51 protein-coding genes and 1 pseudogene (2 of these 52 running past the window's edge) are annotated in these 56,117 nt (G+C 68.4%); 24 read left to right on the top strand and 28 right to left on the bottom strand.

Annotated features, from left to right (window positions below):
- Together JGR68_RS09255 and JGR68_RS09250 are read right to left on the bottom strand one after the other, a co-directional pair.
- A protein-coding gene (locus JGR68_RS09255) for a GxxExxY protein (protein ID WP_199361732.1) crosses the window boundary here: on the bottom strand, positions 1–137 show its beginning. The gene continues 247 nt to the left of window position 1, outside the view; the window shows 137 of its 384 coding nt (coding positions 1–137); it begins with the start codon at positions 135–137; its stop codon lies beyond the left edge, outside the window.
- A gap of 97 nt (positions 138–234) precedes the next feature.
- On the bottom strand, positions 235–1,017 hold the full coding sequence (locus JGR68_RS09250) for an enoyl-CoA hydratase-related protein (RefSeq protein ID WP_199361733.1): 783 nt from the start codon (positions 1,015–1,017) through the stop codon (positions 235–237).
- An 89-nt stretch (positions 1,018–1,106) separates the two neighbouring features.
- Between JGR68_RS09250 and JGR68_RS09245 the strand changes: the two genes are divergently transcribed.
- The 3 genes from JGR68_RS09245 to JGR68_RS09235 are packed head-to-tail and all read left to right on the top strand — an operon-like array spanning position 1,107 to position 3,522.
- A complete protein-coding gene (locus tag JGR68_RS09245; RefSeq protein WP_199361734.1) occupies positions 1,107–1,409 on the top strand; it encodes a FeoA domain-containing protein in 303 nt (100 codons plus the stop codon).
- Positions 1,406–3,289, top strand: a complete 1,884-nt coding sequence (locus tag JGR68_RS09240) for a ferrous iron transporter B (protein WP_199361735.1) — start codon at positions 1,406–1,408, stop codon at positions 3,287–3,289. Before JGR68_RS09245 ends, JGR68_RS09240 begins: the two co-directional genes overlap by 4 nt.
- Positions 3,289–3,522, top strand: coding sequence for a DUF6587 family protein (locus JGR68_RS09235; RefSeq protein WP_199361736.1), 234 nt, complete (start codon positions 3,289–3,291; stop codon positions 3,520–3,522). Before JGR68_RS09240 ends, JGR68_RS09235 begins: the two co-directional genes overlap by 1 nt.
- 312 nt (positions 3,523–3,834) lie before the next feature.
- On the opposite strand, the gene JGR68_RS09230 is transcribed toward JGR68_RS09235, so the two are convergent.
- The 7 genes from JGR68_RS09230 to JGR68_RS09200 form a co-directional block, all read right to left on the bottom strand.
- The gene (locus JGR68_RS09230) at positions 3,835–4,209 is read right to left on the bottom strand and encodes a hypothetical protein (RefSeq protein ID WP_199361737.1); all 375 of its coding nucleotides are present in this window, start codon (positions 4,207–4,209) and stop codon (positions 3,835–3,837) included.
- Positions 4,206–4,757, bottom strand: coding sequence for a polymer-forming cytoskeletal protein (locus JGR68_RS09225; RefSeq protein ID WP_199361738.1), 552 nt, complete (start codon positions 4,755–4,757; stop codon positions 4,206–4,208). The genes JGR68_RS09230 and JGR68_RS09225 overlap by 4 nt, the downstream gene beginning before the upstream one ends.
- Before the next feature lie 284 nt (positions 4,758–5,041).
- A complete protein-coding gene (locus JGR68_RS09220) occupies positions 5,042–6,649 on the bottom strand; it encodes a carboxyl transferase domain-containing protein (protein WP_199361739.1) in 1,608 nt (535 codons plus the stop codon).
- 46 nt (positions 6,650–6,695) lie between these two features.
- On the bottom strand, positions 6,696–7,127 hold the full coding sequence (locus tag JGR68_RS09215; protein ID WP_199361740.1) for a hypothetical protein: 432 nt from the start codon (positions 7,125–7,127) through the stop codon (positions 6,696–6,698).
- 74 nt (positions 7,128–7,201) lie between these two features.
- The gene (locus JGR68_RS09210) at positions 7,202–7,594 is read right to left on the bottom strand and encodes a hypothetical protein (protein WP_199361741.1); all 393 of its coding nucleotides are present in this window, start codon (positions 7,592–7,594) and stop codon (positions 7,202–7,204) included.
- A gap of 117 nt (positions 7,595–7,711) precedes the next feature.
- The gene (locus JGR68_RS09205) at positions 7,712–8,050 is read right to left on the bottom strand and encodes a hypothetical protein (protein ID WP_199361742.1); all 339 of its coding nucleotides are present in this window, start codon (positions 8,048–8,050) and stop codon (positions 7,712–7,714) included.
- A 125-nt stretch (positions 8,051–8,175) separates the two neighbouring features.
- Complete coding sequence (locus JGR68_RS09200) at positions 8,176–9,351, bottom strand: acetyl-CoA C-acyltransferase (protein ID WP_199361743.1); 1,176 nt, start codon at positions 9,349–9,351, stop codon at positions 8,176–8,178.
- A gap of 168 nt (positions 9,352–9,519) precedes the next feature.
- On the opposite strand from JGR68_RS09200, the gene JGR68_RS09195 reads away from it, so the two are divergent.
- Complete coding sequence (locus JGR68_RS09195) at positions 9,520–12,354, top strand: autotransporter serine protease (RefSeq protein ID WP_234446479.1); 2,835 nt, start codon at positions 9,520–9,522, stop codon at positions 12,352–12,354.
- A gap of 126 nt (positions 12,355–12,480) precedes the next feature.
- On the opposite strand, the gene JGR68_RS09190 is transcribed toward JGR68_RS09195, so the two are convergent.
- From JGR68_RS09190 to JGR68_RS09180, 3 genes are all read right to left on the bottom strand, one after another.
- Entirely contained in the window at positions 12,481–13,653 is a 1,173-nt protein-coding gene (locus JGR68_RS09190; protein ID WP_199361744.1) for an isovaleryl-CoA dehydrogenase, read from the bottom strand.
- 121 nt (positions 13,654–13,774) lie between these two features.
- Positions 13,775–14,878 (bottom strand): Glu/Leu/Phe/Val dehydrogenase, encoded by a 1,104-nt coding sequence (locus JGR68_RS09185; RefSeq protein ID WP_199361745.1) that lies wholly within the window; start codon positions 14,876–14,878, stop codon positions 13,775–13,777.
- A gap of 195 nt (positions 14,879–15,073) precedes the next feature.
- On the bottom strand, positions 15,074–16,648 hold the full coding sequence (locus tag JGR68_RS09180) for a phospholipase D family protein (RefSeq protein ID WP_234446478.1): 1,575 nt from the start codon (positions 16,646–16,648) through the stop codon (positions 15,074–15,076).
- 148 nt (positions 16,649–16,796) lie between these two features.
- Between JGR68_RS09180 and JGR68_RS09175 the strand changes: the two genes are divergently transcribed.
- From JGR68_RS09175 to JGR68_RS09155, 5 genes are all read left to right on the top strand, one after another.
- Positions 16,797–18,890 carry a C1 family peptidase gene (locus JGR68_RS09175; protein ID WP_199361747.1) on the top strand — a complete coding sequence of 698 codons (2,094 nt, stop codon included), beginning with the start codon at positions 16,797–16,799 and terminating at the stop codon, positions 18,888–18,890.
- A 141-nt stretch (positions 18,891–19,031) separates the two neighbouring features.
- Positions 19,032–19,577, top strand: coding sequence for a biliverdin-producing heme oxygenase (locus JGR68_RS09170; protein ID WP_199361748.1), 546 nt, complete (start codon positions 19,032–19,034; stop codon positions 19,575–19,577).
- Positions 19,574–21,352 (top strand): GAF domain-containing protein, encoded by a 1,779-nt coding sequence (locus JGR68_RS09165; RefSeq protein WP_199361749.1) that lies wholly within the window; start codon positions 19,574–19,576, stop codon positions 21,350–21,352. Before JGR68_RS09170 ends, JGR68_RS09165 begins: the two co-directional genes overlap by 4 nt.
- Before the next feature lie 101 nt (positions 21,353–21,453).
- On the top strand, positions 21,454–25,050 hold the full coding sequence (locus JGR68_RS09160; RefSeq protein WP_199361750.1) for a methylmalonyl-CoA mutase family protein: 3,597 nt from the start codon (positions 21,454–21,456) through the stop codon (positions 25,048–25,050).
- A 215-nt stretch (positions 25,051–25,265) separates the two neighbouring features.
- Positions 25,266–26,813 (top strand): HNH endonuclease signature motif containing protein, encoded by a 1,548-nt coding sequence (locus JGR68_RS09155; protein WP_199361751.1) that lies wholly within the window; start codon positions 25,266–25,268, stop codon positions 26,811–26,813.
- Positions 26,814–26,928: 115 nt separating this feature from the next.
- Here JGR68_RS09155 and JGR68_RS09150 read toward each other — a convergent pair whose 3' ends face one another.
- Genes JGR68_RS09150 through dcm form a run of 6 tightly spaced genes read right to left on the bottom strand, consistent with a single transcriptional unit; the run spans position 26,929 to position 33,450 of the window.
- The gene (locus tag JGR68_RS09150) at positions 26,929–27,651 is read right to left on the bottom strand and encodes a DUF6339 family protein (RefSeq protein ID WP_199361752.1); all 723 of its coding nucleotides are present in this window, start codon (positions 27,649–27,651) and stop codon (positions 26,929–26,931) included.
- Entirely contained in the window at positions 27,648–28,478 is an 831-nt protein-coding gene (locus JGR68_RS09145) for a hypothetical protein (RefSeq protein WP_199361753.1), read from the bottom strand. Before JGR68_RS09145 ends, JGR68_RS09150 begins: the two co-directional genes overlap by 4 nt.
- Positions 28,468–30,369, bottom strand: coding sequence for a hypothetical protein (locus JGR68_RS09140; protein WP_199361754.1), 1,902 nt, complete (start codon positions 30,367–30,369; stop codon positions 28,468–28,470). The genes JGR68_RS09145 and JGR68_RS09140 overlap by 11 nt, the downstream gene beginning before the upstream one ends.
- Before the next feature lie 30 nt (positions 30,370–30,399).
- Entirely contained in the window at positions 30,400–31,782 is a 1,383-nt protein-coding gene (locus JGR68_RS09135) for a type II restriction endonuclease (protein WP_199361755.1), read from the bottom strand.
- On the bottom strand, positions 31,760–32,212 hold the full coding sequence (locus JGR68_RS09130; protein WP_234446477.1) for a very short patch repair endonuclease: 453 nt from the start codon (positions 32,210–32,212) through the stop codon (positions 31,760–31,762). Before JGR68_RS09130 ends, JGR68_RS09135 begins: the two co-directional genes overlap by 23 nt.
- 2 nt (positions 32,213–32,214) lie before the next feature.
- Positions 32,215–33,450, bottom strand: coding sequence for a DNA (cytosine-5-)-methyltransferase (gene dcm / locus JGR68_RS09125; protein WP_305067842.1), 1,236 nt, complete (start codon positions 33,448–33,450; stop codon positions 32,215–32,217).
- Between the two features lie 352 nt (positions 33,451–33,802).
- Here dcm and JGR68_RS09120 point away from each other — a divergent pair, with 352 nt between their 5' ends.
- Together JGR68_RS09120 and JGR68_RS09115 are read left to right on the top strand one after the other, a co-directional pair.
- On the top strand, positions 33,803–34,699 hold the full coding sequence (locus JGR68_RS09120; RefSeq protein ID WP_199361758.1) for a restriction endonuclease: 897 nt from the start codon (positions 33,803–33,805) through the stop codon (positions 34,697–34,699).
- A gap of 176 nt (positions 34,700–34,875) precedes the next feature.
- The gene (locus tag JGR68_RS09115; RefSeq protein WP_199361759.1) at positions 34,876–35,961 is read left to right on the top strand and encodes a hypothetical protein; all 1,086 of its coding nucleotides are present in this window, start codon (positions 34,876–34,878) and stop codon (positions 35,959–35,961) included.
- 75 nt (positions 35,962–36,036) lie between these two features.
- Here JGR68_RS09115 and JGR68_RS09110 read toward each other — a convergent pair whose 3' ends face one another.
- Entirely contained in the window at positions 36,037–36,822 is a 786-nt protein-coding gene (locus JGR68_RS09110) for an oxygenase MpaB family protein (protein ID WP_199361760.1), read from the bottom strand.
- 291 nt (positions 36,823–37,113) lie between these two features.
- Here JGR68_RS09110 and JGR68_RS09105 point away from each other — a divergent pair, with 291 nt between their 5' ends.
- Positions 37,114–37,482 (top strand): STAS/SEC14 domain-containing protein, encoded by a 369-nt coding sequence (locus JGR68_RS09105; RefSeq protein WP_199361761.1) that lies wholly within the window; start codon positions 37,114–37,116, stop codon positions 37,480–37,482.
- Between the two features lie 110 nt (positions 37,483–37,592).
- Positions 37,593–38,417 (top strand): alpha/beta hydrolase, encoded by an 825-nt coding sequence (locus tag JGR68_RS09100; RefSeq protein WP_199361762.1) that lies wholly within the window; start codon positions 37,593–37,595, stop codon positions 38,415–38,417.
- A 227-nt stretch (positions 38,418–38,644) separates the two neighbouring features.
- Here JGR68_RS09100 and JGR68_RS09095 read toward each other — a convergent pair whose 3' ends face one another.
- Entirely contained in the window at positions 38,645–39,019 is a 375-nt protein-coding gene (locus tag JGR68_RS09095; protein WP_199361763.1) for a hypothetical protein, read from the bottom strand.
- Between the two features lie 235 nt (positions 39,020–39,254).
- Here JGR68_RS09095 and JGR68_RS09090 point away from each other — a divergent pair, with 235 nt between their 5' ends.
- Genes JGR68_RS09090 through JGR68_RS09080 form a run of 3 tightly spaced genes read left to right on the top strand, consistent with a single transcriptional unit; the run spans position 39,255 to position 40,661 of the window.
- Complete coding sequence (locus tag JGR68_RS09090; RefSeq protein ID WP_234446476.1) at positions 39,255–40,040, top strand: alpha/beta hydrolase; 786 nt, start codon at positions 39,255–39,257, stop codon at positions 40,038–40,040.
- Positions 39,968–40,498, top strand: a complete 531-nt coding sequence (locus JGR68_RS09085; RefSeq protein WP_199361764.1) for a nucleotidyltransferase family protein — start codon at positions 39,968–39,970, stop codon at positions 40,496–40,498. The genes JGR68_RS09090 and JGR68_RS09085 overlap by 73 nt, the downstream gene beginning before the upstream one ends.
- Positions 40,467–40,661 carry a hypothetical protein gene (locus tag JGR68_RS09080; protein ID WP_199361765.1) on the top strand — a complete coding sequence of 65 codons (195 nt, stop codon included), beginning with the start codon at positions 40,467–40,469 and terminating at the stop codon, positions 40,659–40,661. The genes JGR68_RS09085 and JGR68_RS09080 overlap by 32 nt, the downstream gene beginning before the upstream one ends.
- A gap of 121 nt (positions 40,662–40,782) precedes the next feature.
- Here the strand turns inward: JGR68_RS09080 and JGR68_RS09075 are convergent, their stop codons facing one another.
- Positions 40,783–41,946 (bottom strand): beta-eliminating lyase-related protein, encoded by a 1,164-nt coding sequence (locus JGR68_RS09075; RefSeq protein WP_199361766.1) that lies wholly within the window; start codon positions 41,944–41,946, stop codon positions 40,783–40,785.
- Between the two features lie 183 nt (positions 41,947–42,129).
- Between JGR68_RS09075 and JGR68_RS09070 the strand changes: the two genes are divergently transcribed.
- Positions 42,130–44,517, top strand: a complete 2,388-nt coding sequence (locus JGR68_RS09070) for a M66 family metalloprotease (protein WP_199361767.1) — start codon at positions 42,130–42,132, stop codon at positions 44,515–44,517.
- Positions 44,514–44,816 (top strand): hypothetical protein, encoded by a 303-nt coding sequence (locus tag JGR68_RS09065; protein ID WP_199361768.1) that lies wholly within the window; start codon positions 44,514–44,516, stop codon positions 44,814–44,816. Before JGR68_RS09070 ends, JGR68_RS09065 begins: the two co-directional genes overlap by 4 nt.
- A gap of 180 nt (positions 44,817–44,996) precedes the next feature.
- Here JGR68_RS09065 and rlmF read toward each other — a convergent pair whose 3' ends face one another.
- From rlmF to JGR68_RS09050, 3 genes are all read right to left on the bottom strand, one after another.
- Positions 44,997–45,914, bottom strand: a complete 918-nt coding sequence (gene rlmF, locus JGR68_RS09060; protein ID WP_199361769.1) for a 23S rRNA (adenine(1618)-N(6))-methyltransferase RlmF — start codon at positions 45,912–45,914, stop codon at positions 44,997–44,999.
- A gap of 26 nt (positions 45,915–45,940) precedes the next feature.
- Positions 45,941–47,797, bottom strand: coding sequence for a glycerophosphodiester phosphodiesterase family protein (locus JGR68_RS09055; protein WP_199361770.1), 1,857 nt, complete (start codon positions 47,795–47,797; stop codon positions 45,941–45,943).
- A gap of 93 nt (positions 47,798–47,890) precedes the next feature.
- Positions 47,891–48,301, bottom strand: coding sequence for an RcnB family protein (locus JGR68_RS09050; protein ID WP_199361771.1), 411 nt, complete (start codon positions 48,299–48,301; stop codon positions 47,891–47,893).
- A gap of 240 nt (positions 48,302–48,541) precedes the next feature.
- On the opposite strand from JGR68_RS09050, the gene JGR68_RS09045 reads away from it, so the two are divergent.
- Positions 48,542–49,348 carry a MipA/OmpV family protein gene (locus JGR68_RS09045; RefSeq protein WP_199361772.1) on the top strand — a complete coding sequence of 269 codons (807 nt, stop codon included), beginning with the start codon at positions 48,542–48,544 and terminating at the stop codon, positions 49,346–49,348.
- Between the two features lie 91 nt (positions 49,349–49,439).
- On the opposite strand, the gene JGR68_RS09040 is transcribed toward JGR68_RS09045, so the two are convergent.
- A complete protein-coding gene (locus tag JGR68_RS09040) occupies positions 49,440–49,847 on the bottom strand; it encodes a hypothetical protein (protein WP_199361773.1) in 408 nt (135 codons plus the stop codon).
- A 228-nt stretch (positions 49,848–50,075) separates the two neighbouring features.
- Between JGR68_RS09040 and JGR68_RS09035 the strand changes: the two genes are divergently transcribed.
- Both JGR68_RS09035 and JGR68_RS09030 read left to right on the top strand, forming a co-directional pair.
- Positions 50,076–50,891: a hypothetical protein gene (locus JGR68_RS09035; RefSeq protein WP_199361774.1), complete on the top strand. Its 816-nt coding sequence runs from the start codon at positions 50,076–50,078 to the stop codon at positions 50,889–50,891.
- 21 nt (positions 50,892–50,912) lie between these two features.
- Positions 50,913–51,272 carry a hypothetical protein gene (locus JGR68_RS09030; protein WP_199361775.1) on the top strand — a complete coding sequence of 120 codons (360 nt, stop codon included), beginning with the start codon at positions 50,913–50,915 and terminating at the stop codon, positions 51,270–51,272.
- Between the two features lie 6 nt (positions 51,273–51,278).
- Here JGR68_RS09030 and JGR68_RS09025 read toward each other — a convergent pair whose 3' ends face one another.
- Positions 51,279–52,361 (bottom strand): flavodoxin family protein, encoded by a 1,083-nt coding sequence (locus JGR68_RS09025; protein WP_199361776.1) that lies wholly within the window; start codon positions 52,359–52,361, stop codon positions 51,279–51,281.
- A 261-nt stretch (positions 52,362–52,622) separates the two neighbouring features.
- Here JGR68_RS09025 and JGR68_RS09020 point away from each other — a divergent pair, with 261 nt between their 5' ends.
- The 3 genes from JGR68_RS09020 to JGR68_RS09010 all read left to right on the top strand — a co-directional run bounded on the left by JGR68_RS09020 (position 52,623) and on the right by JGR68_RS09010 (position 54,554).
- A complete protein-coding gene (locus tag JGR68_RS09020) occupies positions 52,623–52,946 on the top strand; it encodes a hypothetical protein (protein WP_199361777.1) in 324 nt (107 codons plus the stop codon).
- A gap of 73 nt (positions 52,947–53,019) precedes the next feature.
- Positions 53,020–53,796: a hypothetical protein gene (locus tag JGR68_RS09015; protein WP_199361778.1), complete on the top strand. Its 777-nt coding sequence runs from the start codon at positions 53,020–53,022 to the stop codon at positions 53,794–53,796.
- An 86-nt stretch (positions 53,797–53,882) separates the two neighbouring features.
- Positions 53,883–54,554, top strand: a complete 672-nt coding sequence (locus JGR68_RS09010; protein WP_199361779.1) for a hypothetical protein — start codon at positions 53,883–53,885, stop codon at positions 54,552–54,554.
- Here JGR68_RS09010 and JGR68_RS09005 read toward each other — a convergent pair.
- Together JGR68_RS09005 and JGR68_RS09000 are read right to left on the bottom strand one after the other, a co-directional pair.
- Complete coding sequence (locus JGR68_RS09005; RefSeq protein WP_234446475.1) at positions 54,535–55,191, bottom strand: NAD-dependent epimerase/dehydratase family protein; 657 nt, start codon at positions 55,189–55,191, stop codon at positions 54,535–54,537. The two genes, JGR68_RS09010 and JGR68_RS09005, sit on opposite strands and share 20 nt — an antisense overlap.
- Before the next feature lie 32 nt (positions 55,192–55,223).
- A pseudogene (locus JGR68_RS09000) lies at positions 55,224–56,117 on the bottom strand (TerC family protein) (it continues 72 nt past the right edge of the window).

Below are 56,117 nucleotides of genomic sequence, written 5' to 3'. Positions count from 1 at the left end.
TCGAGCCTGACGGCCAGCGCCGCTTCGTACACGCTCTCGAGAAATCCGTGCCCCAGCTCGTTGTACGTATCGAAGAACGCCCCGATCACCTTCCCGCTGAGTCCGCCAGACACCAATCCACCGCCGGCCGCATCCATGCGCCCACCTCCCGATAGCCGTGCCCACTCTAAACCGCTCTATCCGTGTAAATCCGCTCTTATCTGCGCAGATCCGTGGCCAAATAAGCTCCTCCTGTCACTCCACCCAACCCGGCCTGCGCTTGTCCAGGAATGCCCCCAGGCCTTCCTGGCCTTCGGGGGAGACGCGCAGGGCGGCGATGAGGGCGGCGTTGTCGTGGTCGAGGCGGTCGCGGTCGGTGGTGGCGGCGGTTTCGCGGACCAGGCGCTTGGCGTCGGATGCGGCGAAGGGCGCGGCCTTGAGGAGCAGCGCGAGCTGGCGGTCGATGGCGGCGTCCAGTGCGTCCGCCGGCACGACCTGGTGCAGCAGGCCGATGCGCAGGGCTTCGGCGGCGTCGAAGAGTTCGGCGGTGGCGAAGTAGCGGCGGGCGTTGCGGGTGCCGATGGCGCGGATGAGGTAGGGCGAGATCACCGCCGGCAGCAGGCCGAGGCGGCTTTCGGTCAGGCCGAACGTCGCCCCGGCCACGCCGATGGCGATGTCGCAGCAGGCCACCAGGCCGACGCCGCCGCCGAAGGCCGCGCCCTGGACACGCGCGATCGTCGGCTTGGGCAGTTCGTCCAGGGTGCGCATCAGCCGTGCCAGGCGCAGCGAGTCCTCGCGGTTGGCGTCCTCGCTGGCGGCGGCCATGCCGCGCATCCAGTTGAGGTCGGCGCCGGCCGAGAACGAGGCTCCCGCCGCCTCCAGCACCACCACGCGGACGCCGGGGTCGCGCCCCAGCGCCTGCAGCGCCTCGGTCAGCGCGGCGATCAGGGCGTCGTCGAAGGCGTTGTGCAGGGCAGGGCGGTCCAGGCGCAGGCGCGCGACCGCGCCCTCGCGGGCCAGCGTGAGGTTTGCCGACATGGGAAGGCCTTGAAAAAAAGAGGATGGCCGATGATACCGGCCGGTCCGGCGCGCTTTATAATGAGAACCATTCCCAACCGGACCTGCCCGTGAGGCTTTCCGAACTTCCGCGCCGCGTGCGTGGCGTGGTCGAGCGCGTCGAGGCGCGCTTCGAAAACGATCCGATCGCCCGGCGCCTGCGCGAGCTGGGTTTCGTCGCCGGCGAGGACGTGCAGGTGACCGCCGCCGGGCCCTTCGGCGCGGAGCCGCTGCTGGTCCAGGTCGGCTATACGCGCTTCGCGCTGCGGCGCGAGGAGGCCGCGCGGGTCTTGCTGGCGGCGGTCGAGGACGCGTGCGGCACCGGGCTGGCCGGAGAGTCGCGCGCCGCGCGCGCGCGTGACGCCGCCGCATGAGCGAGCTCGCCGCCGTCGTCCCCCGCCTGGCCCTGGTCGGCAACCCGAACTGCGGCAAGACCGCGCTGTTCAACCAGCTCACCGGCAGCCGGCAGAAGGTCGCCAATTACGCCGGGGTCACCGTCGAGCGCAAGGAGGGCCGGCTGCTCGCGCCCTCGGGCCGCGCCTACGCCGTGCTCGACCTGCCCGGCGCCTACAGCCTGGTGCCTTCGAGCCTGGACGAGGCGATCACCCGCGACCTCTGCCGTGGCTTCTATCCCGGCGAGCCCGCCCCGGACGTCATCGTCTGCGTGGTCGACGCCACCAACCTGCGGCTGCACCTGCGCTTCGCGCTGGAGGTGCGCGAGCTCGGCCGGCCGATGGTGCTGGCGCTGAACATGGTCGACGTGGCGGCACGCCGCGGCGTGCGCATCGACCGTGCTGTGCTGGAAGCCGAGCTCGGCGTGCCGGTGGTGGAAACCGTCGCGGTCCGCCAGGACGGCGCGGCCGCGCTGGTCGAAGGCATCGAGGCCATGGCCGCCGCGCCGCGGGCTCCGGAAAGGCGGCTGGGCGGGGTGGCGCACGCGATGACCACCGACGAGGCGCTCCACGCCGAGACCCGCCGCCTGCTGGCGCTGGCCGTGGCCATGCCCACGCGCACCGCCCACGTCGACGACGCGCTCGACCGCTGGCTGCTGCACCCGGTGTTCGGCCTGCTGACGCTGGCGGTGGTGATGTTTCTGATCTTCCAGGCGGTCTACGCCTGGGCGACGCCGGTGATGGACCTGATCGAGTCCGGCACGGCCTGGCTCGGCGGCGCGGTGGGCGGTGCGATGCCGGACGGGCCGCTGCGCAGCCTGCTGGTTGACGGCCTGATCGCCGGGCTCGGCGGGGTCGTGGTCTTCCTGCCGCAGATCCTGGTGCTGTTCGCCTTCATCCTTGCGCTCGAGGAGTCGGGCTACCTGCCGCGAGCGGCCTTCCTGCTCGATCGGATGATGGCCTCGGCCGGACTGTCGGGGCGTTCGTTCATCCCCCTGCTGTCGAGCTTCGCTTGCGCGGTGCCCGGCATCATGGCCACGCGCTCGATCCAGGATCCGCGCGACCGCATCGCCACGATCATGGTCGCGCCGCTGATGACCTGCTCGGCGCGGCTGCCGGTATACGCCCTGCTGATCGGCGCCTTCATCCCGGCGCGGAAGGTCGCCGGCGGCTTCCACCTGCAGGGGCTGGTGCTGTTCGGGCTGTACATGGCCGGCATCGCCAGCGCGCTGGCGGTGTCGTGGACGATGAAGCGCTGGCGCCGCGACCGCAGCGAGCATCCGCTGATGCTGGAGTTGCCCTCCTACCGCGTGCCGCATCCGCGCGACCTGCTGATCGGGCTGTACGAGCGCGCGATGATCTTCCTCAAGCGCGTGGGCGGCATCATCTTCGCGCTGACGGTGCTGCTGTGGGTCCTGCTGTCGTTCCCGGCGCCTCCGGCCGACGCGGTCGGCCCGGCGATCGACTACAGCTTCGCCGGGCGCATCGGCCATGCGCTGTCGGCGGTGTTCGCGCCGCTGGGCTTCAACTGGCAGATCTGCATCGCGCTGATCCCGGGACTGGCCGCGCGCGAGGTCGCGGTGGCGTCGCTGGCGACGGTCTACGCGCTGTCGGCGGCCGACGACGCGGCGGCCAGCGAAGCCCTGCTTCCGATCATCAGCGACGGCTGGTCGCTGGCGACGGGGCTGTCGCTGCTGGTGTGGTTCATCTACGCGCCGCAGTGCATCGCGACCTGGGCGGCGATCCGCCGCGAGACCGGCTCGTGGAAGCTGATGGCGGTCAACGCGCTGTTCCTGTTCGGGCTGGCCTACCTGGCGTCGCTGGTGACCTACCAGGTGGCGAAGACGCTGGGAGCGGGCTGATGGAAGCCGGCCTCGCGCTGCAGTACGTCGTGGTCGCGGCGGTGGTCGCCCTCAGCGCGTGGATGGTGCTGCGCCGGCAGTTCCCCCTCGCCGCGCGTCGCCTGCGCGTGGCGGTGGCGATCCCGATGGTGCGCGACGGCCGGCCGGCCTGGCTGCGCGCGCTGGGCCGCAGGATCGCCCCGCCGACACCGGCCGGAGCCAAGGCCTGCGGCAGCTGCAGCGGCTGCAGCTGACCCGGCGCCTGCACCTGTCGAGGGCTGCCACTGAGGGTCTGCCTATGCGGATGGACCTGCCACCCGGAATGACCTGCCCCTGTAGGAGCGGCTACAGCCGCGATCCGCGCAGGTCGGGGCAGTGGTGGACTTCCTGATGGGCTGATCGCGGCTGTAGCCGCTCCTACAGGCGCGGCGCAGGTCGAGGCGGTGGAGTCCGTGAGGGGCCGATCGCGGCTGTAGCCGCTCCTGCAGGGGCGGCGCGGGTCGAGGCGGTGGAGTCCGTGAGGGGCTGACCGCGGCTGTAGCCGCTCCTGCAGGGGCGGCGCTTGGCTAGTGGCGGGAGCGCGAGTTGGGGCGCTTGGGCATGCGGCGCATGTCGCTGGTCGGGGTCAGGTCGACCGACAGCGTGAAGGTGCGCGCGTCGCCGGGGTGGATCGCGCCGACGCCGACGACCTGGTGCGAGACCTCGTTGCCCTCGTCGTCGCGGATGGTCAGCACCACCGAGTATTCCCAGGCGCCGCCTTCGGACGGGTGCCGGATCTCGCCCTCGACCTGCAGCGCACGGGTGACCTCGACCGACTGCGCCTTGTCGTCGAAGCGCAGGTAGTGGCGGCACGACGGGCAGACCGTCGCGCTTTCCAGGATCAGGGTCTTGCAGTGCGGGCAGGTGCGGGTGGCACCTGCCGCGCCGGGGCGCTGGTTCACGGGGCGACGTCGAGGCCGGCCTTGTCCCTGCTGTCCTTCTGCGCCTTGTCGTCCTTGCCCGTGGCGGGGCCGGCATCGTCCCAGCCGCACTCGACGTGGCCGCGGATGCGCGAGCCCGAGGCGACGGTCAGCGTGCCGGCCTTGACGTCGCCGACCAGCACCGCGGAGGGCTGCAGCTCGACGCGCTCGGCGGATTCGATGTTGCCTTCCAGCTCGCCGGCGACGGTCACGCGCCTGGCGCGCACGCCGCCGTTGAGGCGGGCGCCGCCGTCGATGGTCAGGTCGCCCTCGACGTTGACATCACCCTTGAACTTGCCGGCGATGCGCACGTTGCCGCTGCCGGAAATCTTGCCTTCGATGGTGAGGTCGGATGCGATCACGGATTCACGCGCCTGCGGGGCCGCGGGCGCTGCCGGGCGCTGGGTGGCCTGGAAAGGAGTTTCGGCGGGCTCGAACGAGGCGATCGCCGGGGAAGGCTCGCGCGCGGGGGCGACGGCGTCCTTGAAGGGCAGGTCTTTCTTGGCGGAGCCTTGCGGGAAGATGGACATGGCGCGGGGATTCCTCGGAACGGGCGGGGCAGGGGGGAGGCCGACGATATCATGACGCCACCTTCACAGGCCTGTGACCCAGCGCACGCAATCCGAAGCCCGACAAGGACTTAGCGCCACTCCCGCCCCGTGCGGCCCCCCGGACGACCCCCTGTAGGAGCAGCTACAGCTGCGATCCCGCCGACGTCATAACTCCGGCCTACCTCGAACACACGAACGTGGATCCCGGAGTGAACGGATCGCAGCTGTAGCTGCTCCTACAGAAGACGCCCGCGGAGCGGGGGTCACATGCGGAACACGCCGAAGCGGGCCGGCTCGATGGGGGCGTTGAGCGAGGCGGAGACAGCCAGGCCCAGCACCCGCCGCGTGTCGGCCGGATCGATGACGCCGTCGTCCCACAGCCGCGCGGTCGCGTACCACGGGCTGCCCTGGTGCTCGTACTGGTCGCGGATCGGCGCCTTGAACGCCTCCTCGTCGCCAGGGCTCCACTCGCCGCCGCGGGCTTCAATGCCGTCGCGCCTCACGGTCGCCAGGACGCTTGCGGCCTGCTCGCCGCCCATCACGCTGATGCGCGCGTTGGGCCACATCCAGAGGAAGCGGCCGCCGTAGGCGCGGCCGCACATGGCGTAGTTGCCGGCGCCGAAGCTGCCGCCGATGACGACGGTGAACTTCGGCACGCTGGAACACGCGACGGCGGTGACCATCTTCGCGCCGTCCTTGGCGATGCCGGCGTTCTCGTACTTGCGACCGACCATGAAGCCGGTGATGTTCTGCAGGAATACCAGCGGGATGCCGCGCTGGTTGCACAGCTCGATGAAGTGCGCGCCCTTGAGCGCGCTCTCGCCGAACAGGATGCCGTTGTTGGCGACGATACCGACCGGATAGCCATGCAGGTGCGCAAAGCCGGTGACCAGGGTCTTGCCGTAGCGCGCCTTGAACTCCTGGAATTCGCTGCCGTCGACGATGCGCGCGATCACCTCGCGGATGTCGAACGGGCGGCGGGTGTCCCTGGGCACGATGCCGTACAGCTCTTCCGCCGCGAACAGCGGCTCGACCACCGGGCGGCAGGCGACCGGCAGCAGCTTGCGGCGGTTGAACGTGCCGACGATGTCGCGCGCGATCTGCAGCGCGTGGCGGTCGTCCTCGGCGAAATGGTCGGCCACGCCGGAGACCGCGGTGTGCACGTCGGCGCCGCCCAGCGACTCGGCATCCACCACTTCGCCGGTGGCCGCCTTCACCAGCGGCGGGCCGCCGAGGAAGATCGTGCCCTGCTCCTTGACGATGATCGACTCGTCGCACATGGCCGGCACGTAGGCACCGCCCGCGGTGCAGCTGCCCATCACCACCGCCACCTGCGGGATGTTCTCGGCCGACATGCGCGCCTGGTTGTAGAAGATGCGGCCGAAGTGCTCCCTGTCCGGGAACACCTCGTCCTGCAGCGGCAGGAAGGCGCCGCCGGAGTCGACCAGGTAGACGCAGGGCAGGTGGTTCTCGCGTGCGACTTCCTGCGCGCGCAGGTGCTTCTTCACCGTCATCGGGAAGTAGGTCCCGCCCTTGACCGTGGCGTCGTTGGCGACCACCACCACTTCGGTCCCCATGACGCGGCCGATGCCGCAGACCATGCCGGCCGCGGGCGCGGCGCCGTCGTACATCTCCTCGGCGGCCAGCGGCGCGATCTCGAGGAAGGGCGATCCGGGGTCGAGCAGGGCGGCGATGCGCTCGCGCGGCAGCAGCTTGCCGCGTGCGACGTGCTTGTCGCGGGCGGTGTCTCCGCCGCCGTCCGCGGCCCGCGCAAGCCGCGCGTCGAGCTCGTCCACCAGTGCGCGGTGGAAGGCGACGTTGTCCTGGAACTCCTGCGAGCGGGGATCGAGGCTGGACTTCAGTGCGGGCATGCGGGAACCGGAGGCTGGCAGGGCCCCCAAGGATACCCGCAGGCGCTCAGTCGCCGCCGTCCCTGTCGTCGTCGTTGTAGCCGGCTTCCACCGCGTCGCTCGCCACGGGCGCGCGCTCGTACTGGTTGGAATTGTCATCGCGGGTCGCGCCTTCCGCGCCGGCCACGTCCGCGGCGGCGGAGTCGTTCGCGTCCTGTCCGGTGGCCTCGATCGCCACGGTCTCGGCTTCGGCGGCGTTGAGGCCGCCGGCAACGGCCGGGCCTTCGCCGGTGACGCCGGTGGCGCGCGGCTCGCCGGTGCCGGGCGTCGCGGCGCCGCCGGTCAGGCCGGCCACGTCCTGGTCGCTGTCCCCGGTGGCGTCCGTGGGTACGGTGGCGCGGTCGTAGCCGTCGTCGCCATCGGCGACCGGCTCATGATTGGTGCATGCGGCGAGGGCGAAGCCCAGCGGCAGCAGGAACAGCAACGAGCGGATATCCATCACGTCGGTCCTCGGTCGCGCCGTGGCGCGAAGCGGACGGCCCGCGGGCGCGGGCCGTCCGGTACAGCGGTGGATCAGTTACGGACGTCTTCGGCGGCCTTGTCGGCGGCGTCGGAAGCGTTCTCGAGCGCGTCGGACGTCGCCTCGCGGGTGCGGGCTTCGGCCTCGGCGGCAGCGGCGCGGGCTTCCTCGCTGGCGTTCTGCGCGGCAGCTTCGACGTCGGCGGCAGCCTGGTCGGCGGCGGCTTCGGCTTCGGCGGCGGCGTCGCGGGTCGCGGCGGCGGCGGCGTCCACGCCCGCTTCGGCGGCGTCACCGGCGGCGACGGCGGCGTCCTGGGCGGAATCGCCGGCACGCTCCATCGCGGCCTTGGCTTCGGCGGCGTTCTGGTCGGCGGTGGTGCCGTCGTTCTGGCAGGCGGCCAGCGCGAAGATGCAGGCGGTGGCCAGGATGGCGGTCTTGATCTTCATGGTGTCGATCCTCGTGGTGGTATGGAACCGCATCGCGGCCCGGTGGGAGTGGATACGGAAAAGCCGCTGGAGATCCAGCGGCTTCCCGGTTTTACATCCGATGGTGCCGAGCAGTGATTACTGCTCGACGGCCTCGTCAGCGGCCTCTTCGGTCGCGTCGGCGGCGGACTCGGCGGCGTCGGCGGCGTCCTGCGCCACGTCGGCGGCAGCGGCCTCGGCCGAACCTTCGACCGCGGCAGCGGCGTCGGCGGCGGCATCGGCAGCGGCGTCGGCGGCAGCGGCGGCGCTGTCGGCGGCCGAGTCGGCAGCGGTGGTGCCGGCCAGGGCGGCGTCAGCGGCAGCCTGGTCAGCGGCCTCGGCAGCGTCGGCGGCGGCGTTGTTCGCCTGGTCCTGGTTCGAGCAGGCGGCCAGGCCCAGGCCCAGCGCCAGCGCGATCAGCAGCTTGTTCATGCTCATTGTTGCTTTTCCTCGTCGTGGAATTTGGTTAACGCACGAAAGTGCGCCGCATATCATGACGGCAACCCCCTCACGACTGTCAAGCGGCAGTGTGGGGCCGCCGTCGTCAAGGGATCGTCAACGGTTCAGGCAAGCTCCACCGCGATCGCCGTCGCCTCGCCGCCGCCGATGCACAGCGAGGCCACGCCGCGCTTGGCGCCGCGTGCCTTGAGCGCATGTAGCAGGGTCACCACCAGGCGCGCGCCGCTGGCACCGATCGGGTGGCCCAGCGCCACCGCGCCGCCGTTGACGTTGACCCGGTCGTGCGCGATGCCCAGCTCCTGCATCGGCGCCATCGCGACCACCGAGAACGCTTCGTTGATCTCGAACAGGTCGACGTCCTGCACCGACCAGCCGGCCTTTTCCAACACCTTTTCGATCGCCTGGATCGGCGCGGTGGTGAACCACTCCGGCGCCTGCGCATGGGTCGCGTGGGCGACGATGCGCGCAAGCGGCTGCAGCCCGCGGCTGCTGGCTTCGTCGGCGGACATGACCACGGTGGCGGCGGCACCGTCGGAGATCTTCGACGACGAGGCCGCCGTCAGCACGCCCTCCTTGCCGAAGGCCGCGCGCAGGCCGGGAATCTTCTCCAGGTTGACCTTGCCCGGCTCCTCGTCGGTGTCGGCCACCACGTCGCCCTTGCGGGACTTGACCGTCACCGGCGCGATCTCGTCCTTGAACGTGCCGTCGGCGATCGCCTTCTGCGCGCGGCGCGCGCTCTCGGCCGAGAACGCATCGATGGCCTCGCGGCTGAAGCCGAGCTTCGCGCAGGTGGCGTCGCCGAACACGCCCATGGCCTGGCCGTCGTCGGGATTGGTCAGGCCGTCATGGGCCATGTGGTCGAGGAACCCGGCGGTGCCATAGCGGATGCCGGTGCGCGAGCCGTTCAGGAGGTGCGGCGCATTGGTCATCGACTCCATGCCGCCGGCCACGACCACCTTGGCCGAGCCGGCCTTGATGACGTCGTGGGCCAGCATGATCGCCTTCATGCCCGAGCCGCAGACCTTGTTGATGGTGGTCGCGCCCGCGGCATCGGGAATGCCCGCCGCGCGCGAGGCCTGACGCGCGGGCGCCTGCCCGAGGCCGGCCGGCAGCACGCAGCCCATGATCACTTCGTCGACCTGGTCACCGGCCACGCCGGCATGGGCGAGCGCGCCTTCGATCGCCGCGGCGCCGAGGGTCGGGGTGGGCACGCCGGTGAACTGGCCGAGCATGGAACCGATGGCGGTGCGCTTGGCACCGACGATGACGACGTCGGTCATGGGAGGAGCTCCGTGGGGTATGTCCGGCCATTATCGCACTGCAGCATGGGCCCGCCACCGGCCATTGGTCCGAGACGCCGTGCCGGTTTGCGGCCGGCCCCACTTGGCCCGCCTGGCGTTTTCACGTAATCAGTGCGATCACGCCAGACCGCTCGGGGAGAGACGGACATGCCCAGGACCCACCACCGCCGCACGATGCCGCGGTCGCTGCCCTTCGCCGTGCTCGCCACGGCCATCCTCGCCGCCTGTGGAGGCGGGGGAGGCGGCGGCGGGGACAACATCCGACCCGATCCGCCCCCGGTCGCGCCGCCGCCGGCCACGCCGCCGCCCGTGGTCGGCACGCCGATCCCGGCCAACAGCGCGCACCTGCTGCAGACCAACGCGGGCGCTGCGCACCAGGCCGGCTTCACCGGCGCCGGCATCCGCATCGGCATCGTCGACAGCGGCGTCAACCGCAACCATCCGGCGCTCGCCGGGCGCGTGGCCGCCAACCTGACCTACATCGGCGGCAGCGGCAACAACCTCGCGGTGGACGACGTGGTCGGCCATGGCACGGCGGTGGCGCAGGCCGCGGCCGGAAGCCCGTTCGGGACCTGGCCCGGCGGCATGGCCCCGGGCGCCCAGATCGTCTCGGCGCGGATCATCAACGACAACCCGCCCGAGGACGACGGCTCGGGCGAGGGCAACCAGGTCGACGGCCCGCTGGGACTGGCCGGCATCCACACCGACCTGATCAACCGCGGCGTGCGGATCATGAACAACTCCTGGGGTGGCCTGTACTGGACCAATCCCAACGCCACCGCGGGCATCGCCTCCGAGTACCGCCGCTTCATCCTCGACAACGACGGGCTGGTGGTGTTCGCCAACGGCAACGCGGGTTTCAACGATCCGTCCGACATGGCCGCCCTGCCCAGTCAGCAGGGGCCCAACGGCAGCCTGCCGGCGGCGGAGCTCGAGCGCGGCTGGATCGCCGTCTCGGCGCTGGACCGCTACGACCCGACCCAGCTGGCGGACTATTCCAACGCCTGCGGGATCGCCATGGACTACTGCATGGTCGCGCCGGGCTCGGTTGTGGTGACCGGTACCAATGACGCGCCGACCTCGCCCGGTTACTGGCGCTGGACTGGCACCTCGCTGGCGGCCCCGCTGGTCTCGGGCGCCGCGGCGCTGGTCTGGGAGGCCTTCCCGTACTTCAACAACGACGCCGTGCGCCAGACCCTGCTGGGCACGGCCACCGACCTCGGCACGCCCGGCGTGGACCCGCTGTTCGGGCATGGCGCGCTGGACGCGGGCAAGGCGGTGCGCGGCCCCGCGCGGCTCGACTGGGGCGACTTCAGCGTCGCCTTCGATGGCGGCACCTCGACCTGGGGCAACGACCTGTCCGGCGACGGCCGCCTGGTCAAGGGCGGCACCGGCAGCCTGGTGCTCGATGCGGCCGCCGGCAATGCCGGTGGCGTGGTGGTGACCCGCGGCACCCTGGCCGTCAACGGCGCGGTCGCCGGCGACGTGCGCGTGGACGCCAACGGCCGATTCGGCCTCGGCACCCGCGTCGACGGCGACATCGACAACGCCGGGCGCGTCGACCTGCGCGGCACGGCCAGCGGCAGCAGCCAGACGGTGACCACGGTCGGCGGCGACTACCTGCAGCGCGACGGCGCCACCTTCGCGGTCTCGCTGGGCCAGCGCATGGACGTGGCCGGGCGCGCGCTCATCCAGGGCGGCGACCTGCACGTGGCCGGGGTCAAGCCCGGCTATACCACCGCGCGCCGCGAGGACCTGATCAATGCGGCCGGCGGACTGACCGGCATGTTCGAGGACCTGACCTGGGGCAGCGGCATCTTCCTGCAGGGCACCCTGCGCTATGGCGGCGACCTGGTCTGGCTCGACATCGTCCGGCTGGACGTGGCGGCCACGATGGCCGCCCTGGGTGGGTTCACGCCGGCGGCGATGGCCTCGGCCGAACGCGTCGAGCATGCCTTCCAGCTGCTCGACCAGCCGCAGGAGGGCGGCGTCGCCAGCGGCTTCATCCGCGTGGCCAGCGAGCTGCAGCAGGTCGACAGCGCCGCGCGCGCCGCGCAGGCGCTGTCCAGCCTGTCGGGCGAGCTGCACGCTACCTCGGTGGCGGCGACCCTGGACACCATCGACATGGGGCGGCGCGCGCTGTCCTCGCGCTTGGATGCCTTCGACGGCGGCGCCCACGGGGCGGGCGTGTGGAAGCGCAGCCTGGGTGCGGGCGGCGAGGGCGGCTTCGCGGGCAACGGCTTCGCCCTGGACGGCTGGATGATCGGCAGCGACAGCGCGCTGGGCGGTGGGCGCGTGGCCGGCTTCGCATTCGGCGAGGCGCGCGCGCATGGACGCGTCGATGGCCTCGGCGACCGTTCGCACGATCGGCAGACGTCCGGCACGGCCTATGCGGGCTGGGTGGACGGCAATGCCTGGGTGCTTGGCCAGGCCGGCGCGGGGCGCTTCGAGCGCGACGTCGAGCGCCGGCTGTTCGCCGGTGAGCGCAGCTCGGGCGTCTCGAGCCGCTATTCCGGCGACTACACCAGCGCGAGCGTCGAGGCCGGCTACCGGTTCGAGGCGGCGGGCTTCGCGCTGTCGCCGTATCTCGGCGCGGAGCATGTGCGCCTGCGCAGCGATGGCTTCAGCGAGAGCGGCGCCGACGGCTTCGGCCTGCGCGTCGGCGCATGGGACGCCGCGCGCAGCCAGGCGCTGGCCGGCCTGCGCGTCCAGCGCGCCTGGCAGGGCCTGGACCTGCATGGCTATGGCGAGTGGCAGGAGACGCTGTCGGCCAGCGGCTTCGACCTGCAGGCCGGCTTCGTGGGCGCCGACGCCTGGGCGCCGCTGCCGGGGCAGGCCGCGACCCGGTCGGGCGGCGTGTTCGGGTTCGGCGCGCGGACGTGGCTGGGGCACAACGCCCTGCTGGGGCTCGGCTACGACCAGCGCTTCGGCCCGCGCGGCCGCGACCGCATGGTGTCGCTGCGCTACGTCCAAGGGTTCTGAAGGCCGCGCCGGGGACCCTGACGGCGCCCGGGACCCTGTAGGAGCGGCTATAGCCGCGATCGCGACGGATCGTGCAGGGCGATCGCGGCTATAGCCGCTCCTACAGGAACACGGGGGCGGGGAGCCTCAGGCGCGGTCTTCGAACAGTTCGCGGCCGATCAGCATGCGGCGGATCTCGTTGGTGCCGGCGCCGATCGCGTACAGCTTGGCGTCGCGCAGGATCCGGCCGGTCGGGTACTCGTTGATGTAGCCGTTGCCGCCCAGCGCCTGGATGCCTTCCAGCGCCACCTGCACCGCGGCCTCGGACGCGTGCAGCAGGCAGCTGGCCGGGTCGATGCGCGAGCGGTGGCCGGCGTCGTAGTCGCGCGCCACCTGGTAGGCGTAGGCGCGTGACGACTGCAGCGCGGTGTACATGTCGGCGATCTTCCCCTGCATCAGGCCGAAGGTGCCGATCGCCGCGTCGAACTGCCTGCGCTCCCGCACATAGGGCAGGGCGGCATCGAGCGCGGCCTGCATCAGCCCGATCGGGCCGCCGGTCAGCACCAGCCGCTCGGTGTCGAGGCCGGACATCAGCACGCGCACGCCCTGGTTGACCTCGCCCAGCACGTTCTCCGCCGGGATCTCGCAGTCCTCGAACACCAGCTCGCAGGTGTTGCTGCCGCGCATGCCGAGCTTGTCCAGCTTCTGCGCGGTGCTGAAGCCCTTCATGCCGCGCTCGACGATGAACGCGGTCATGCTGCGGCTGCCGGCGTCCTTGCCCGCGGTGCGCATGTAGACGATCAGCACGTCGGCCTCGGGGCCGTTGGTGATCCACATCTTGTTGCCGTTGGCGACCCACGCGCCATCGCGCCCCGCTCCAGGACGGAATTCCGCGCGGCAGGCCATCGAGCCCACCACGTCGGAGCCCGCACCCGGCTCGCTCATCGCCAGCGCGCCCTTCCACTCGCCGCTGCACAGCTTCGGCAGGTACTTCGCGCGCTGCGCGTCGCTGCCGTTGTGGTGCAGGTTGTTGACGCACAGGTTCGAGTGCGCGCCGTAGGACAGACCGATCGAACCCGAGGCGCGCGAGATCTCCTCCATCGCCACCAGGTGGGCCAGGTAGCCCATCCCGCTGCCGCCGTACTCGCCGGGCACGGTCAGGCCGAGCAGGCCCATCTCGCCCAGCTTCGGCCACAGCGCCTGCGGGAAGGCGTTGTCGTGGTCGACGGCTTCGGCGATCGGCGCGATCTCGGCCTCCGCGAAGCGGCGCACGGCATCGCGCAGCGCGTCGAGTTCTTCACCCAGCGGGAAGGTGCGCATTTCGGTCACTCCAGTCCTGGCGCCCGGCGCGTCTGCGCGCGGCGCGGTGCTTCACAAACGAGGTTTTCGAAAACAACGACGGGGCACCAGGCCCCGTCGTCGATCACGGCTTCAGCGGTGCTTACGCGCCGCCGCGGATGCGGCCGTGGAAGCGCGGGGCGGTGCGGCCCATCGGCAGCTTCAGCTTGCCCATCACGTCGATGCGCTCTTCGGCCATGCGGTCGGCGGCCTTGTAGGTCGGGATGCCGTCGCGCTTGGCGATCTCGAAGATGCGCGTCAGGTTGTGGTAGATCGTGCGCATCTGGCGCATGGCGCGCTCGCGGTTGTAGCCGGTCATCTCCAGCGCCACGTTCATCACGCCGCCCGCGTTCACCGCGTAGTCGGGTGCGTACAGGATGCCGCGCTTCTCGACTTCATCGCCGATGGCGTTCGTCGACAGCTGGTTGTTGGCCGAGCCGCAGATGACCTTGGCCTTCAGCCGCGGCAGGGTCTCCTCGTTCACCGTGCCGCCCAGGGCGCAGGGCGAGTACACGTCGGCGTCGACGTCGTAGATCTCGTCCAGGCCCACGGCCTCGCAGCCGTATTCGGTGACGGCCTTGTCGACCAGCGCCTGGTTGATGTCGGTCACGAAGATCTTCGCGCCGCGCTCCTTCAGCAGCTTCACGTATTCCATGCCGACGTGGCCCAGGCCCTGCACGGCATAGCTGTAGTTGCCCACTTCCTCGTCGCCGAACCTGGCGTTGAGCGCGGCCATCAGGCCCTGCAGCGAGCCGTAGGCGGTGAACGGCGACGGATCGCCCGAACCGCCGTGCACCTGGTGCACGCCGGTGACGAATTCCGTCTCCTTGTAGACGTGCTCCATGTCGTTGACGTCGATGCCCACGTCCTCGGCGGTGATGTAGCGGCCGCCCAGCGACTGCACGGCCTTGCCGAACGCGCGGAACAGCGCCTCGGACTTGTCGGTGGCCGGGTTGCCGATGATCACGGCCTTGCCGCCGCCGATGTCCAGGCCCGCCACCGCGTTCTTGTAGGTCATGCCGCGCGACAGGCGCAGCACGTCGTTGAGCGCGTCCTGCTCGGTCTTGTACGGCCACATGCGCGTGCCGCCCAGCGCCGGGCCCAGCACGGTGTTGTGGATCGCGATGATGGCCTTCAGGCCGGCGTCCTTGTTGTGGCAGAACACGACCTGTTCGTGGCCGTAGGTATCGAGGTGCTCGAAAATCATTCGGGACTCCGCAGCCGGCTCAGCATCCCGCGCTGGGCGCGGGGTGGCCGGTGGTTTGGGTGGGGTGCTGGTTGTACGGCCGCCGGTGCACCGGACACGGGGTCCGGGAAGGCGACAGGCCCGACATTCTACGCCGCCGGCGCGGTGATTTCCCGTGCGTGCGGGTATGGCGGGATGCCGCAGCGCAGCAATCGCTCAGAGCTGCGATTCGAGCGGCAGCCAGCGGAACACCCAGGCCTGCAGGCGGCGCCAGCGGCTGGCGGCCGGCTCCGTGACGAGCAGCGCCGCCGGCTGCGCGGCGCCGTCCAGCCACGCCACGTCATCCCCGGCGTCCAGCACCACCTTCCAGCTCAGCGCCGGGCCGGCCAGGTGCAGGTACTCCGCGCGCAGGTCGGCGGCCAGGCCGGGATCGTCGAAGAAGACGCCCATCTCCGTGTTCAGCCAGGCCGAGCGCGGGTCGAGGTTGTAGGAACCGATGAAGCCGGACTGCGCATCCACCAGGAAGGCCTTGGTGTGCAGGCTGGCGCCGCTGCTGCCCGCGGCGCGGGCCCGCGGCCGCACGTTGGCCGGGCCCTCGGCATCGCCGTTGCCGTTGACGGCGGCCTCGGGCCGCAGCTCGTACAGGTGCACGCCGCCGTCCAGCAGCCGCCGCCGGTATTTCGCGTAGCCGCCGTGCACCGCCACCACGTCGTTGGCCGCCAGCGAATTGGTGACCACGCCCACGTGCACGCCAGCCGACGCCAGCCCGGTCAGCATCCCGGACGTGTCATCGCCCGGCACGAAATAGGGCGAGACCAGCAGGGCGGCCTGCCGCGCGCCGCGCAGCGCCGCGTCCACCTGGCCCACCAGCCAGTCCGTGGTGTCGTCGCCCGGCCGCTTGACCGGCGGATCGGAGACCACGCGGATGCGGTCGCTCCAGTGCGGCTCCAGCGACTGCTGCAGGTAGGCGCGCACCGTGGACGAGCCTTCCACCCGCTCCATGTAGCGCCGTGCGTCGGCCGTGCGCGCCTCGCCGCCGATCAACGCGACGGTGGCGCGGATGTCGTCCAGTCCCAGCGTGCCGAGGTCGGACAGCGGCACCACCGCGTCGCTGTTCCAGAACGCATCGAAGATGCGGCTGGCCTGCTCGACCTCGGGGCCGAACAGCAGCAGGTCGAGATCGTGGAAGTTGCTGGCGTCCGACGCGCCGAAGTACTCCAGCCCGACGTTGCGCCCGCCCACGATCGCCACCCGCCCGTCGGCGATCCAGGCCTTGTTGTGCATGCGGTGGTTGAGGCTGAAGCCGCGCTGCAGCATCTCCAGCAGGCGCGCGATGCCGTCGCGGTTGCGGAACGGGTTGTACAGGCGCACCTCGATGTTGGGATGGCCGTCCAGCACCAGCAGCGGCGTGTCCTTGCCGCCGGCGTTGATGTCGTCCAGCAGCAGGCGCACGCGCACGCCGCGCTCGGCGGCCAGCCAGGCCTCGCGTGCGAGCAGGCGGCCGGTGAGATCGTCGTGCCAGATGTAGTACTGCAGGTCCAGGCTGCGCCCGGACTGGCGCGCCGACATCGCGCGTGCGGCGAAGGCGTCGATGCCGTCGACCAGGGTGATCGCGCCGGTCTGGCCCGGATGCTGCGCCAGCAGCGGTGCCAGCTCGCGGTCGAGCGGGGTGTCGTCGCGGGCCACCGGCAGCGCCCACGAGGCCTGCCCGGTGTTGGGCGGCGTCAGCCGGTCGGCCAGCAGCAGGCCGCTGGCGACCAGCACGGCCAGCGTGAAGGCGCCCCAGAGCATGATGCGCCGCGCCCGGCTGATCACCCGATGTCCGTCCCCGTCCCCGAAGGCCGGCACTATAACCGCGCGCCATTGCAGGAGCGGCGGGTGTAAAAGGGTCGGCACAGGGGAAGCAGGCTCGATCCACGCCAGACAGGGAGCTCCAGGCATGGCCGCAGCACGTCCCGCACCGCCCCCGGCGATCGCCTCGCTCGACTCCGGCACGCGCCGGCTGTTCGACGCCCGCCCCGACACCGCCGACTTCCGCGACCGCATGTTCGAGCCCACCCTGGTCGACGTGCCCACCGAGTCGCCGCTCGAGCAGTTCCTCGCCCTGGGCATCCCGGTCCTCGACCAGGGCAGCGATGGCGCCTGCACCGCCTTCGGCCTCGCCACCGTCGCCCACGTGCTGCTGCGCCGGCGGCGCCCGCAGCCCGACGCCACCCGCGTCAGCACGCGGATGTTCTACGACATGGCGCGCCGCTACGACGAATGGGAAGGCGAGGGCTATTCCGGCTCCAGCTGCCGCGGCGCGATGAAGGCCTGGCACCGCCACGGTGTCTGTTCCGAGGACCTCTGGCCCTATACCCCCGGCCTGAAGCTCGAGCCCTACACCGACGAGCGCGCGCGCGACGCGCTGCGCAATCCGCTCGGCGCCTACGCCCGCGTCAACCACAAGGACCTGGTGGCGATGCACGCCGCCTTCGCCGAGACCGGCGTGCTCTACGCCTCGTCCGCCGTGCACGACGGCTGGGACGCACCCGCCGCCAGCGGCCGCATCCGCTGGGCGCAGCAGCCGGTGCTCGGCTGGCACGCCTATGCCATCGTCGGCTACGACCGCGGCGGGTTCTGGCTGCAGAACTCCTGGGGCGAAGGCTGGGGCCAGTTCGGCTACGGCTGGATCAGCTACGACGAATGGCTCGAGCGCGGCACCGACGTCTGGGTGGCGCGCCTCGCGGTGCCGGTCGAACTCGAACGCGCCAGCTCCGCCGCGGTCAGCACCTCGCCGCTGGGCCGGCAGTCGGTGGGCTATTCGCAGGCCGACCTGCGCCCGCACGTCATCAGCCTGGGCAACAACGGCGCGCTGCGCTGCGAGGGCCGCTTCGCCTGCACCCAGGAGGACGTGCGCAACATCGTGCGCCAGGACATGCGCGCGATCACCGCCGGGTGGAAGAAGAAGCGCGTGCTGCTCTACGCGCACGGCGGCCTGGTGCCCGAGGATGCCGCCATCCAGCGCGCCGCCGACTTCCGCCAGACCATGCTGGCGCAGCAGGTCTACCCGCTGTGCTTCATCTGGAAGACCGACCTCTGGTCCACGCTCGGCAACATCCTCAAGGACGCCGCGCGCCCGCGCAGCGAGGGCGTGATCGACGCGGCCAAGGACCTGCTGCTCGACCGCATCGACGACACCATCGAGCCGCTGGCGCGCGCCATCGGCGGCAGGCTGATGTGGGACGAGATGAAGGAGAACGCCCGGCTCGCCACCACCGCGGTGTCGGCGGCGCCGGGCGGCGGCTTCGTCGAGAACGGCGGTGCGGCCCAGGTGGCGCGCCTGCTGGACGAGTGGCGGCGCGCGGATCCCGACGTCGAGATCCACCTCGCCGCGCACAGCGCCGGCGCGATCCTGATGGCCCCGCTGCTGCAGCTGCTGACGCGGCCGGGCCAGATCATCGGCGGCCCCGCGCAGGGGATGCTCGGCATGGGCGGGCGGGTGGCCAGCCTCAGCCTGTGGGCGCCGGCGCTGGACATGGACAGCTTCATCCAGGCCTGCCTGCCGGCCATCGAGTCGCGGGCGGTGGAGCGCGCGACGCTCTTCACCCTCACCGACGCCGCCGAGCAGGACGACCACTGCCTGCGCATCTACAACAAGTCGCTGCTGTACCTGGTGGCGCGCGCCTTCGAGCAGCAGCCGCGCAACTGGATCGACCGCCGCCTGCGCCAGGGCACGCCGCTGGCCGGCATGGCGCGCTTCATCGAGGCCCGCGAACCCGCCGACCAGGCCTGGGGCTACGAACGCGTGCACAAGGCGATCGCCGAGGGTCGCCTCGACTGGGTGCAGTCGCCCAACGACCGCCCGCTGGGCGACGCCGGCGCGGCGCGTGCGACCACCCACGGCGGCTTCGACGACGATCCGGCGACGGTGGCCGCGCTGGTGGCCACCGTGCTCGGCAAGCGGCGCAGCGGTGCACGCGTGGGCCTGCACGCGTCGGCGGAAACACGCGCGCAGCGGCGCCGGCGCTTCACCGCCGGGCTTGCCGACTAAGCTGAACAGGTTCAGGTGGACACGGTGGTGCGGGAGGCGCGTCGGTGGTTGAATGCGCTCGCCGGGCGGCCTGTCCCCGCCCATTGGATCCCGATGCCGAATACGACAGCGCCTGCAGTCAGGGGCTTCGATGCCACGAGCGTGCTTGCAGAGGTCCGCAGCGCCACGCGTGGTACCCACGACGCCCTTGATGCGCTGCTGCCGCACGGCCTGCGGAATCTCCGCGACTACCGCCGCTACCTCGGCGCACTGCTGCCGCTGGCCGAATGGCTTGCGCTCGGCCATCGCGGCGACTGGTCCGGCCGCGACGCGGCCTGGCACGACGGCGTGCGACTCGACTGCCTGCGCGCCGACTGCGCGACCCTCGGCGTCGCCAGCGCGGCCACCGGCGCCCCCGCGCCCGCCAGCCGTGCGCACTGGCTCGGCGGCTGTTACGTGATCGAAGGCTCCGCGCTCGGCGCGCGCCTGCTCGCGCGCGACGTCGGCGCGCTCGCCACCGCGCACCCGGAGGTCAGCGGCGCGCGCCGCTTCCTCGACCACGTCACCGCGGACCCGCCGCGCTGGGGGCGTTTCGTCCGCCTGCTGGCCACGCTGCCCGACGCACACGCCGCCGCCGCCACGTCCGGCGCACGCGATGGCTTCGCCATCGTCCATTCGCGACTCGCCCCCGGAGGAACCACGGCATGAAGCCAGACCCCAAGCTGTCCGCGCCCGACCTGTCGCGGCACGCACTGTCGGAGCAGAGCCCGTCCGCGGACGCCCGCTTCGAGCACGCCCTCGCCGAATGCGCGCGCGAGCCGATCCACGTCATCGGCGCCGTGCAGCCGCCCGGCGTGCTGCTGGCCTACCACGCCCGCGACCTGCGCATCCTCGCCGCATCGGCCAACGCCGTGGAGCTGTTCGACGCCGGCGACATGGCCGCGCTGCTGCACCAGCCGATCGAGGCGCTGCTCGACCGTGCGTCGCTGGCCGCGGTCAACGCGGTGCTCGCGCGCGGTGAAAGCGGTGCCTCGCAGTTCGCCTGCGCCGCCAACGTCGGCCCGATGGGCGCGCTGCACGACATCTCCACCCATGCCGCCGGTGGGCTGGTGCACCTGGAGATCGAGCCTTCGGGCCTGGGCCAGGCGCTGGAAGGCGGGCACGCCATGGTCTCGGGGCTCGACGCCGCGGCCGGCAACGGCGACTTCCTGCCCAGCATCGCCCGCCAGGTGCAGCGCATCTCCGGCTACGACCGGGTGATGGTCTACCGCTTCCTGCCCGACTACAGCGGCGAAGTGGTGGCCGAGGCGCTGGCCGGCGGCCTGGCCTCGTACGAGGGCCTGCGCTACCCGGCGTCCGACATCCCGCCGCAGGCGCGCGCGCTGTACCTGCGCAACCGCGTGCGGGTGATCGCCGACGTCACCGCCGAGCCGCAGCCGCTGATGCAGTCGCCCGAGCTCGAGGGCCCGCTGGACATGAGCTTCGACGTGCTGCGCGCGGTTTCGCCGGTGCACCTGCAGTACCTGCGCAACATGGGCGTGGCCGCCTCGATGTCGATCTCGCTGGTGGTCGATGGCCGGCTGTGGGGCCTGGTGGCCTGCCACCACGGCAGCCCGCGGCCGGTGAACGCACGCCAGCGCACCGCGCTGGAGATGGTGGGCCGCCACGCGTCGATGATCCTCGACGCGCACGAACTGCGCGGCTCCGCGCGCATCGACGCCGTGCGCCGCAGCCATCGCGACGCGCTGGAAGGGCGCCTGCACCGCGCCGCCGGTCCGGAGGCCGCCTCCGCGCTGCTGCCGGAGATGCTGGACCTGGTGCTGGGCTCGGTGGAAGCCGATGGCGTGGCGGTGTGCCTGGACGGCGGCTGGCACGTGCACGGGGCCACCCCCGATGGCGAAGGCCTGGCGCACGCCCTGGCCTGGGCCGGCACGCAGGGCCATGCCGGCGCCGCCGCCACCGCGCGGGGCGCGGACTGGCATCCCGACGCGCAGCCGGACGCCTGCGGCCTGTTCGCCGTGCGCCTGGGACAGGGCAGTGGCGTCTGGCTGCTGCTGTTCCGCCGCGAGCAGCGCGAGACCCTGCGCTGGGCGGGCCGCCCGGACCGCCCCTTCCAGATGGATCCCGACGGCACCCATATCGGCCCGCGGGCCAGCTTCGAGGCCTGGGAAGTGGACGTCAGGGCCCTGTCCGCGGCCTGGACCGGCCGCGATTTCGAGCTGGCCCGCCGCCTGCGCATGGTGGTCGAGCGCTACATCCCGGAGCAGCCGCTGCGCGGCACCTGCGGTGCCGAGGACGGCGTGCGCAGCGACAGCGACCGCTCGATGCTGCGCTGGGACGCGCGCGAACACGCCACCCGCCTGCGCCGCCTGGCCGAGCTGCTCGACGGGGCCTCGCCCGAGCGCGGACGCCTGGAGCGCCTGCGCGCCCTGCTGACCCAGATGGAAGACGAGCTGGGCGCCATGGCCGACGCCCTGGACTGACCCCGGCACGGGACGCGCCGGCCATGCGCCGGTGCGCGCCCGGGCGGCGCGTGGCCGCGGGCTACAATCGGACCGTTTTCCATGGATTCCGACGGTTCCCGATGAGCGTTCCCGCCAGCCACACCCCCGTTGCCACCCGCGCCGAAGCCACGCCGCTGCGCTTCGTCACCGCCGCCAGCCTGTTCGACGGCCACGACGCCGCGATCAACATCATGCGGCGGCTGATCCAGGCGCAGGGCGCCGAGGTGATCCACCTCGGCCACAACCGCTCGGTGGAAGACGTGGTGCGCGCCGCGCTGCAGGAAGACGCCGACGGCATCGCGCTGTCGAGCTACCAGGGCGGCCACGTCGAATACATGAAGTACATGGTCGACATGCTGCGCGAGCGCGACGCCGGCCATATCCGCGTGGTCGGCGGCGGCGGCGGCACCATCACCCCCGAGGAGATCCGCGAGCTCGAGGCCTATGGCGTGGAGCGCATCTACCACCCCAACGACGGCATGAAGCTGGGCCTGGTGGAGATGATCGAGGACGTGGTGAAGCGCGTGTCCGGCGCCCGCGACGCACAGGCTGCCGCGGCGCGCGAGCCCGCCAGCACCCGACCGTCGATGGACGACGAGATCGCGATCGGCCGCGTGCTGTCGGCGCTCGAAGACGGCGTGTATTCCGAGTCGGAGCTCGCCATGCTGCGCAAGCAGTGGGCCTCGGGCGCGGCCGGCCATGACGGCCCCACGCCGGTCATCGGCATCACCGGCACCGGCGGCGCCGGCAAGAGCTCGGTCACCGACGAGCTGCTGAACCGCTTCCTGGCCAGCTTCCCGCAGATGCGCATCGCGGTGATCTCGGTCGACCCCACCCGCCGCCGCACCGGCGGCGCGCTGCTGGGCGACCGCATCCGCATGAACTCGCTGCGCAGCCACCGCGTCTACATGCGCTCCATGGCCACCCGCCGCCAGAACGTGGCGACCAATGCCGTGCTGAAGGACTGCATCGGCTTCCTGAAGGGCCTGGGCTACGACCTGGTGATCGTGGAGACCGCCGGCATCGGCCAGTCCGACTCGGAGATCGTCGACCTGGTCGACTTCCCGATGTACGTCATGACCAGCGACTACGGCGCGGCCAGCCAGCTCGAGAAAATCGACATGATCGACTACGCCGAGCTGATCGTGCTCAACAAGTACGACAAGCGCGGCGCCGAAGACGCCCTGCGCGACATCCGCAAGCAGTGGAAGCGCAACCGCGTCGCGTTCCAGACGGCCGACGAAGACGTGCCGGTGTATCCCACCATCGCCAGCCAGTTCAACGACCCCGGCGTGAGCTGGATGTTCGCCAACCTGTGCCGGCTGCTGCGCGAGAAGGTGCCGGCCCTGGCCGAGGCCGGCGCTGGCGCGGCGTCGGACGGTGCGGCCGCGCGCAGTACATCGCGCTGCGACTTCCGCCCCGACATCGACACCTCGCTGCGCGAGCCCCGCGCCACCGTGCTGATCCCCGGCAGCCGCATCCGCTACCTGGCCGAGATCGCCGAGCAGGGCAGGGCGATCAACGCGTCGATCGAGAAGCAGGCCGAGGCCGCCGACCGCGCGCAGGCGTTCTGGCAGTCGCTGCAGGAACTGGGCGACGACAGGCTGCCCAAGGCCCTCGACCTCTTCAACGGCGAGGACCTGACGGTGGAGGGTGACCGCTCACTCGCCACGCTGCGCCAGCGCTACAACGACGCCGTCCAGTCGCTCACCAGCGAGAACCTGCGCAACCTGCGCGAGTGGCCGGCGCGCCTGAAGTCGATCACCGACGAAGTCACCGAATACCAGGTCCGCGGCAAGGCGATCCGCGTCGAGAACTACCGCGAATCCCTCAGCCACCAGCCGATCCCCAAGATCGCCGCCCCCACCTACAAGAGCTGGGGCGAGCTGCTGGTGTTCCTGGGCAAGGAGAACCTGCCGGGCAGCTACCCCTACACCGGCGGCGTGTATCCCTACCGCCGCACCGGCGAGGACCCGATCCGCATGTTCGCCGGCGAAGGCACGCCCGAGCGCACCAACCGCCGCTTCCATTACCTCTCGGTGGGCCAGCCCGCCGCGCGCCTGTCCACGGCGTTTGACAGCGTCACCCTGTACGGCGAAGACCCCGCGCCGCGCCCGGACATCTACGGCAAGATCGGCAACTCCGGCGTCAACATCCCCACGCTCGACGACATGAAGAAGCTGTACTCCGGCTTCGACCTGTGCGCGCCCACCACCAGCGTCTCGATGACGATCAACGGCCCCGCGCCGATGATCCTGGCGATGTTCATGAACTGCGCCATCGACCAGCAGGTGGAGAAGTACGTGAAGGCCGACGACGCGCGCTGGGCGGAGGCGCAACAAAAGATCGAGGCCTTCTTCGAAGGCCGCGAGCGTCCGAAGTATTACGGCGAACTGCCGCCCACCAACGACGGCCTGGGCCTGGCCTTCCTCGGCATGACCGGCGACCAGCTGGTGGACGCCGAAACCTACGCCCGCATCAAGGCCGAGACGCTCGCCACCGTGCGCGGCACCGTGCAGGCCGACATCCTGAAAGAGGACCAGGCGCAGAACACCTGCATCTTCAGCACCGAGTTCGCGCTCCGCATGATGGGCGACATCCAGCAGTACTTCGTGGACCAGAAGGTCCGCAACTTCTACTCGGTGTCGATCTCCGGCTATCACATCGCCGAAGCCGGGGCGAACCCGATCAGCCAGCTGGCTTTCACCCTCAGCAACGGCTTCACCATCGTCGAGTACTACCTGGCGCGCGGCATGAAGATCGACGACTTCGCGCCCAACCTGTCGTTCTTCTTCTCCAACGGCATGGACCCCGAGTACACCGTGATCGGCCGCGTGGCCCGCCGCATCTGGGCGCGCGCCATGCGCGAGCGCTACGGCGCCAACGACCGCAGCCAGATGATGAAGTATCACATCCAGACCAGCGGCCGGAGCCTGCACGCGCAGGAGATCCAGTTCAACGACATCCGCACCACGCTGCAGGCCCTGTACGCCCTGTTCGACAACGCCAACAGCCTGCACACCAACGCCTACGACGAAGCCATCACCACGCCGACCGAAGAGAGCGTGCGCCGCGCCGTGGCCATCCAGATGATCATCAACAAGGAGCTGGGGCTCAACTTCATCGAGAACCCCTGGCAGGGCAGCTTCGCCGTGGACTACCTGACCGACCTGGTGGAAGAGGCCGTGTACAAGGAGTTCGAAGCCATCAGCGAGCGCGGCGGCGTGCTGGGCGCCATGGACACCATGTACCAGCGCGGCAAGATCCAGGAAGAGAGCCTGTACTACGAGCACAAGAAGCACGACGGCAGCCTGCCGCTGGTGGGCGTGAACACCTTCCTGCCGAAGGAGCACGCGGGTGAAGTGACCACCGAGATCGAGCTGATCCGCTCAACGGAAGAAGAGAAGGGGCAGCAGATCGAGAACGTGCGGCTGTGGCAGACGGCCCGCAACGTGCTGGCGCCGGTCGGGGAGACCGAGCATGCGCACGTGGTGGAGGATGATGCCGCGGCGGCGACGGAGCCGCATGACGGGCGTGGGCTGGGTTATCTGCAGAAGACGGCGCGGGAGCGCAGGAATGTGTTCGAGGCGCTGATGGAGGCGGTGAAGACGCATAGCCTGGGGCAGATCAGTCATGCGCTTTATGATGTGGGTGGGGAGTATCGACGGAATATGTAGCGACACGTCCGGACGCGAGTTAGTAGGGCGCCGGATTTGCTAAAGCCCCCAGCCTGCACACGGTCCTTGGCGCACCGGCATGCGGGTACTTCTAAAGCTTACTTGCCAGTCGGAGCACGGAGGCTCACGAATCATTTGGTTCTAACTGGTTTGCGATGCATAGCCGGTCGCTGCTTTATATGTCCAAAACCTAACCCGTTTTCTGGAAGAAGCCCGTGACGAAAAAGTCTGCAAAAATCGCGCCCGTTAAATCAGGCGACAAGTCCGCCGAGAAGAAAACGTTTGCGCTGTCGAAATCCATGATGGCAAAGCTGCCGGAGCTGGAGCGCCCGACCGCGAGCACGGACCTCTGGGGGAAATCTGCGGGAATGTGTGCGCTTTGCGGAAATGCTCTCGACCCAGACGCATTAGATTCAATCGTTCCAGACCATAGAATTGCAGAAACCGACGGCGGAAGGACCGAGCTTGCCAATCTTTATCTGGCACATCGTACGTGCAACTCGTCGCGACAACATTTGGATTTCAACGTTGCGCAACCGTTAGCGAAGTTTCAAAGTCTCGCCGCTCAAAAGGGAGCCATCGACTTTGACCAGGTCCTTGATACATTCCTTGCTTATAGTCGACAACCAATCTCCTATAAGGAAATTGGCGGCGATCGTGCGGAGGTTGGCTTTGGAAGCCAAAAACTGCAAGTGCCGCTCTGGGCAGATCCGGCCACCGGAGTAAAGTATTTCTTCGCTGAGGTGCCAACCTCATACATATTTAATGACACCCAGATTCAACCCCGCAAGATTATGCCCGCTCATGTGCGAAAGCTGGCAGTCGACTTCTTGGAGCGCCCTGTTCATGAGCCAAGCAACTGCCGGCTGGTTGCCAATCTGAAATCAGCCAAGCTTCTTCAGTTCGACGGCCAACACAAGACTACTGCGCAGATTCTTCTTGGCCGCGAGCATCTGCAGATGAAGGTCTACGTCGAGCCGTCAATCGACATGCTCCAGGCTCTAGTCATAAAGATTCAGCAGGAAATCAAAAAGCAACCGCTTACCAAATCAGACACGCTTGCTAAGATCAGCGACGTCATGCAGCGATACCTAGATGGTTATGTTGCGCAGGCAGGTAAGATTCGGACTGAGAAGGGGCTGATAGAGAGCCAGAAGGGAACGAAGGAAAAGAAGGTTGTCAAGGGGCTGTATTTTGACGATTTGCTGGGAATCATTTTCTTCGATCAGGACAACAAATTAAGTGCCGCCGTGCGTCCTGGAACAAAAGATGCTCCGACATCTGACAAAATTGTCATCCAGAAGATCATCGCTCCCTTGGTGTATAAGCAGCCTCTGGAAGTTGATATGGACTCTTCGAATGCTCGAGACATTGAGCGCTCGAATATTCTATTTATTCTTAACAGCATCGCGGAGTTCATGCTTCCTCCAACTTGGAATAAGCCAGGAAGTGAAACGCAGAAGAGACGCGCCGATGCTTTTTTTCAGCAAGGCTCGATTGGCTGGTGGATGAACGAGATCCTGATCCCCTCCCTGCGCTATATACTTACGAAGATCGGTGATAAGAAGCCACTTCTAATTGAGGAAATGGACGAGACGCAGAGAAGTCACGTCGTCACAGTGATAGAGACCCTTTGCAGCTGGCCGATATGGTCCACTGAGGAGCCTAGTCACCTCAGGGCTATGCGTAGTAATACAATCCAGAACGTAGCGGATGAATTTCCCGACTACAACGACAAAAAGTTGCTAAGTACCCTGAAATAGAGGGAGCAAGGGCTCGAAGGTGTCGGCGCCACCGCTGTCGGGAAGTTGGCTGTCAAATCAATGGCTCTGGAAAGCAGTTGGCGTAGGTCTTGGGGTGTCTACCGGCCGGGCAAGCTTATGCGGCACGATCGCACCCCGAAACAAACGCATCGATTTCCTCCTCTCGCCAGGTTTCCAGATACTTCCCGGCACCTTGCGCGTTTAGGGTTTTTATGAAGGTCCGAAATCTCTCTTGCGACGCCCTCAAGGCTTCATTCTTTGCTAGCTCTCGGACGATGCCTTGGGCCAAAGGGAGTCGGGCGCCTACTGTTGGACGCTCTACGAAGTTTGCCCTGAGGTCCGCACGAGAAAGGATGAGCTTCAAGGCGGCCGCGGGGTCGTCCGGGATGAGCATTGAAGCAATCTGGTGATTCCACCAGAGTCGCGCAATAGCGTGGTCATCTCGACATCCCGTCCAAGTAGACGCGAAGAAGTGTGTGCGGATCGTTGCCGCCAGCTTCGATTCGGCGATATTTGACAGCCAGCGCGCGCGCGAGTAGGCAAGACCTTCGATATGGCTAAGCCTGACCCAGATCCGGTTCTCTCTCGCGAGGGAGGGGGTCAGCTGGGATAGCGCGCGTCCAACGATCAGTGAGTTATCGACCTCCGCCTCATGGCCCCTGTCCGAAATCAATTCGGAAAGCAGCCCAAGATCCGCGGAGATCGATAGGGGGATCCGCCAGTCCCCAGTCGCCTCAAGATCTTCGAAGCTGCCTTCAAGGTAGCGCTCGAGATGCTCCTCAACGTTGTCCGCGAGGAAGTCGGCCGTCTGTTGGCCAACATACATAAGCTTGCTCATTGTTCCCCTTCCTTGAACATTCCCTGCAGCAGCCCCAGTGGGGCGTCCAGCAACTTCTGGGCAGCAAACGCGAGGTCTGTACCGGAATCGATGACAATTCCTTCGTTGCTGCAGCGCGCTTCGATTACCCGATGCCATCGGTGCGCTTCATAGCCTGAGTTGCGCATCGCATCGAGAGCAGTCATGACAGCCGGCAGGAAGAGTGAGGGCAGCAGAATGTCGCGCATGCTGGTTCCGCGGATCCCGTAGATCATGGTGTAAAGCTTTGGATTCACCTCGATGCGGATCGCCTCGTTGTCCAACTCGACGAGGAAGATGCCCTCTCCGACATTTTCGCTGGAGACCAGATGGAAAATGGATTCCATTGGCAGAAATTTGTCGAGACCGGCCTCGAATGTGTGGATTGTGCTTACGGCAATGACGTCGCCTCTGCGCACCACTCTCGTGTGCGGCGGATAGTCTTCCGGAATGGAATCCGATTCGAGGGGTACGTTATCTTCAGATGCGGCAAGCACCGCCTGCACAGCTACCCGGCCGCGAAGTTCGCCGTATGGAAAATCCAGCGAGAACGCTTCAAGTCCGACCGGAAAGAAGCGCTGAAAGTAAGTTTCGAGGCACTCTACGACGACGCCGAGCGTCGCATGCTGAGTAGTCACCAGTTGCCGCACGGCTTCGTCATCGAGAGTGCATGCGCCCTTGAGCTCTACGGCACCGGCGTCGGGCGCCTCTCCAACATCGATCGTGATGTCGAAGGTGCGGTCGCCATAGTCTTCGGTGTGCGGCGACAGGATGGGGTGGGCGAAGGTGGTAGAAGGTCTAATCAGCATTGGGAGCCTCCTCCACCTTGGTGAGAACCACACGGATAGGGCCCGTGTAAGATTCTGCGAACTCCACTGTCACAGTCTTTCTTTCGCCTTCGTTCAAGTGGATTGACGGCGTCTTGGCGCACTTGTGACTATTGAGCGTGACAATGTCCAATGGCTCATCGCTTGCCGCACCGATCAGAAGTACTTCAAGTCGGGCAAGACCGGATTCGTCCGATTCCAAGCTGATAGTCCGGAAGCTCGTCGACGCAGGATCCGGGATGTGGCTGCGTAATCCGCGGAAGCTGATCGCCTTGCCGCCGCGCCCTCCATGCAGGCCGCGCCCGCGACCGGCGCGGGTGCCCGTTGTTTTGCCACCTTTTGACCCCTTCTGCTTCTGGCCGCCAGCGGATCCACTGTCTCCGTCCGGGCCGCTGCCGACGCGGCGCCGAGCCGAAGTCGTCGTCTTCAGTTTGATCCGCTCAGGATTCGTCTGGCTGTTGGACGGGTCCTGGATTTCCTTGCCGGTTTCGGGAGACGAGAAGAACCTGTTCATCTCGTCCAGCAGCATTTCTGCTTCGGGAGGAGTTGAGGTTTCCGCCCGGATGACGTCCCGCAACCACGTGCCCAATTTCCTCATGCTGGTCTTCGCCAGCGCTTTCGCTTTTGTGTCGTCGAGCCTGTCCGCGGACAGTTCGTCATGACGCGGATTTTCGAGGTCGCGCACCCGGCCGCTTGTGGCAACATCGAGCGGCTCGACGACTCCAATGAAGTCACGCGACAGACTGAAGCGGGCGAGGGGATGAGTGAAATGTCGCAGGTGGTCTGTGAGGTACATCCCATTGCGAAGGAATCCGATCCTTCTGGGCAACCCCGCTCCTTCGAGAAGCCGGAATCTGAAGTTTCCGAATGCGCCAAAGTTCTCCTCGAAAACTTTGGTTTCAGGAGAAGTCAGAGCCTGGTACATGGCCGAGGCGAATGAGAGGTCGGATATGGAGCCGGTTTCCTCAGCCGCCTTCCGGATCGCCTCGTGCGCGAACAGTGCTTCAAGGGTATCCGGCGTTATCCCGATCGATGGGCCTCTCTCGCGGATGACCTCGAACGTCACACTGCCTTCCTGCACAGCGGCGAAGAAGTTGCGGACAAGCGATTCCGCCATCTGCCATTCCCAACCGTCCTCATGCTGGAAGCCGAGGGAGGCCACAGTGGTCCCTGGTTCCGTTCGATGCAGCCAGGTTGGAAGTGCCTGCGGGTTCTCCACAGCCTGGAAGTCACTGAGGCCGCAGTACCCGATCCCGCGCTTCTCGATGTTTCGCGCGTCGGTATGGGAGACAAGAATTGCCTTGCCCTGCGCCAGGTATGAAAGGCCCGTGCCTTCCTGATAAAGCGTGGAGTAGAAGACGGTCCGCAGCTGCGACACGGCGAAGGCGGCGTTCTTGCCGATGCCGAAGGAGCCCCCGGCATCCGCGCTGCTCTTCTGGCTGACACCGGACCCCTTCACCAGCGCGTGGAACGGTCTTCCGGCCACGGACGGACCTAGTAGGCCGGTCGTTCCGTAGTCCTCGACGGTCAGCACGCTGACCGAGCGCTCCCGGAGGGCGCTGGTCGCGATATCGAAGAAGACCGCGTCCTTGCGGATGCCGCGCTCTTTGGACCTTGCGAGACAAGCGTCCAGAGTCTGCTGCAGCATGTCCACCTCAGGAATTGTGTCCCGGGGAACTAACTGCTGCCGGAAGACCATCCTGATGGGCCGATGCGAGCCATCTTCAGCTTTCAGGCACGCATCAAGGCTGTTCTGGGCGCTCTCCCGCGCGAGGCCTGGGTACGGCGACCCTTTGAATGTCTCGATGCCTGCATGGCCGAGACCTTCCTCCTCCTGCCCCTCATTGGTCAGGAATCTCCACTCGAGTGTCATTGGAACCCCCTGTTCCGTCAGTGTGTGCTGTCAGTGCTCCAGCGGCCCCAGCAGAGCTGGACGTTCGCTGCGGATCGACCGGTCAAAAAATTCCCTGAAAGAGAGCACATTATCCTGCCCTTTGTAGAACGCCTCATCGCTGCTCTTGAGCAATTCCGGCACTACAAGTCGGATCCCGAGTCCGGCCATTTCCTGGATGGCAGAAGGTGCCACGCGGTCGTCAACTGTGGCCAGATAGACATCGCAATTGAGCTGCTCGCTCGACACCTGTTTCCATCGCTCGCGCAAGGTGGTTTTTGCAGCCAGCACCAGCGCGTCTGACCGATCCCTTCCCTTTTTGCGAAGCGTGGGGAGATCAGGCAATACGAAATCCGGGCGTCGACCACCCGTTACCGCCTGCTCCTGGAAGCGCACGTTTCCCGCTGTTAAGGCCGCGGCGATGTGGTGCTCGAAAGAGCGGCCGGCCCGTGTCTTCCGCTGCTGGCTTGCGCTCAGGAGGATGGCATCGATGTCGGGGTATTTGCGCACCACGGTCGAGGCCAGGTCGGCGCCGCCGACGAGAATCGCGAGCAACTCCGAGGCGCGACGCTTCAACTCGTGCGCCCGGTAGAGTCGGTACTCGATTTCCCGGCTGATTTTCATGATGGCGTCGCCCGGCGCGCTTATCTGCCAAGGATCGAAGGAGTCCCGGCCGTTCGCGCGTAGCCACTCGTCGCGTGCCTGGTTGGCAATCGTGCCCGGATCGGGAATCACCGAGTACGTGGTCACGAGTTCATGAAGGGTGCCATTCCGGATCGCGGATCGGAACTGTTCGATCAGGCCCTCCAGCTCATCCTGGTTTGCGCGGCGCGCCGCGCCGAAGCTGTCGGCGCGGAAAAGCCCGTGATGGAAGTCGACCGGAAGATCCAGCAGGGTTTCAAGCAGCTCGGCCTCGTCGCCTGCCGAATCCAAAACCACCGCCCACCAGCTGCAGGTTGCCGTCGGACGGGTCAGCCTCCCTGCAAGAAAGAGCGAGGCTGGTGTCAGCTCACGGAAAAGATCCTTGAGGAGCCGTGTGAGGTGGGTCTCAGGTCCCTTGTTGCTGTAGTGACGGAGGTTCGAGCGGGTGACTTCGCCGGTCTGGGGCCACAGCACGTCCATGCCGGCAACGAAGATATGCGGCTTGTCTGGATTGCTTGCCTCGAGCGGGGGAAAGAATCCGGAATCCCGGAGTTCGACGGGGATGTACAGCCCCGCTTGGTGTTTGCCCTGATCATCCGCCCACGACGTGTCGTTGCGGGCCAGCTTCTTGACCAGAAGCTGGTCGCTGTCAGTTGCGAGCGCTTGGATCGTCCACCAGAGCGGAGAGCCGTCCGCAGCTTCTTCAGCGACGCGGCCGCTTTCTCCCAGCTCAAGCATCCCCTGCTTCGCCATTCGAATCCCCCTTCCGAATGCGTTCTGCCAACGCAATGATGACGGCGTCACGCGCGTCCGTCGAGAGCCCGCGCAACTGGCACTCCCATATCGTCTCCACGCCCCAGCCCAATGCGATCAATTCGGACTCTTTCCGTCCGTCGCGTTCAGCATTGGCGTCAATCTTCGCCCTCCAGAACTCTGGCCGGGTCTTGGGCAACCTGAACAGGTAGCAGTCGTGCCGATGCCAGAAGCAACCGTGCACAAAGACAACGGTGCGATATTTTGGCAAAACGATGTCCGGCCGTCCCGGAAGTCCCGCCCCGCCAAGCCGGTAGCGGAAGCCCATAGCGTGGAGGCCACGTCGGACCTCCAGTTCGATCTTTGTGTCCTTCCCTTTGATGCGTGACATCAGCGCGGAGCGCTGCTCCGGGCCGATGATGTCCGCCAAAGTCAGGCCACCCGACGCTCGGGACGGTCTTCGGCGATCGCGGCCAGACATGGCACCATCATTTCCGCCACCGCACCGATCACCGGCACAACTACCGAGTTGCCGAATTGCTTGTACGCCCGCGTATCCGACACCGGAATGCGGAATGTGTCTTCATAACCCATAAGGCGCGCGCATTCGCGTGGCGTCAGCCGGCGCGGGTTCTTCCGCACTCCCTGATTCACCAGGATCTCCGATCCATCCTTGTAATACCGCGCGGACAGAGTGCGCGCCGTGTCCATCCTCGTGACGAGGCCGAAGCCGAAGCCGTTGCCTTTTTCGCGGTGCTTCATCGCGTAGTTCTGGAGGTACTCCCACAATTTGTCCGAGAGCGTGTAACGGTCAGGCACTTTTCCCTTGACACCCTCGGTGTAGGGGGCGCTGTCCACTTCCGAACCATCCTGCGGGTGGAGGATCGAGGCGAGCTTCGGCCCGTCCGCAAGAGGTGGGAGTTCGAGGTCGTCCCAATTGAAGGGCACCTGCTCGCGGAAGCCCACGATGATGATGCGCTCCCGATGCTGCGGCACGAAATGCTTGCCGTTGATCACGCGGGTGTGGACGGTATAGCCGAGCTCGTTCTGCAGTACGTCGATGATGGTCGAAAAGGTACGCCCCTTGTCATGGCTGACGAGGTTCTTCACGTTCTCGAGCAGGAAGGCCTTTGGGCGTTTTTCGGCGATGATCCGGGCCACGTCGAAAAAGAGGGTGCCTTGCGTCTTGTCGGCAAAGCCGTGCGGCCGCCCGAGCGCGTTCTTCTTGGAGACGCCGGCAATCGAGAACGGCTGACAGGGGAAACCGGCGAGCAGAACGTCGTGGTCCGGCACTTCTTTCTCGTCCACCTGGGTGATATCGCCGGCGAACATGTGTTCCGGCCCGTCGTGGAAGTTCGCTGCGTAGGTCTTCTGCGCGTAGGCGTCCCACTCACTGGTAAAGACGCAGCGTCCGCCCAGATTCTCGAATGGGATGCGGATGCCTCCGATGCCTGCGAAGAGGTCGATGAAGCGGAACGCGGCCGGCCCCGACGCGGGCTCCCCCAAGGGCAGGAGCCGCTGCCGTATGGCGTCGGCAATGTACGGCTTGGGCTCCGTTTCGCGGACCTGCCACCGTCGGACGGTCTTGGGGTCCACACCGAGCGCGAGAGCGACCTCTTTATGACTGAATTGCCTGAGGGCGCGGTCGAGCAGGGCGTAGACGTCCATGGGGCACTCCGGGAAACGTGGGGACATTCTGTCTCGAAATGTCCCGTGGGGGAAGGGCAAATAGAATGGGCGCCCTCAGCTGCTGTGGCAGGGAGGAGAGCTGTGCAGGCAGCCGTTGGCTCTCGGGTAGAGCCGCTTCGCGGCAGCGACTGCGGTCATGCGGGAATGTGTGTGCTTCATCCCATGCATTTCTCGTGGGCCTCGTGGCGAGCTGGATGCTGCAGTGCGACTGTCTCATCGGCTGCGAAAGCACTGATGGGTGGGCCCTCCGCGGCCACAGTGACCCTGAGCGTGGGGGCGGTGGCACGCCATCTGCTATCAGCAGAGGGGAGCCGGAACGGAGATATAGGCCATGGTCCTGAAACGCGTCAGGGACCGTCGGAACGATGCACTGGCCGGCGAGGACTGGGCCCGAGTCGAACACCTGTTGGCGGACTACTACCGCAGCGAAGGCTATACCGTGGAGCACTGCGGCACGGGTGGTCGCGCTGCGCGCTTCGACGGCGGGGTCGACCTCCGGCTCCGGCGTGACGGCGAGACCATCCTCGTCCAATGCAAGCACTGGAACGCCTATCAGGTCCCGCACAACGACGTGCACCAGTTGCTCGGCATCATGGTCAACGAGCAGGCCACCGGTGCAATCGTGGTGACCAGCGGCGAATTCACCCGCGCGGCGATCGAGGCCGCCACGCGACACGGTCATGTGCAGCTGGTGGATGGCGACGATCTCCGCAGAATGCTGGGGGTGCGCTTCAGTCAGTCAGGCGCCGGGGCATGGGCGCGGGACGGGCAGGACGATGGCTGGAAGAAAACATCCGGCTCGCTCGGGGCTTGGGCCGCGGAGCGCCTAGTGTCCGCCGCCGAGGACCGGATCCGCGGCGGCGGAAAGCGACGCGGAATGTCGATTTTTGCCGCCGGCGCGTGGTCCGGGCTGGCCGCCATCCTGATCAAGTTCATTCTGGCGATCGCGCTTCTGTTCTTCATGAGCGCGGCTCTGCAGCGCGCCATCCGCAATGTTGCGCCGGTACAGCCGCAGGCTTCCATGACTCGGGCGACCCAGCAGAGCCCTGCCGCCTCGACGCTGGTGGGCGAGTCCCCGACCCCGGCGCCGCCGACAGCCACGATCCACCTGCCCACACCGCAGGAGATCGAGGAGCAGCGCCGGCGCAGCGCGGAATCGATGGAAATCCTCCGAGCCTCTACACCGGAACTCCCGGAAGATCCTCGCCGCCGAAGCGTGCTCCAGTAGCGCGTCGGCTTACCGCGAAATCTCGAACACCGCCGACACCCGCTTGATGAAGTCGATTCTCGGCAGCAGTTATCGGATTTTGCACTGCACAGGACCACGCCTGTGCGCATGGCGGGGCCGCCACCGTGCGGAATGAGAGAGAATCCACCCAGTCGGCAGCGTTCAAGGGGGACGCAGTGGATGTCACGGTTTGGCTGGCCCGCAACGGGCACCACCTCAAGGACAGCCTGTACGAAGAGATGTTCGTCCAGAACGTCCTGACGCGCGTCAGAGAACTCGATTTCCGCGCGCTGAGCGCCCAGTACCGTTTTATGGACGATGACGGACGAACCCGATACTGCGACTTCGTGATCCAGGAAGGAGAGGGGGTCCGGATCGCGATCGAGGTGGACGGGTACGACAAGCGCGGCACCGGCTACGGGATGTCGCGCAGCGACTTCCTGGACTGGCAGCGGCGGCAGGCAAGCCTGGTGGCCCAGGGCTGGCGGGTGATCCGGTTCGCGAACGTGGATGTAAGGGACAACGCACTGCGGTGCGCGGAGCTGCTCGGCCTCTTGCTTCGCGACGAGCGATCGAAGGAGTCACATTCGCGAAGCCTGGAACAGCGAATCCGTGAGCTCGAGACGGCGCAGCAGTTGAAGGTTGCCGAGGAGCGCGCCAGCTACGGGGAGGAGCGCAAGGAGCTCGAGCTGCTGAAGGCGGAGCTGGTGCAGGCCAGGCAGACCCGGAAGCTGTCGCAGGAAGAGAGCAGGCGGCTTGAGGAGCTTGAGCAGGCCCAGCTGCAGGTCAAGATGCTGGAGAGGGAGACAAACATCATGAAGACCACGATCTGGGCGTTCACGCTGCTGCTTGTTGTGGTGCTGGTCCTGGTGTTCCAAGGCCGCGTCCCGTCGAATGATCAGGCAGCAGCCGCACGTGCCCAGCCTGCGCCTTCATTGGCAGGCAGCTCCTGTGAGCAACCGCTTCCCTGGGGGATGGCCCGAGACCATGTAGGCAAGGTGGTCGCGATAGCGGGACCCGTGGTTCGGGTCGGCATTCGCGATGACGTGCGCGGGCGGCCGGTGTTCATCACGATGGGACAAGCGTTCCCTTCCCGGCAGCGGGTGGACCTTGTGATCTGGCAGGACACGCGCTCCGAGTTTCTCGCTTTGCTTGAGCAGGGCCTGGAAGGCCGCGACGTTTGCGCGTTCGCCGAGGTCGGCCAGAGGGACGGGATTCCGCAGCTGGTGCTCAGGGACCGGAGTGAGCTGAAGCTGAGGTAGGGTTTGTCACTTGAATTCAGCTTCGCGGATGCCGAGCGCGCGTTCGTCAGCAGGGCCAGTCGCGCGCCTTCGACCTCAGTCCCCCACCTGCGCCAAGTAATGCTTCGCCGGCCAGTGGCGCAGCACCTTCGGGAGCCTCCAGTAGACCTTCGGCGCCCAGTGCGTGAACCGCTGCCAGCGCCGCTCGTCGCGTGCGCTCCACGGCAGGCCGTACATCGCGCGCAGTGGGGGTGGCAGCAAGCCGCGGGTCACGAAACGCTGCAACGGCATGGCCGGGCGCAGGTACCAGGGCGCGTGGCCCCCGTGCAGCACGGCCTGCATGTAGCGGCGGACGTCGTCGTCGACGGACAGCTGCGCCAGCTGCGCGTGCCACCAGCGGTCGAACGCGGCCGCATCGGGCGGCCAGCGGCTGTCGTCGACCTGCAGCGTACGGCCGAACGCCCAGGCCTCGCGGTAGAGGGCATCGCGATCGGCCTCCGGCACCGGCCCTTCGAAGAGGTGGAACACATCCAGCGCGCCGCGGTAGAGCGTGGCGGCGACCCATAGCTGCAGGCCGGTGTCGAACGCGCTGTAGCCCGGGCCTTTCACCGGCACGTGCGCGCGGTTGACGTGGCGCGCGACGGCCGCGCGCTGTGCGTCGCTGCCCAGGGTGACGGCGTAGACGTAGGCCATGGTGGCGCGCAGGCGCTCGAGCGGGCGCTCCAGGGTGGCACTGTGCCCGGCCACGCCGCGGCCGACGCCGGGGTTCGCCATCTGCCAGGCCACCGTGGCGCCGGCGCCGAAGTAGATGTAGGCCTCGCGGTTGATGCGGGCGAGGGTGACGCGGTCGGCGGCAGGCCCTGGGGCCGCCTCCCTACGCAACCCGCCCACCGTTGTAGGCAGCGACCACCCGGTTGATCGGGCCGACCAGTCCGGTGCCGCCCGTCATCAGGATGCGCATGCCTGCCTCGATCGGAAGGGGATGGTCGGAGTCTAGCCGCCGGTCAGGGCGCGATGTGTGCCCGCGGGCGCACCAGGCCCACGATGCGCCCGCCGGGCTGGTGGCGTCCTCCGACAATACGCCGACCGCTTTCCCGCAGCCGTCCCGTTTAACCTGTCGATCCACATGCAACGGCCGGGGACGGTTTCCGCGGCCGGCATTCGAGGGTCGCAATGCTTCAATTCATCCCCAGCGCCGACAACGTCATCGCGGTGTCCATCGAGCACCGCATCACCAGCGCCGATCTTGTCGCGGTGATGGACCGGCTGGATGCCTGCCTGGCGGCGCACGACACGGTGCACGTGTTCGTGGAAACCCGTTCGCTGGATGCCATCGAGGTCTCCGGTCTGGGCGCGTACATCGCCCGGGCCATGCCTCTGTTCGGCCAGCTGCGACGCTTCGGGCGGGTCGCGGTGGTCGCCGACCAGGCCTGGGTACGCGCGGGCACGCGGATCGAGAGCGCGCTGCTGCCGTTCGTCAGCTACCGGGTGTTCAAGCCAGCAGAGCGGGAAGAAGCGCTGGCTTGGGTGCGGGAAGGCTGAGCCGCGTCGGCCGGTCGGACAACGTACCCGCCACGGCGCTGCAGCACGGGATTGGCCGGGGCGCACGGGCCGTCTCGTTGTACCCGGCTTATGGACCAGGAAGCCGTCCCATGAAGCCTGCAATCGGTTTGTTCTCGGCGCTGTTGGCCTGCCTGTGCCTGCTGTCGTCGGCAGCGCTGGCTGCGCCCGCCGTGGTGCGGGTCAATGGTGTCGACATCGCCTATGTCGAGTCGGGCAGCGGCGAACCGCTGGTGCTGATCCATGGCTTCGGCGATTGCAGCACCGTGTGGGAGTCGGTCCTGCCCGCACTCGAGAAGCAGTACCGCGTGATCTCCATGGAGTTGCGCGGACACGGCAGCTCGGGAGGTTTCGAAGGGCCCTTCCTGTTCGAGGATTCAGCGGGCGACCTGCTGGGGCTGCTGGACCATCTGGGGCTGGGGGAGGTGAAGGCGATGGGGATCAGCGCCGGCGGCATGACGCTGCTGCATGCAGCGGTCCGCGAGCCGGAGCGCTTCAAGGCGATGGCGGTGATCGGCGCGGCGGACGGGTTCCCGGAGCAGGCGCGCGTAATCATGCGCGGAACGCCCGGCAACATGCCGCCGGAGGTCCTTGCGTTCTTCACTGCCTGCGCGGTCCGCGGGCAGGCGCAGGTGGATCACCTCCTGCAACAGTTCAATGGCTTCCAGCACAACGACGACGATATCGACCTCTCGCCGGGCGAGCTCGCGAAGATCAGGGCGCGCACATTGATCGTGCATGGCGACCGCGACGATTTCTTCCCGGTGCAGATCCCGGTGCGGATGTACGAATCGATACCGGTCTCGCAGCTGTGGATCGTGCCGGGCGGCGGCCACGTCCCGATCTTCGACAGCAACGCGAAGGCCTTTGAAGAAACCGCGCTGCGCTTCCTGGCCGATCCTGGGCCGGCGCCGTAGGACCATCCGGTGGCTGGTCCGACCCGAGCAAGCGCAACTGCGGGTCCCGAAGCAGCAGAGGGGCGCGCGGTCGGGCCGCCCCCTAGTCCGTCCGTTCACAGGAACCCACCGACCATGCCCGCTCCGCATGATGGAGCCCGACGATGACCGAAGGTCGAAACCTCGATGGAACGCCTGGCTTGGAACGCCATTCGCGCAACGCCGCTTCCCTGCGCGCGCGCGTGGGCTCAGCGTCGATGCACTTGCGGGCTCAGTTCACGCCCCGCGGCCTGGTGGCGCTGACGGGACTGGTGACCTGCACACTGCTCTCCGCGGCAGCCATTGTTGCGGTTGCCACGCGCAAGTTGCCGGAGGGTGCAATGCCCGCACGGATGAAGCGCAGCCGCTGGTAATACGGTGTCTTCCAGTGGGACATCGAGGGCCAGGTCGACCGTGGTGTTGCAGCTCATCGCGACCGTCGAGGTCCAGGTCGTGCCATTGACATCACCGGTGTCCAGATCGTTGTAGCCGGCCGCGGGGGTCGGAAGGTTCACGGATTCGCGCACGCCGCGCATGCCATCGCCCAGGTAGACGACGGACCCTTCGCTCCAGCCCTGGGCCACGCCATCGAGGGCGTCGTCTCGGTCCTCGGCTGCATGTACCGCCCACTGTCCACGCGCGCGTCCGTTACCTGGATGCGATCCAGCGTCGTGTTCCCGTATCCATCGGCCCGCATCGAGTTCAGGCTGTCATTGCACGTCCCGGCGGCGGCCTGGTCGCTGGCTGGCCGCGTGCCCAGCGGCGATAGGCTTTCTCGTCCGGCCCGTCTCGGGCCGGAGATCAACCGGGGGATTTGGAATGAGCCAGTCGACGGGTATGTGGGTGCGGGTCCAGGCATGGGCGCTGGCATTGGCCATCGTGGTGGTGGCGACGCTGCCGGCCGCCGCGGCGGAGGTGGCGGTGCCGCGCGCGGCCTACACGCTCCATGCGCAGGTGCAGGGAGAGGGGCCCATGGCCGTGGTCTTCGAGTCCGGCTTCGGACAGGGCGCGGTGGCATGGAAGGCCGTGATCGAGGGGCTGGGCCCCGAATGTCGCTGCATCGCTTACGGGCGTGCCGGGCTTGGCGACTCCGGTACCGACGGCAACGCGAAAACCATCGATGAGCACCTGGCCGACCTCGACGCCGTCATCGCCTCGCTGGCGCCGGGCCGCAAGGTCGTGCTGGTGGGCCCTTCCTACGGGGGGCTGTTGGTCAGCGAGTTCGCCCGCAAGCACCCGGACCGCGTGCAGGGCTTGGTGCTGGTGGACCCGACCACGATGGGGCAACGCCACGCCTTCCGACAGGCCGACCCCGCCCGCGTGCAGGCCTACGACGCCATGCTGCTGTCGATGCTGCCGCTCGCGATGGCCGCCGATTACCGCGCGCTCGTCGCCCAGCTCGACAGTGCCGAGGCGGCGACGCCCAGGGTGATGCCCGATGTACCGGTCGCTCTCCCGCGGCCGGCATTCGACGGCGTTGCCGACTCCACGGTGCCAGACGCCGCGGCGGCCTGCTGCGCTACGATGCCCGCATGGCCAGCCTGCTTGACCAGATCAGGGAAGCCCTCGTCGCCTTCACCCGGCTGCAGACGCCTCCGGCGCTGATCGGCGGGCTCGCGCTTGCCGCGCACAATGTCGTCCGTGCGACGCGCGACGTCGACTTCCTGGTGGATGCCGACGATGCCGACCGGTTGCACGGACTCCTGCTGGAGCTGGGCTACCAGTGCGTCCACCGCAGCGTGGACGCGGCCAATTACCTGCGCGGCGAGGAAGGCCTCGACCTGTTGTACGCGCACCGCCCCATTGCCCGGGAGTTGCTGGCGGCCGCCGGTGAACGGGATACCCCGATGGGACGGCTGCGGGTCATCAGCGCGGAGGGTCTGGTGGCGTTCAAGCTCCAGGCCTACGTGAATGATCCGACCCGGACCCGCGACCTGGACGACATCCGTGCCCTGCTGCGCGCCCACCACGAATCGCTCGATCACGAGGCACTGACGACGTATTTCCGTCTGTTCGAACGGGAGGATCTGCTTGAAGCGCTCATCGACGAAGTCCGGGGTTGATCGCCGCGGCGTCGTCCTGGTGGGCGAGGGCGGTGTGCAGCGGCTGCCGGCGCCGACAGACCCGATCCAGGCGTGGCTCGACCTCATGGAGGTGGTGAGGATGCTGCGCCCCGCCGGCGATGCGCGCCCGCCCGGCCCGACCCGTGGCCGCTTCCTGCTGTAGTCGGATGTGCGCAGGAGGGTGAGCCAGGGTTCAACAGGCCAAAGCGTTATCAAGCTCTATGCCGGCATCGTTGAATCAGGATGCAGCTTGTTAAACCCGGTGAGTCGAGCTCCCGCTCTGATCAATCTATTGGAGCACCAGCCGCTGCGATGAACCTCCCGGCCAGCGTTTCCGCCGATACCCGAAGCAGTGTCGCGTTCACCTCCATCGCGAACCGGCCGGTGTCCGGATGGCCGCGGGACAGGGCAACGTCCTGCTTCGCGAGACGTTCGCGGAGGAGGTCCGGCGCGACACCTGTCGCTGTCATGAAGAACCGGCTGGTCCCGTGCGGCAGCTTCTCGAACGAGAACCGGCTGTCGTCCTGCAGCAACGCGATAACCCGGTCGGCGACCTGCCAGGACTTTGCGTAGTCTTCCAGATAGCCGTCGACGTAGCGCAAGGCCACCGCGGCCGCCGGCCAGGCATGGGGCAGGGCGCCGCCGAACATGCGCCGCTGGTGGTGCAAGCCTTCGATGAACCCGGCATCCCCGGCGAGGATCGCGCCGGACCCGGCGTTGAAGTGCTTCCACAGCGAGACGTACACGGTGTCGAACAGCGCGCTGTATTCGTTGAGACTCCTGCCCGAGTGGAGGGGCAGGTTGAACATCCGCGCGCCATCCAGGTGCAGGCGGATCCCGCGCTCGCGGGCGAGGTTGCTGACGCGGCGGAGTTCATCGAAGTCGGCCATTTCGTGATGGCGCCGACGCACCGGCGTTTCGATGGCGATCACGCCGACGCGGGTCTCGACCCGGCCGCTGTCGGAGCGCGCCAGCCAGCGCTCCACCTCATCGACGGGGAGGGTGCTACCGCCTTCGGTGAGGGGGACGAGGTTCAGCCCGCTCAGGGTCTGCGCGCAGTCGCCGCTGTCGTTGTAGAGGTGGCTTTCCGCCTGCACCAGCACGCGACGATCGTCCCCGGCGAGCTTGCGCACCGCGAGATGGTTCGCCAGCGTTCCGGTGGGCAGGTAGATCGCGTCGTCCTTGCCGAGGAGCCGGGCGAACTTGAGTTCCAGCTCACGGATGACGCCGCCTTGTGAGTAGTAGTCCGGTTCGAAACCGTCCTCCGCCACGACCTCGCCCAGCAGTGCTGCGTACTCGGCGGGGCTGAGCCCAAGCCCGTCGGACGCCAAGCTCACGCGCTTGAACAATGTCGAAGTGGCGTTTGCCGTGGCGGGTGCGCCCAGTGCGGCCAGCATCGGTGACGCGGCGGCAGCTCCACTGACGCCAAGGAAGCGGCGACGATCCATGTGTAGTCCTCAGGGCAGGGCGTGGCGGCAGCGACGCCTCGCATGAAGCATAGCGAAGGTCGCGCCCAGCTCACCGTGGCCGCACGCTTGCCGTACCGCCGTTGCAACAGTTGAACAGGGGATTCAGGCAGGCAGCACTCACCAGGTCGGTCGGGTGGAGCCATGCCTTATCGGAGCCCCCTGATGGAGATTCGCAGCGCCTCGCTCAACTTCCCGCGCATGCGCGGGAGCGGACCTCGGACCGCCGAGCAGACCATCGTCTTCCCCCGGCAGGTCGACGCAGCCGTCGCCTCGCTGGCCGGCTACTCCGCGGGCTTTCGCGGCGGCGACCACCACCTCGGGCGCCTGCAGGTGCAGCTGGCCACCGAGGTCAATGCCAACGTCGTCACCGTGCGCGCGACCTTCGGGCTGCGCGACTGGTCGGGCGACTGGGATGACGACTACGCGGGCACCGTGGAAGCGAGCGTGCTGGCGGAGCTGGTCGACGCCAGCCTGCCGCCGCCCCGCGGCGATCTGCAGATCACGGGGATTGAGCTCAATCAGGCAACCCAGGCGTTCCGCAGCGCGCAGCACCTCGACGCCGACCACGTGTTGCCGGACAACGCCATCTCCCTCGTCGGCGGCAAGGCGACCGGCGTGCGGGTCTACGTGGACTTCGGCGCCGAGCCGGCGCTGCCGGCCATCGCGCGGCTTTCCGGCGAGCTGGAGGTCAGCATCGGCAGCAATGTCCTGCTGCTGCCGCCCATCGCCACCATCGTGCCGCGCCGTGACAGCGAGATCGACCGGGGTGAGGCCGGGCACACGCTGAACTTCTCCATTCCCGGTGCGTGGTGCCGTGGCAGCGTGGATATCCGCTGCCGGGTGTTCGCCAGCACCGACCCCGGGCAAGCGTCGGCATTCGTGCGGCGCAGCCTGCGCTTCGTGGACGTCAATCCGATGCGCGTATTCGGCGTGGGCATCCATTACACGGGCCAGGGCATGGACCTGCCCGCACCGGACGCGACCACGGTGCTCGGTACCTTCGACCTCACCCGTCGCCTGTTCCCCGTGGGTGACGTGCTGCTGTCCGGCTATACCGCGATGGACTTCTCCGACGACATGGTCACCACCGATACCGACGGCTGCGGCGACGGGTTTGAGGCGCTGAACTCCAACCTGAAGGACCTGCGCGGGGATTCCGACGATCTGTACTACGGCCTGCTGCCGACGGGGGTCAACTTCGGGAACTTCGTTGGCTGCGGTGGCGGCGGTGTGGGTTCAGGCGTGGTCGGCGACATGGGCACCGCGGCGCACGAGGCCGGCCATGCCTACGGCCGCAAGCATGCGCCCTGCGACGACAGTGCCCGCTGCAGCAACCCATCCAACCAGGACGGCGATTATCCGCACTACGCGCTGTTCCATTCCGACAGCGTGGGCGAGTTCGGGTTCGACCCCGCCGCGAACCGCGTCTTCGACCCGGCAAGCGCGCACGACATCATGGGCTACTCGGGCACCAAGTGGGTCAGCCCGTATACCTATGCCGGCCTGATGACGCGCACCGATCCGGTGGAGGGCGCGAGCGCCGTCCGCAGCCTCGATTCGGCCCTGCATGCCGCCATCCATCGCCCGCAACCGCGCGCGGAATGGTCGGGCAAGGCGGTGCCGCTGATGCAGCTCGAGGCCCACATCGACCACGACCGCAAAGTCACCATCCCGCACGTGTTCACGTATCCGGCGCAGCGGCGCCTCAGGGGAAGCCGCGCCACGCCCTTCCGCGTGGAGGTCAGGGACGCGGATGGAAAGCCACGCGCGTGCGCGGTGCTGCACGGCGATTGCTTCCACTGCGGGGCGGACTGCTGGCCGCAGCATCTTGCCGCGGAGGTTCCCCTGGATCCGTTGCGCGCGCGCAAACTGGTGGTCTACGAGGGCGACATGGAAATCGCCGCGTTCGACATCCCGCAACCGCCGGTGCTGCACGTGGAGGGCGTCGAATACAAGGACAAGGATCGCGCGATCCTCCGCTGGTCGGCGAAGGACGAGCGCGACCTGGTCTACCTGGTGCACTGGCAGGACGAATCGGGCGCCTGGCGTGGCATCGCGCCCCGGCAAGCCGCACGCGAGATCGAGATACCGGCGCGGCTGCGCAGCGCGCGTCGCCCGCTCCGGGTGCGCGTGCTGGCCAGCAATGGCCTGGCCACCGCGATCGAGGAGACCAGCGTGGATCAACTGCGCAAGCGCCGTGATCCGGACAAGGAGGCGCCCGTTGTACTGGAGGTGCCCGACACCGACGGCCCGATCGTGCGCGCGTGGGCGGTCGACCGGCTGGGCCGGTCGCTGCCCGGGGCGGAGATCCGCTGGTTTGACGAGAAGGGCGGAGAGATCGGGCGTGGCGAGACGCTCGATACGCGCCTGCTGGCGGCGGGCGCGCGCGTGGTGCGCGTGGTCGCGGTCAATGCCGGCGCGGGCAAGGCGGAACGCGACGTGTCCGTCGTCGGGCGCAAGGAGCCTCCGCCCGCCAGGCGTCCGCCGCAGGCCGACCCCTGTGCCAGACACGAACAACCCCGCGACGATTGCCAGGAGAAGCCGCGATGATCATCCGCAACGCAAACGCCACCTTCAACCGCTTCGATGGCTCGGGCCCGCGCCAGGTCACGACCGACGTCGACGTCGGCGTGCCGCTCTCATCGGCCGCGGCCATCCTGACCGGGTTCAACGTCAGCTTCTCGCCCAATGACGGCGACCATCACTTGGGCAACCTGGACGTGCGCCTGGACGCGGTTGTCATCGGCAACCTGGTCCGGGTCACGTCGACGTTCGGTCTGCGCGACTGGAGCGGCAGCTGGGACGACAGGTATGAAGGCCAGATCTTCTTTGCCGTGGTCGGGGAGTAGTGGTGATCCTCCACCTCCATCCGCATGCGGGTCCAGTTCACGCCCCGTGGCCTCATGGCGCTCACGAGGCTCGTGACCTGCACCCTGCTTTCCGCGGCGGCAATCGTTGCCGTCGCCACGCGCAAGCTTCCGGAGGGTGCCATGCCCGCGCGGATGAAGCGCAGCCGGTGGTAGTTTGCGCTAAAGGAAGGTCCATGCCAGGAACCGGCTCTGCTTCGCACCCTGCGCCATCGGCACCACCCGGACCTCCGTGGCCCCGCATCGCGCCAGTCGGCTGCGAAGCGGCGCGAGGTGCTCCGATCGGGCGACCAGGCTGCTGAACCAGCGGACCTGCCCACCAAAGCCCTGGCTTTCATCGATCATCCGGCGCAGGAACGCCGCCTCGCCACCCTCGCACCACAGTTCGTGGTCATGGCCGCCGAAGTTGAGCGATGGGGGCGACGCGCGGCGCTGGTCGGGTCGGGTCGGCGCACCGAGCTGGCGACGCTTGCGCTGGTTGGCCTTCGCGGCTTCGCTGGCCGAAGCGTGAAACGGCGGATTGCACATAGCGAGTTCGAAGCGATCGTCCGGGCCGATCACGCCGCGGAAGATGCTGTCGCGCCGCGGCTGCCGACGCAGCGCGATCACCTTGTCCAAGCGGTTCGCCCGCACGATGGCGGCGGCGACCTGCAGCGAGGTCGCATCGATGTCCGTGCCCACGAACCGCCAGCCGTACTCGGCGTGTCCCAGCAGCGGATAGATGCAGCTTGCGCCAACGCCGATGTCGAGAACGCGGACCGCCGCGCCACGCGGCACCGCGCCGTCCCCGCTGTCGGCCAGCAGGTCGGCCAGGCCATGCAGGTAGTCGGCACGGCCGGGGATGGGCGGGCACAGCGCGCCGTCGGGCAGGTCCCAGTGGGCGATGCCGTAGTCGCTGCGCAGGAGGGCGCGGTTGAGCTCGCGCACGGCGGCGGGGTCGGCGAAGTCGATGCTGGTGTCGCCGCGCGGCGTGGTCACGAGGTGCGGCGCCAGGGCGGGGCACGCCTGCACCAGGCGCACGAAGTCGTAGCGGCCCTGGTGGCGGTTGCGCGGGTGCAGTCTGGGTTGGGATGGCTTCATGGGGTTATTTTCGCTTGCCGCTTTCTTCAATGCCGGAACCAGCTGTGCAGGCGCACCAGCAGCAGCTCGACGTCGGTCAGCGCGGCCCGTTCGGCACGCAGCCGCACCGCGAGCTCCGGCACGTCGGTGCTGATGTCGTCCACGCCCAGGTCCATGTAGCGCGCCATGCGCACCGGGTCGTTGACCGTCCACGCCTGCAGCCGGTAGCCGCGGCGGCGCGCATCCGCGACCGCGCCGGCATCCACCTGCAGGTGGTTGAGGCCGAGCAGGTCGAAGTCGGTGCGGCGCGCAGTGCCGGGCAGGGCGGCGTTGGCGAACAGGGCCAGTCGCGCGCCGGGCGCTTTGGCGCGCGCGGCGCGGACGAGCTCGGGGGAGAGCGAGGCCAGCACGACGGCATCCTGGTGGCCGCTGCGCCGGATCTCGCGCAGGGTGGCGGCGAGGAGGGCGTCGGCGTTGTCCGCGTCGGGCTTGAGCTCGACCAGCGCCAGCGCGCGGCGGTCGATGAAGGCCAGCGCCTCGGACAGCGTCTGGATGCGCTCGCCCGAGAAGCGTGGATCGAACCAGCCGCCGATGTCGATGTCGCGCATGGCCGACAGCGGCGTCTGCGCCACCGGGCGCGGGTCGTTGGCGACCCGGCGGAAATCGCTGTCGTGGAACACGACCACGGCACCGTCGGCGCTCAGCCGGACGTCGAACTCGATCGCATCGGCGCCGGCGTCGATCGCCGCCTGGAACGAAGCCAGGGTGTTCTCCGGTGCCATCAGCGCGGCGCCGCGGTGCGCGGTGACGGTGACCTCGCGGCGCAGGTTCATGCTGCCCACGGCGAGGCTGGCCTGCACCAGCGCGACCGCCAGGAACGCGGCTTCCGCACCCCAGACCAGTCGTCCCGGATGGTGCGGCGTGGCGTCCACGGCCCGGGCCCCGCGCGCGCCGCCCAGGCGGTGGAACAGGGCGCGCACCAGCAGGGTGTTCAAGGTGGTGCCCAGCAGCAGCGCGCCCAGCACCGTCGCCGCGTTGAGCGTGAGGTAGGCCACCATCCCGAGGCTCAGCAGCAGGCGGTGTTCGGGAAGCCAGTCCAGCAGCGGGGTCGCGCCCTGCTGGTAGAGCCAGGTCACGGCCAGCGGCAGGGCCGCGACCGTGAGTGCGACGCCGGCCACCAGCGTGGCGATGCGCAGGTGCCGGCCCCGGGTCAGCGTGCGGCTGCGGCGCAGCGCGCCAAGCGGCGAGTGGCCTTCCAGCACCAGCGCGGGCGTTGCGAGCAGCCATCGGAAATACAGCGTGGCGTGCAGCAGCACGCCGATCGCCAGCACGGGCAGGAAGCCGCCCAGGAACCACCAGAGTGCGGCGGGCCGCGCCACCAGCACGAAGGTGGGGTCGTAGCCGCGCAGCAGCAGCCAGTAGAGCGCGGCGCCGACCGCGAGCCACGGCAGCGCCAGCACGGCGTGTGCGGCCATCTGCAGGGCGGCCAGCGCCGCCAGCGGCACGGCGCGACGCAGCATGCCCAGGAGCGCCGCCGCGGCCGTGCGGTAGCGGCAGCCATGGCTGGCGGAGACCAGCAGCATGCCGGCCTGCTGCAGCATGACCACGTACCAGGACAGCGCGCCGGCCAGCATGAGCCAGGCCAGGGCCAACAGGTTGTCGAGCACGCCATCGAGGTCGCCGGCGAAGGGGCGTTCGATCCAGTGCAGCAGCGCCGCCAGCGACCACGTGGTCAGCGGTGCCGCGGCCACCGTGGCGAAGACGGTGAACAGCAGGTACCAGGCCAGCATCGGGCGCAGGTGGCGGCGCAGGTCGCGCCGGATGTCGTGCACCAGGATGCCGCGCAGGAGCGCGCGGTCATCGGTGCCGGGGGCGGGCGCAGCGGGTGGGGCCGGGGCGGGCATGCGGAAAGTGTTGCACGGGGTGTTGCCCGCGCCGCAGCCGCCCCATTCCTATGCGGAAAGAAAGGGGTGAGCCCACAGGGGGCTCAAGGCCCGTCAGTCGCCCAGGATGCGGGACACGAGTCCGGACGCGAGTTCGATCAGGTAGTAGGTGTCGTCCTGCGGGTCAGGGCGTACATAGGTGTAGCCGGCCGGCGGCGCGTCCCAGCCGTGGCTGCGGTAATCGTGCACGTAGTAGCGCGGCTGGCGGTACTCGACCGGGAGGTGCTGGCCACGCGCCCAGCGGCGGTAGGCCTTCTCGTCCTCGCGGACGGCCTTCCGGTAGTCGCGCTCCGCCTTCTCGTAGTCCTTGCGCGCGCGCCGCTCGGCCTTCTGGCGGTCCTTCCAGTAGTCGCGTTCGGCCTTGTGGTCGTGGCGGTCATGGCGGTGGTTGTCCCGCGCTTCGGCCGTGCCGGCGGCGGAAACGGCAACGGTGGCGAGCGCGGCGGCGAGCAGGAGGCGTTTCATGGCAGCGACCTCATGGGTTTGGCGGAATGGAGCCCATCCTGTCTGACGCAACGTGAATGTACGGCGGACGGGCCTCACCTGGCACCCGGTCTTCATGGCGCCTTGTGTGTCCGATGGCCGAGCCCATCGGGTTGCGCCCGCAACCGTGAGCCCGGTGTCATGGCGGAAGGCCACGCTGCGCTATCGTTGCCCACCGCCTCCTCCTGCGATCAGCCCATGACGCTCACGAGACTCGCTCCGATGCTGCTGCTCTGCCTGTCGTCCACCGCCTTCGCGCAGGAAGAGGGCGGGCGCGACACCCGTGCTGATGGGCAACGATCGCCCTGGGGCATCGGGGTAGCGGCCGTGGTGACCGACAGTCCCTATGCCGGCGAGGGCACGCGGGTGCTCCCGGTGCCGCTGCTGTCCTACGAGGGCGAGCGCTTCTACTTCCGCGGCATTACCGCCGGCTGGCGGCTGGTCGACACCGATGGCTTCGAGCTCGCCGTGCTGGGCAAGGCGCGCCTGGATGGCTTCGACGTGGACGATCTCGACCGCGCGGCGCTTGCCGGCAATGGCGTGGACGCGGCCTTGCTCGAGGACCGTGACAAGGGCCTGGACCTCGGGCTTGGCATGGAGTGGAGTGGCGACGCAGGCGAGCTGCAGCTCGAGCTGCTGGCGGACGCCTCCGGACGCAGCGATGGGCAGGAGGTATCGCTGCAGTACGGCTATCCGATCCGCGCAGGACGCACCCTGTTGACGCCGATCGTGGGAGCCACGTGGTGGTCCTCCGACATGGCCGGCTACTACTACGCGCCCCTGCGCGAGGAAGTCGCCCGCGGCGTGCCGGGCTACTCGCCCGGCGCGGTGACGGTGCCGCACGCGGGCGTCTCGTTCTTCCGGCCGCTGGGCCAGGCCTGGTCGCTGGTCGGCTCGCTGCGCTACAGCCACCTGCCCTCGGCCATCGGCAACAGCCCCTTCGTCGAGCCCGGGACCGACGGCACGCTGTCGATGTTCGTCGGCGTGTCGCGCGGATTCCGGCCGTGGTGGGTGAAGCAGGGGCGATGAGGCGATGAGGCCGCGCCCGCCGACTCTCGCTCGGTGAAGTCGATCCGCGGCTGCAGGTACCGGCCGCTGTCAGGCTGTGGGCCAGGTCTGCCTATTCGACCGACCGCTCAGGCATGAGGATCACGAATGGCTCGCACGTGCTGCGGGAGCACCCCAGCAGACGGACTTCTTCGCGGGAACGCCAAGTGCTCGTGCCCGCCGCGTTGATCTCGAAGGCCCACTCCCGGCCTTCGGCCTGCAGGCGGCCCTTGATCGAGCAGGGCAACCAGGAAAAGTCATGCAGCCCGCCTTCCGGAAGTTGCTCACTGATGCCAAAGAAGGCTTCCGCCTGCTGCGCGTCGAGCGACCAGGCACGGCATGCGGCCGCTTCAGCATCGGAGCCGCCGGCGCCGCCTGCTGGCTGGTAATGGGCCTGCGCAATCTCAAGCACGGTGACGGCTGAGGGAGGGGCGCTACCGCTGCGGACCTGCGACTGGCACGCGCCCAGCAGCGGCAGCATCAGGGCCCAGGCCAGGTGGGGCAGGCGCGTAGAGGCCGGCACCTTCCCCGGGTGTCTTGCGTGAAATGGCGTCATGTTCGTAAACATCCTCGTCGGTCAGTCCAAAGTTGCTCTGCAGGGATTCCTTCAGGAGGTTGATCGCGATGCCGACCTCGGGCTTCCCCGGGGTTGTCCGCCCAAAGTCGAGCGCCTAGCGTCGACGCATCCCCCAGCCACGGGTTTGCCGCCATGACGCTGATCGATTCCGCCGCACGCATGTCCACCGTCGCGCTCGAAGCGGCCAGCTGGCTCCCTGACGCGATGTCCACCTCCCTGCAGCGGGCGCCGGTCGCCGATGGGGTGGGCCGGATGCTCGAGGCGGTGCGTACGGCGGGGGAAGCCGCTGCATCCGGCGCCAAGGCCAGCGCGCCAGGCGGACGCGAGCTGCTGGCGACGGAAGACAGCGTCGATGTCGGCGGGCACCGGGACGCGTACGAACTGCGGCTCTACCGCGAAGCGGACGGCACCTACACGCTCGAGCTGCACATGAAGATCGAGTTCAACTTCGAGGACGGCGCCGACGGGCTCGCCTGGACGCCGGAGGAAAAGCAGGCCTTCATGGACGACTACGTGCACGAGGTGGAAAGCGCCTGGGACGGGCATGGCTTCACCACCGACGATGGCAAGGAGGTGACGCTGGATATCCGGCTCGACGTCAGCGAGCAGGAGAGCGGATTCTTCGGCCGTGTGCGCGACCTGATGGATCCGAGCGAGAACTACAACATCAACGTCCTGCGCATCCCGGACGGCGACTTCCACCGCAGCTCGGTCGGCCCGGGCAACATTTCCCACCTGGACAGCGAGGACAATCGGGCCGTGTCCAAGGGCGCCAGCATGCCCCAGGTCGGGACGGCCCACGAGTTCGGCCACATGATCGGCCTGCCCGACGAGTACCACGACGGCCATCCCAACCAGTCCGACAAGGACAGCATCATGAATTCCGGCATGGAGGTGCGCGAGCGCCACCTTGACCTTGTCGAGGATTGGGTGGAGAACAACAGCTGATCCGGGCCCGGGAACCGTCCCATGAAATCCATTGCAGTGGCATGCTCGCTGGCGCTGCTGCTAGCCTGCGGCAGTCAGGTTGGGGGAGGTGCCATGGCCACTGAACATGAGTTCGACGCTGCCTGGGAGCGGGTGCGCGACGCGTCCGATGCCGGAGCCCAGCGCGCCGGGATCGCCGCGTTCCTGCGCCGCAACGAAGAGGCCGGCGCCCCTGCGCTGCAGGTGTCGGTGGCGAATCGCGAAACCGGCGGGAAGGCGGCGATCGACGATGCGCTCTGGCAACATCCCGACCGCTACGAAATCACGCTGCGCTACGGCGCGCGCAGCCATGTCTTCGTGCCGCTCTCGTCGGCCAGCCTCGAGCCGCTGTTCCGGGAGTAGGAGGCGCTACTTCTGCCGCGGCTGCTCCAGTCCATCGCCTGCCTCGCGCTGGCCCGTGCGCAGCTGGCGGATGCGCTCGACCAGTGCGCGCGCGGCGTTCCGACTTTCCTCGAACATGGCCTCGTCGTCGTCGAGCGCAGCGTGGCTGGTCGCATAGGGCGCGTAGTAGCCGATATAGCGGTCCACCTGCGACAGCGCGCCCGCGTCCACCAGGCCCATGCCGCGCAGCCAGTCGGCCAGCGCGTGGCGCACCTGCTGCGTGCCCTCGCTGTCGCCATGCACCAGCAGGGCGAACGCACGCGCCGCCAGGTGCTGCGGATAGTCCCAGCCATCGAGCTCGATGCGCTTGGCGCGCTCGGGATCCTTGCCAGCGGTGGACGTGGGATCGGAATTGCCGCCGTCGGCGCAGACCAACCGGTCCATCATCAGCTTGAGCGGCGAGGTGGCCTGGTTCCAGTGCACCGGCGTCACGATCATCACGCCGTGGGCCTCGGCCCAGCGCGGGTAGATGGCGTTCATCCAGTCGTGGTGCTGGCCCAGCCCGTGGTTGGGGTAGCAGGAGCAGGGCCAGTGGCACAGCGGCATGGCGGTCGAGACGCAGGCCTTGCAGGGATGGATGATGCGACCGTACTCGGACGCGAGGCGATCGAGCTCGAGGACGTCGCACTCGGCGCCTGCGCGGGTCGCGGCATCGCGCGCGGCCTCCATCAGGCGCCAGGTCTTGGACATCTCGCCCGGGCAGGTGTGTTCGCTGCGCGGCGAGGCGCAGACCAGCAGGATGCGGTCGGGCGTTGCAGGGTCGCGCTGGCGGGCTTCGGCGGCGTGGATGGCGTCACGGGCGTCCCGCCATTCGTCCGACAGGTCGTATGTCGGATCGTGGAAGCCGGGGCCCGCGGGACGCGTGTGGGGCGCCTTGCGTCCCTCGTCGTACGCCTCCCAGGCCACTGCCGCGAGCTGGTCGATGGCGTCGCGGTGGGCGTCGAAGGCGGGGTCCACGAACGGGATGCGGTAGCGCCGCTCGAACTCTTCGCGCGTGAGCTTGGGGTCCGGTCGCCCGGTGCGCGGCGTGGGAGTGGGTTCGCGTGACATGGAGGGTCGGCCTTCGGGACGCATCGGGGCTGGCGCGTGGCCTTCAGTAGACCATGCCGCCGGTGCCGGTCCTCGAGCGACTCGTCCGGAAAGCCCTCCATCTGCACCTCTTACGATCCCTTCGGCACCCGGACCCGGTTCCCCTTCGATCCCGGCAGCCTGTGCAAGCGCTGATTCACCGTCGTGGACCCGGTCGGGCTCTCTGGCCGTCAACGCGCCGCTTGCTATCGTCCACGCCGTCGAATCATTGCGAGGCGTGCCATGGATCGTTCGGACTTCGCCGGGTCGCGCGGGTGGGTCGCAGGCCTGCTGCTGATGGTCGCCTGTGGCACCGCGCCCGCCCTAGCGGCGCAAGCGGTGAAGCCGCAGGCGGGCGCCGCGAACACGTCGCAGGCCGTCGACGAGGCCGCGATCAAGGCCGAGCTGCGGCGCATGGTCGAGCAGCGCAAGCGCGAGCTGCGGCCGGAGTACGAGCGCCGCGTGCGCGACGACGGCAAGCCGAGCGCCGACCGTTGGCTGCGCGAAACCGCCCACGAGCTGGGACGCCGCGACCGTGCCGAGATCCGCGCCAGGTTCGGGTACTGACCCGTCAACCATCACCGTGGGCCAACGCGTGCCGGATAGGCTCCACGCCTTGACCGTTACCGTGGAGCAGGCCATGCGCGTCCCCCGATCCATTCTTCCGTCCACCGTGGCGCTGGCTGTCGCGCTGGCCACCGCGTCCTGCGCCACGCCGCGCGAAGTGCCGTCCGCGCCTGGCGGCGCTGTGGCCATCGAGGGCGCCGTGGCGTCCATCGACACACAGCCATGGATGTACGACGGCCACGCTGTGGTCCAGGTCGAGGTGGCGGGCCGCGGCCGCGTGTCCGTGCAGTTGCCGGCGCGCTGGAACCTCTGCAAGGCCGCGCCGGTGGACGTGCAGGCGCTGGCCGTGGGCATGCGGGTGCAGGCGGTGGGTGCGGCCGAGGGTGCGGATGCGCTGACGGTCTGCAGCGACACCGCGCACCGCCTGGTGCCGCTTGGCGAGGGCGGCGGGGCCACCCGCGGCGGCGACGGGTCCGGCATCGTCCTGGTTCCGCTGTCGGCGATGGAGATCGACGGGGCCGCACTGGCCGGGGAACTCGCCTGCAGCTTCTCCGCAGGTGAAGCGGGGGAAGCGCCGCTGCTGCTGGCCAAGGGCGATGTGGCGTCCAGCAACCCGGCACGCGGCGTGGTGAAGGTGGGGGACCATGTGGAAACCGTGGCGGTGCCGGGCGGCTTCGACGCGATGCTGCACGGCACGCGCTTCTCCGGGTCCGGCAAGACCATCGACATCGCGCTCACCGGCGCCGCGACCGGAGGCGGTGAATCGCCGGCCCGTCCCGCGGTGCTGACCTATCTGCGCGCCGATGGCGCGGAGCGCACGTGGAGCGGCTGGTGGCAGTGCGGACCGTAGCGCGGCGGCGCGGGGTGCTTCCTGCCGCCCGCTGACATCTGGAGACGGTTGGCCAGGTGTTAGGCTGCGTGATGGATGAGTCAACGATGTATGCCGACCAGCTGCGCCGGCTGGTCATGGAAGGCCACCTCCGGGGGGCGCTCGAACTTCTCAATATCCAGTCCGGATACCGCTTCACCGCGATCTACCGGCTCGGCGCCACGCATGCCGAGAACTTCATGCTGGTGGACCGTGACAACGAGCCCTCGACGCCGTTCACGGCCGACATTCCGCTCGATGAGACGTATTGCCACCAGGTCGAATCCCTGGCCGCGCTGGTGATCGAGGATGCGTCGTCCGACCCGAGGCTCACAACCCACGCGTACCGGGATATCGTCCGCGCGTACTGCAGCGTGTCGCTGCTGGAAGGAGACGGCACGATCTTCGGCACGCTCTGCCAGTTCGACACGGCGCCGAGGGCGACCTCCGAAGCGACCCTTGTCCTGATGCGCGAGATGGGTGGCCTGCTGCGCTCGGACGTCGTCTCGACCACGTATCGACGCGCTGACATCGATCGGCGGGTCGACCGCCTGTCCGACATGACGGGGATCATCTCCGACGCGTCGCTCGACGGGACGGACGCGCTTTCGACGTTCGACATGTATGCCGGTCCGCTCATCGAGGAAGCCGGGCGGCGGCTTCCCGTAGGTGATTCGCTGGAAGTCCAGGCCAGGATCGACGGAATCCGGTGCGCGCTGGTCAACGAGCGAGTCGATTGATCGCCTCGTTCTCCACCACCGCGGGCGGCTGCGGCATGGCCGCCAGCGCCAGCATCGCGCGGCCAAGATGCGCGGTGCTCGTCATCAGCCCCGGCATCGCGCGCACGCCCAGTCCCATGACAGGGGCCGCGAGGGCGTAGAACGGGCGCATCCAGGCGTGCGGGCTGCGCTCGCCGTGCGCGGGCTGGATGCCGCCGGGACGCAGCATCACCGTGGTGATCGGCAGCGCCTGCAGGGCGGCTTCGGTCTCGCCCTTGATCCGCAGCGGCATGAACGCGCTGTCCGGGTCGGCCTTGGCGCCGGAGACGTAGAGGAAGCGCCCCTGCGGATTGCGCGTCGCGAAGGCGCGCGCCACCTGCAGGGTGAGCGCGAGCGTGACGTGCCGGTAGCGTGCTTCGGGCGTCCCCACCGGCGGTGCGCCTGCGCAGTAGAAGCAGGCGTCCCAGGGCGCGAGCCGGTCGGCGACGGATGCCAGGTGGTTGAAGCTGTCCACGACCACGTCTTCCACCCGTGCATCGGCGTGCGCCAGCGCGTGGCGGCCCAGCACCGCCACGTTGGATACGCGCGGATCAGCCAGCGTTTCCACCAGCACGCCCTGGCCCACCAGTCCGGTGCCGCCGGTCATCAGGATGCGCATGCGAACCTCGATCGGATCGGGAGTGGCCGAGTCTAGCGCCCTGGTGAGGGAGCAACCTTCCGCGGGCGGGCCAGGCTCAGCACGACGGTGCTGGCCAGGATCATGGCCACGGCCGCCAGCGACCACAGCACCGGGATCTTGTACAGGTCGATCAGCAGCATCTTCGCGCCGATGAACACCAGTACCACCGCCAGGCCGTAGGGCAGCAGGTGGAAGCGCTCGGCCATGCCGGCCAGCAGGAAGAACATCGCGCGCAGGCCCAGCACCGCGAACACGTTCGATGTCAGCACGATGAACGGGTCGGTGGTGATGGCGAAGATCGCCGGGATCGAGTCCACCGCGAAAATCACGTCGGTGATGCCGATCATCACCAGCACGATGAACAGCGGGGTGAACTTGCGCCGGCTTCCGCTGCCCAGCCACAGCGCGCTGCCGTGGTATCGGCGCACGAAGGGGACGTGCGCGGTGAGTCAGCGCAGCACCGGGTTCTTTTCCAGGTCGGGTTCCTTGCCCGCGGCGAACCACATCTTCACGCCGGTCAGCAGCAGGAACGCGCCGAACACGTAGAGCATCCAGTGGAAGTTCGCGATCAGCGCCGCGCCGGCGAAGATCAGGATCGCGCGCAGCACGATCGCCAGCAGGATGCCGATCACCAGCACGCGCTGGCGCTGCACCTCGGGCACGGCGAAGTAGGTCATCAGCATCAGGAAGACGAAGATGTTGTCGACCGCCAGCGCCTTCTCCACCAGGTAGCCGGTGAGGAACTCGAGGCCCACGCGCCGGGCCTCGTCGGGCCCGGCGTTCTGGCCGATGTACCACCACAGGGCGGCATTGAAGGCCATCGCCAGGGCCACCCAGCCCAGGCTCCACCAGGCGGCCTCCTTGAACGTGACCCTGTGCGCGCCGCCATGGCGCATCAGCACCAG

The sequence above is a fragment of the Luteimonas sp. MC1750 genome (assembly GCF_016615955.1).
Classification (GTDB): Bacteria; Pseudomonadota; Gammaproteobacteria; order Xanthomonadales; family Xanthomonadaceae; genus Luteimonas.
Note: the sequence above shows the minus strand (reverse complement) of the source record. Positions and strands in the feature narration are given on the sequence as shown.

What these genes read in the sequence shown, in the direction of transcription:
- JGR68_RS09235 (WP_199361736.1), top strand. Translation starts at nt 3,289, where the DNA reads ATGGAAGCCGGCCTCGCGCTGCAGTACGTCGTGGTCGCGGCGGTGGTC.
- JGR68_RS09040 (WP_199361773.1), bottom strand. Translation starts at nt 49,847, where the DNA reads ATGCTGCCGCTGCTGGGCGCGTGCCAGTCGCAGGTCCGCAGCGGTAGC.
- JGR68_RS09075 (WP_199361766.1), bottom strand. Translation starts at nt 41,946, where the DNA reads ATGGATCGTCGCCGCTTCCTTGGCGTCAGTGGAGCTGCCGCCGCGTCA.
- JGR68_RS09205 (WP_199361742.1), bottom strand. Translation starts at nt 8,050, where the DNA reads ATGAGCATGAACAAGCTGCTGATCGCGCTGGCGCTGGGCCTGGGCCTG.
- JGR68_RS09225 (WP_199361738.1), bottom strand. Translation starts at nt 4,757, where the DNA reads ATGTCCATCTTCCCGCAAGGCTCCGCCAAGAAAGACCTGCCCTTCAAG.
- JGR68_RS09055 (WP_199361770.1), bottom strand. Translation starts at nt 47,797, where the DNA reads ATGCCCGCCCCGGCCCCACCCGCTGCGCCCGCCCCCGGCACCGATGAC.
- JGR68_RS09160 (WP_199361750.1), top strand. Translation starts at nt 21,454, where the DNA reads ATGAGCGTTCCCGCCAGCCACACCCCCGTTGCCACCCGCGCCGAAGCC.
- JGR68_RS09035 (WP_199361774.1), top strand. Translation starts at nt 50,076, where the DNA reads ATGACGCTGATCGATTCCGCCGCACGCATGTCCACCGTCGCGCTCGAA.
- JGR68_RS09025 (WP_199361776.1), bottom strand. Translation starts at nt 52,361, where the DNA reads ATGTCACGCGAACCCACTCCCACGCCGCGCACCGGGCGACCGGACCCC.
- JGR68_RS09165 (WP_199361749.1), top strand. Translation starts at nt 19,574, where the DNA reads ATGAAGCCAGACCCCAAGCTGTCCGCGCCCGACCTGTCGCGGCACGCA.
- JGR68_RS09200 (WP_199361743.1), bottom strand. Translation starts at nt 9,351, where the DNA reads ATGACCGACGTCGTCATCGTCGGTGCCAAGCGCACCGCCATCGGTTCC.
- JGR68_RS09010 (WP_199361779.1), top strand. Translation starts at nt 53,883, where the DNA reads ATGTATGCCGACCAGCTGCGCCGGCTGGTCATGGAAGGCCACCTCCGG.
- JGR68_RS09215 (WP_199361740.1), bottom strand. Translation starts at nt 7,127, where the DNA reads ATGGATATCCGCTCGTTGCTGTTCCTGCTGCCGCTGGGCTTCGCCCTC.
- JGR68_RS09100 (WP_199361762.1), top strand. Translation starts at nt 37,593, where the DNA reads ATGAAGCCTGCAATCGGTTTGTTCTCGGCGCTGTTGGCCTGCCTGTGC.
- JGR68_RS09065 (WP_199361768.1), top strand. Translation starts at nt 44,514, where the DNA reads ATGATCATCCGCAACGCAAACGCCACCTTCAACCGCTTCGATGGCTCG.
- dcm (WP_305067842.1), bottom strand. Translation starts at nt 33,450, where the DNA reads ATGGACGTCTACGCCCTGCTCGACCGCGCCCTCAGGCAATTCAGTCAT.
- JGR68_RS09085 (WP_199361764.1), top strand. Translation starts at nt 39,968, where the DNA reads ATGGCCAGCCTGCTTGACCAGATCAGGGAAGCCCTCGTCGCCTTCACC.
- JGR68_RS09070 (WP_199361767.1), top strand. Translation starts at nt 42,130, where the DNA reads ATGGAGATTCGCAGCGCCTCGCTCAACTTCCCGCGCATGCGCGGGAGC.
- JGR68_RS09175 (WP_199361747.1), top strand. Translation starts at nt 16,797, where the DNA reads ATGGCCGCAGCACGTCCCGCACCGCCCCCGGCGATCGCCTCGCTCGAC.
- JGR68_RS09015 (WP_199361778.1), top strand. Translation starts at nt 53,020, where the DNA reads ATGCGCGTCCCCCGATCCATTCTTCCGTCCACCGTGGCGCTGGCTGTC.
- JGR68_RS09020 (WP_199361777.1), top strand. Translation starts at nt 52,623, where the DNA reads ATGGATCGTTCGGACTTCGCCGGGTCGCGCGGGTGGGTCGCAGGCCTG.
- JGR68_RS09220 (WP_199361739.1), bottom strand. Translation starts at nt 6,649, where the DNA reads ATGCCCGCACTGAAGTCCAGCCTCGATCCCCGCTCGCAGGAGTTCCAG.
- JGR68_RS09030 (WP_199361775.1), top strand. Translation starts at nt 50,913, where the DNA reads ATGAAATCCATTGCAGTGGCATGCTCGCTGGCGCTGCTGCTAGCCTGC.
- JGR68_RS09150 (WP_199361752.1), bottom strand. Translation starts at nt 27,651, where the DNA reads ATGAGCAAGCTTATGTATGTTGGCCAACAGACGGCCGACTTCCTCGCG.
- JGR68_RS09180 (WP_234446478.1), bottom strand. Translation starts at nt 16,648, where the DNA reads ATGCTCTGGGGCGCCTTCACGCTGGCCGTGCTGGTCGCCAGCGGCCTG.
- JGR68_RS09090 (WP_234446476.1), top strand. Translation starts at nt 39,255, where the DNA reads ATGAGCCAGTCGACGGGTATGTGGGTGCGGGTCCAGGCATGGGCGCTG.
- JGR68_RS09135 (WP_199361755.1), bottom strand. Translation starts at nt 31,782, where the DNA reads ATGGCGAAGCAGGGGATGCTTGAGCTGGGAGAAAGCGGCCGCGTCGCT.
- JGR68_RS09185 (WP_199361745.1), bottom strand. Translation starts at nt 14,878, where the DNA reads ATGATTTTCGAGCACCTCGATACCTACGGCCACGAACAGGTCGTGTTC.
- JGR68_RS09190 (WP_199361744.1), bottom strand. Translation starts at nt 13,653, where the DNA reads ATGCGCACCTTCCCGCTGGGTGAAGAACTCGACGCGCTGCGCGATGCC.
- JGR68_RS09240 (WP_199361735.1), top strand. Translation starts at nt 1,406, where the DNA reads ATGAGCGAGCTCGCCGCCGTCGTCCCCCGCCTGGCCCTGGTCGGCAAC.
- JGR68_RS09120 (WP_199361758.1), top strand. Translation starts at nt 33,803, where the DNA reads ATGGTCCTGAAACGCGTCAGGGACCGTCGGAACGATGCACTGGCCGGC.
- JGR68_RS09145 (WP_199361753.1), bottom strand. Translation starts at nt 28,478, where the DNA reads ATGCTGATTAGACCTTCTACCACCTTCGCCCACCCCATCCTGTCGCCG.
- JGR68_RS09195 (WP_234446479.1), top strand. Translation starts at nt 9,520, where the DNA reads ATGCCCAGGACCCACCACCGCCGCACGATGCCGCGGTCGCTGCCCTTC.
- JGR68_RS09005 (WP_234446475.1), bottom strand. Translation starts at nt 55,191, where the DNA reads ATGCGCATCCTGATGACCGGCGGCACCGGACTGGTGGGCCAGGGCGTG.
- JGR68_RS09250 (WP_199361733.1), bottom strand. Translation starts at nt 1,017, where the DNA reads ATGTCGGCAAACCTCACGCTGGCCCGCGAGGGCGCGGTCGCGCGCCTG.
- rlmF (WP_199361769.1), bottom strand. Translation starts at nt 45,914, where the DNA reads ATGAAGCCATCCCAACCCAGACTGCACCCGCGCAACCGCCACCAGGGC.
- JGR68_RS09140 (WP_199361754.1), bottom strand. Translation starts at nt 30,369, where the DNA reads ATGACACTCGAGTGGAGATTCCTGACCAATGAGGGGCAGGAGGAGGAA.
- JGR68_RS09210 (WP_199361741.1), bottom strand. Translation starts at nt 7,594, where the DNA reads ATGAAGATCAAGACCGCCATCCTGGCCACCGCCTGCATCTTCGCGCTG.
- JGR68_RS09045 (WP_199361772.1), top strand. Translation starts at nt 48,542, where the DNA reads ATGCTGCTGCTCTGCCTGTCGTCCACCGCCTTCGCGCAGGAAGAGGGC.
- JGR68_RS09050 (WP_199361771.1), bottom strand. Translation starts at nt 48,301, where the DNA reads ATGAAACGCCTCCTGCTCGCCGCCGCGCTCGCCACCGTTGCCGTTTCC.
- JGR68_RS09105 (WP_199361761.1), top strand. Translation starts at nt 37,114, where the DNA reads ATGCTTCAATTCATCCCCAGCGCCGACAACGTCATCGCGGTGTCCATC.